A 57671-nucleotide genomic window follows, 5' to 3' on the forward strand; every position below is an offset into this window, starting at 1 on the left:
CTTCAAATATCAATTTAAATAATACCCCATCCCTACTATCTAAAGATGGGGTATTATTTAAATTGATATTTGAAAGTATAATGTCTCATATTTGAGTATTTGCTTTCATGGAGAACAAAATTGATATGAAAATAGTTGAAATTAAACATCCATTAGTACGTCACAAATTAGGACTAATGCGTATTTGTGATATTAGCACTAAACGTTTTAGAGAATTGTCTTCAGAATTAGGTAGTTTGTTAACTTACGTAGCTACCGATGATTTAGAAATGGAAATAGTAACTATTAAAGGGTGGTGTGGATTGGTGAAAATTGCACGTATTAAAGGAAAAAAAATAACAGTGGTACCAATACTACGCGCTGGATTAGGTATGATGAATGGTGTATTAGAGCATCTTCCCAGTGCACGTATTAGCATAATAGGGATTTATCGTAATGAGATTACTTTTGAGCCCATTCCATATTTTCATAAACTAGTTTCCAATATCAATGAACGTATGGCTATGGTGTTAGATCCTATGTTAGCTACTGGCGGATCAATCATTGCTACTATTGATTTATTAAAAAAATTTGGATGTAATAATATAAAGGTTTTATCAATAGTAGCAGCACCAGAAGGAATTGAAGCCCTGGAAGAAAAACATCCAGATATTGAATTATACTTAGCTTCTATAGATCAGAAAATTAATAAAAATGGCTACATTATACCAGGATTTGGGGATGCTGGTGATAAAACATTTGGAACTAAATAAGCATATGATTCCTTGTAATTAAGGATTTTTAATTGTTTTAAATGTATTCGCTATACGGATTTTATATATGGACTTTTCATCAATCATTAATACATTAATAACTAATATAAGAAGACGCATACGCATATATGTGTATTCTGGTATTTATGCGGTTAATGCCCATCAGTTAGATAACGTAACACGATCTGATCATGATCGACAGGTTTAAAATATTTAAATACTTGCTCGATAGTACCAGTTTGGTCGATGATGAAACTAACACGATGTATGCCGTTATATGTTTTTCCCATAAACCTTTTTTCTCCCCATGCTCCAAATTTCTTGGAAATTTGGTAGTTTTCATCATAAAGTAAAATAAAGTTTAGCATTTCTTGTTCAGAGAATTTTAAAAGTTTTTCTGATTTGTCGTTACTGATTCCAATTATCTCTATTCCTAATTTTCTGAATGTATCCATATTGTCTCTTAATTTACATGCTTGTACAGTGCATCCTGGTGTCATGGCTTTAGGATAGAAATAAATAAGAATTTTTTTTCTTCCTATATAAGAATCAATATTAACTAAAACCCCATTTTGATCAGGTAAATTAAATTGAGGGACTGTGTCTCCAGGTTGTAATAATGCCATAGTATGTTCCACCAATAATTAATAATTATGTGCATATATATATATATATATATATAACTTATGTTTAATTTTAATATTATTTTTAATGTCTGTATAGAATATACATAAATTATTTAATAAAAAATTTTGAATTATCATATTTCAACGTATTGTTAACGAAGAATAATTTACTTAATAATTAAAAATATAATGAAAATAATTTTTAATTAATTTAAAATATTAAACGGTAGTAAAGATAAGCATGTTTATTAATAAATAACTGTTTTAATATTATTAAAAATAGCGGTATTGTTTGTTATATATGAAGAACGATTAATGTATTATTTGATGTTTATTGCCATTTTATTTGGATGTTTTTATTGAATAACAATATTTTATAGATTTTGTTTATTGGAGACAATGGTTCATGTTTACGGGAAGTATAGTGGCGTTAATTACCCCAATGGATCTAAAGGGTGCTGTAGATCGAACAAGTTTAAAGAAACTTGTTGATCATCATGTAGTTAGTGGTACATCAGCTATTGTTTCCGTCGGTACAACTGGAGAGATGTCTGGGCTTACACATGAGGAGCATGTTGATGTGGTTATGCGAACCTTGGAATTTAGTGATGGCAGATTGCCTGTTATAGCGGGTACTGGCGCTAATTCAACTGCAGAGGCGGTTGCATTAACTAGTAAATTTAATGATAGCGATATAGCAGCTTGTTTAAGCGTCACTCCTTATTATAATCGTCCCAATCAAGAAGGATTATTTCAGCATTTTAAGGCTATTTCAGAAAGCACAGAATTACCTCAGATATTATATAACGTTCCAGTACGCACTGGTTGCGATATGTTACCGATTACTGTTTCTCGTTTAGCCAAGATAAAAAATATAGTTGGTATTAAAGAGGCGACCGGAAATTTAAATCGAGTAAATCAATTAAAACAGTTGGTTCATGAAGATTTCGTTTTGTTGAGCGGAGATGATTTAAGTGCATTAGATTTTATGAAACTTGGAGGGGTTGGAGTAATTTCCGTTACAGCAAATATTGCTGCAAAGGAAATGGCTGAGTTATGTAAATTAGCAAATGAAAACGATTTTTTAAACGCACAATACATTAACCAGCGCTTGATGCCTGTGCACCGAGCGCTATTTATTGATTCTAATCCTATGCCAGTGAAATGGGCTTGCAAAGAATTAGGATTAATATCGCATTATGTTTTGCGTTTACCTATGACTGTTTTATCTGAGGTACATCGTGATGTGCTAAAGAAAGCTTTAATAGATTCAGGGTTATTTTATGATCAGTCTAATTATAAATAAGTATTTATACAAGGGTTATAATGTTAACTTTTTTAGAGATTTTGTGTATCTGTATGGTATTACTATCAGCTTGTTCTTTCGGAATATACAAGGAAGATCGCTGTAAACTTAATGGTGATTTATCTTATTTAGATGCCGTATCTTTGGAGGCATTAAATATACCGGAAGATTTAGGTGGTGCATTTCTTACATCACATAATGATTATGTTGTTCCTGATGTTATCAAAAAAGATAATACTATTGCTATTGCTCAAAAAGTAGGCAAACAACTAAACATATGTCCTCCTTTGATCTTTTCTACAGATATGTCACATGAATCGTGTTTAATTAATATTGAAGATTAATTTTTAATATAAGCATTAGTTATCCCTGATTTTTTAAATTATTTTCAATATATGCATTAAAAAACAGTAACTACATATTTATTATATGTAATATTGAATGACACCTCGTATATATGCAATAATAATACACGTATGTGATTAACAAAAATATATCTTGGTTTCAGATCTGTTGTAATAATACATTATTGACATGTAGCATATTATACTAGTATTAAATCTTCTATAATCTTTTGATATATAGAGCTAAGTAATTTTAAATCAATTAGATCAATGTATTCGTTAACTTTATGGATCATATGGTTACGTGCCCCTAATTCTATGACTTCTGTCCCCATTTTAGCTATAAAACGTCCATCAGAAGTACCTCCTGTAGTTTCTAATCGAGGTTCAAATTTTTGGTAATATTTAATTGCATTGACCGCAACATTAGTCAATTGTCCAGGGTTACTAAAATAAGGCTCTGCAGAAAGTTTCCAATCGATATTATAAGGTAAAGTATGACATGTGAATATTTCATTTGTGTATCTTTTAATCTTGTCAATAGAACATTTATCATTAAAGCGTACATTAAAATTTAATATAACTGTATGGGGTGTAACGTTGTTGTTGTTATTATTAGAATAAATATCAGTAATTTGTATAGCAGTAGGAGGAAATAATATACTTCTTTCTTGATCCCATGTAGTCTGTAGTAAATCTGACAGAGCTGGAATGATTAAATGTATTGGATTTTTAGAGAATTGAGGATATGCTACATGCCCTTGAGATCCATGTATTGTCAGTTGCCCAATAAGTGAACCACGTCTACCATTTTTTATGACATCACCTAGTTGATCTTGACTGGATGGTTCCCCGACTATGCAATAGTCTATATGTTCATTACGCGCAATTAGAGATTCTACAACTTTTGTGGTTCCGTTGATGCCACTGCCTTCTTCGTCAGAAGTGATAAGAAACGCAATCCGTCCTTGATAATTAGGATGTTGGTCGATAAAATTGGCGGCGGCTACTAACATAGCTGCTAATGCTCCTTTCATATCAATAGCACCTCGTCCATGTAATATATTATTATGTACTAATCCTGAGAATGGGGGATGATCCCAGCATTGAAGATCGCCAGGATCGACCACATCAGTATGCCCAATAAACAATAATGTTGTGCATTTTTGTTGTTTTTTACAACCATGAAATGCCCAAAGATTAAGAGTGTTATCAAAACGCATTAACTCTATATTAAAATTTAGTTTTTTTAAATAATCTGCAATTATTTCATGACAACTATGATGGTTTGGACTCACCGAAGGTTGTTGAATTAATTTTCGAGCTAATGTTATTAGTGTTGAATAATTCATTTTATATTTTCCAATGGTAATAGTTCTGATCAAATTATCTTGAATTTAATAACTCACAGGAATAAGTCATACATATACTCAATACAAAATTCGGATATAACTATACCAATAAATATTGGTATAGTTATATAAATGTATTTTATGAAAAATTAAACATTTTTGGTGATCTGTTGATTTAGGATTTGTTGAGTAATTTATATGATTTATTGATCACATAGTCCACAGTAAAGTTAAAAAATTTAAATAATTGATGTGATGGAGCTGATTTTCCAAATGTATTCATACCAATGATTTCACCATATATTCCAACATACTTATACCAATAGTCAGTGCTGCTAGCTTCGATAGCTATTCTATTAATTACTGCGTTTGGTAATACGTATTCACGATATGATTTATCTTGCTGATCAAAGATATCAGTAGAAGGTAATGATATGACTCGTATTTTGTAACCTTCATCGGTTAATCGGTAATATGCTTGTATTGCTAATATTATTTCTGACCCAGTAGCAATTATAATTAATTCAGGGATATTTTGGCAATCTTTAAGAATGTATCCGCCCCGAGTAATGTTATTAATTTGTGTTGAGGTGCGTTCCTGTTGCATGAGATTTTGTCTGGATAAAATCAATACGGTTGGTCCGTGATGTTCAATTGCTGATTTCCAGGCAACTGCTGTTTCTACTTGATCACAGGGACGCCATACTATTAAATTAGGAGTCATACGTAAACTTGATAATTGTTCTATCGGTTGATGAGTTGGACCATCTTCTCCTAATCCAATAGAATCATGAGTATAAATCATAATATGATGACTATTCATTAATGCTGCCATGCGAACCGCGTTGCGTGCGTATTCAACAAACGTTAAAAACGTAGCAGTATAAGGTAAAAAAGCTCCATAATTAGCAATCCCATTGGCAATAGCAGTCATCCCGAATTCACGTACACCGTAATGAATATAATTTCCGGCAGGATTCTGCATAATAGAAGAAGATTGAGACCAAGTTGTCAAGTTGCTGGGTGTTAAGTCTGCGGATCCACCAAAAAGCTCTGGTAATTCTTTAGAAAAAGATTCAATTGTAATTTGAGAAGCTTGACGTGTAGCAATATTTTGAGAATGCGCCTGTAAATTTTCAATAAATTTTTGTGTTTTTTTATGCCAATCATCGGGTAATTTTCGTTGTATTCGTCTTATTAATTCTTTTGCTAAATTAGGATAAGTAACCTGGTATTTACGAAAAAGTTGTTGCCAATTATCTTCTTTTTTTTGTCCCAGTATCGTGGCATTCCATGATTTATATATTTCTTTTGGTATGACGAATTGAGGTTCATTCCAGTTAAGAGCTTTTCGAGTAGCAGCCACTTCTTCTACTCCTAATGGAGTGCCGTGAGCGTTATGTGTTCCGCTTTTATTTGGAGCTCCGAAAGCAATAATAGTATTACATATTAACAATGATGGTCTATCTAATGTGGATTTAGCCTGATCAATTGCAGCTTTAACAGCATTCCTATCATGTCCATTTATATTACGTATTACATGCCATCCATAAGATTCAAAACGCATGGCAGTATCATCTGTGAACCATTCTTGTACATCACCGTCTATAGAAATGCCGTTATTATCGTAAAATATAATTAATTTATTTAATTTCATAGTTCCAGCTAGCGCGCAAGCTTCATGAGAAATACCTTCCATCATGCATCCATCTCCTAAAAATACATAAGTATAATGATTGATGATATTAAACTGTGCGCGATTAAATTGAGCTGATAGTGTCCGTTCAGCAATTGCAAATCCTACAGCGTTAGCAAGACCTTGCCCTAGTGGACCTGTTGTAACCTCAATTCCATCAGTATACCCACATTCTGGATGCCCGGGTGTTGTTGAATTTAATTGTCTAAAGTTTTTTAGATCTTCTATAGATATTTTGTATCCGGTTAAATGTAGTATGCTGTATAGCAGCATTGATCCATGCCCATTAGATAAAACAAATCGGTCTCTATTAATCCAATTGGGATTGCTTGGGTTGTGATTTAAGTAATCCCTCCATAATACTTCAGCAATATCCGCCATACCCATGGGACAGCCAGGATGCCCAGAATTAGCTTGTTGTATAGCGTCTATGCTCAATATACGTATGGCATTAGCTAATATTTTTTCTGATAACATAAAGTGTTTTCCTAATATTGAATGTTTTAATTGAACGATTATGAAATGTTCTCTCTCATAGAGAATTATCGAATACGGTTAGTGAATTTTTCCATGCTTATTTTATTATTTTTTAAAAGGTTGATTGATACACAGGGATAGGTGTATTAAATATTTTATTTAAAAAAGAAAATACACGCAATTTGATAGGCTGTGCACGCAAGATTAATTGACTGTGTTGTTTGAGTAATTTTTTAGCACTTGTTAAGCAATCATATTCATTTGTAACTATTATGATTGGGTCATCTGTATATAAATTAGTATTTATAGAAATATTGTTTTCGTAGTATTTATTATGGTCAAAATAATTTTTATTTATTTTTTGTATGTTAGGAGAATTGTAAATACTGAATGGTACATATCGATTATACCAGTTGTCAATCAGTTCTATAAATGGATAAATGAAATATAAATTCGATGTGGTACATGTACATTTTTGATCTAAAGAAAGTAAAAGTTTTAAATTAATTTGGATATTGTTTTTTTTTAATTCTGTTGTTTTTTTTATGTTTTTCCAATTGATAGTGATTTTTATAATCACATGATCTGAATCTGTGTTTTGATTTTTATAGGTTGCGATAAATCTGTAATATTTTTTTATTCTAAAATATTTATTAGAAGCAGATATTATATCCATTTTTATGAAGACATGCCTAGAATATTGTCTAAAATTTTAGTGTCGATATGAGTTTTTAACTTATTTATTGTGTTAATTGTACTAATACATGTAGCATAATCTTTTTTTATAGTATAAATTATTGTATATTCAATGAATTTGTAATGAGAACTGAAAAAAAATGGTTTTAGAATAAGAAACGGGTTAGTAATGGCATTATTATGTGAATGGTAATACCAAATGGCGTTAATATTTTTGATATTCTCTATAATTCCTGAAATTTTTCTTAAACTATTTGATGGATTCATTACTGACTCCGTATTACGTATTATAATTGGGTAATGTTAACGATATTTACAATTATTTTAAAATGCATATAGTAAAATATATTTATAAGTATAAATATATTTATTGTATGTTTTATTTCTATCAAAACATGTTATATATAAAACATATATATGTATTATATACAAGTTGTATCATATCACACAATATGTGATGCAATGAACGTTGCGTGTTTTGTAAATAATTTATTAATTAATGTATGTATATCTGTATGTCAGGTGATTGTATTAAAATAGTAAAGATTGTTATTATTATCATAATTTAATACCGATTGTAATTTTTATTATCTAATTGCAAAGATCATTATGATTGCAGTAATTTTTTAAGCGTTAAGTTAATGAGGTTTTTATTTTGTTAGAGCGTCACAAAAGTCACATTATACTATGTGATCAATATATTATTGCATATAATACATACTAGCAATTATTCTGAAGTATGAGTTTTATTATGTCATGTGTAATAGTATTTATATATTAAATAGGCGGTTTAATTTTTTTATATTAGTATGTTCTTTCCGTAATAAAATTATATATTGTGTAATAGATAACTAATTAATAGTAAAAGTAATTTTTGAATTTATTTAAAATAATTATTTTTCATTTTTTTTGCAACGAGCTATTTTGTTTAGATTACAATGATAGTATAGCACAAATTTTATTGTAGTGTTAACGATAATAAGCATCGCTCAAATTGTATGAAATTAATCGAAAGCATCGATACATAAAGATAAGTATCTGTTACATAAATAGTTTATTACAACAGAATTATTTTTTAATTTTTAAATTTTAATTATTTAATGATCGTATTGATAATTATTTTAGGTTTTAAGTCAAGTTAATGAAAATATCTATATTTATATATAGAAATCATGTTTTAAATTATCTTTTATCTTTATATAGGATCTTTTATGCAGTTTAAAAAAAGATAATATTATTATATTTGATCATAAATTATAATATTGAATATGGTGGTATTTTTACAGAGAGAAGTATAGACAAGATTAATCAAATATGATTGATTTAAATTTCATTCAATTAATAATTCGGCAATATGAATAATTCATCTATATAATAAAAGATATCATCATATATTAATAATTGGTTATAAAACTTTCATGCAAGTACAAATTTGTGTGTGGTATATATCTTAATTATGCATGTATTATAGAATGATATTCTATTGACTGGAAGGAAACTCTCTATTTTGAGTAGGTATGTTTGTATTCGCATATATATGATTATTATGCATATTATTTTAAAAATGATTAAAGTGACAGCGTTATTATATTGTGTTTTTTGCGTTCCAATACATGGAACTGTTTTATTAAATAGTTCTTATGATGTGTCTAGAGAATTATTTTTAAAGATTAATTCGGATTTTATCGAATATTGGAAGGATCTTCATCCTGAAGATACATTAATTATTCGTCAATCTCATGCCGGATCTACTAGACAAGCTATGGCTATATTACAGGGACTGCGTGCGGATGTGGTGACATATAATCAGGTGATAGATGTACAAATTTTGTGTGATCGGGGACACTTAATTCCTAAAAATTGGCAAGATCGATTTCCAAATCATAGTTCACCATTTTTTTCGACTATGGCTTTCTTGGTGAGACGAGGTAATCCAAAAGGAATTTATAATTGGTATGATTTAACTAATGAGGGCTTGAAAATAGTATTTCCTAATCCTAAAACTTCTGGTAATGGACGTTATACTTATTTAGCAGCTTGGAATTTTTTTTTAAAAAATAGCGATGGGGATATAGATCAAACTCGAATTTGGATGCAAAAATTTTTAAAAAATGTAGAGGTATTTGATACTGGAGGACGTGCTGCTACCTCTACTTTTGTTGATCGTAATCAAGGAGATGTACTAATTAATTTTGAATCTGAAGCAAAATTAGTTCGAAGTCAATATGGATTTGATAATTATGAAATTGTTATACCCACTCCGAATGTTTTGGTAGAATTTCCAGTGACCTGGATAGACAAAAACGTCATTAGAAACGGAACTAAAGATGTAGCACAAGCTTATTTAGATTACCTATACATCCCTTCAGTGCAAAAGATTATTACTAAGTTTGGGTACCGTGTCAGTACAACTGATATTGCTCAAATATATCAAAATGGATCTGTTGGGAATCAATTATTTAGAGTAGAGGATCAATTTGGTAATTGGAATGCTGTTATGAATATGCACTTTAAACGTGGTGGTGAATTAGATCAATTGTTATCAATAGGACATCGTTGATGTTATTTTCTTCATCTAAACATACGTTACCTGGATTTGGGATAGCACTGGGTGGAAGTTTATTGTTTGTGTGTTTGATTCTATTATTACCTTTAAGCGCGTTAATTATGCAATTATCTCAGATGAGTTTCTCTCAATATTGCGATGTGATCACAGATCCAGCATTATTGGTTTCTTATAAAATTACCTTATTGGCTGCTGGGGTAGCAACATTATTTAACGCGATATTTGGACTATTAGTATCATGGGTAATAACTAGATATCAATTTCCTGGTCGGAAATTATTAGATGCGTTAATAGATTTACCTTTTGCTTTGCCTACCGCGGTGGCGGGATTAACTTTGGCAACATTGTTTTCAACATCAGGTTGGTATGGGGCTTGGTTATCTCGATTTGGCATCACAGTGTCGTATACGTGGATAGGTATATCTATTGCTATGATTTTTACAAGTATTCCATTTGTAGTACGAACTGTACAACCGGTGTTAGAAGAGTTTACCGCAGAATATGAAGAAGTAGCAGAAACTCTCGGAGCTGATCATTGGCAAATTTTTTATAATGTAATTTTTCCAGAATTGGCACCAGCTTGGTTGTATGGCGTAGCATTATCATTCATACGAAGTTTAGGTGAATTTGGTGCGGTTATTTTTATAGCTGGAAATGTTGCTTGGAAAAATGAAGTTATCTCTTTAATTATTTTTATTCGTTTACAGGAATTTGATTACCCAGCAGCCAGTGCTATTTCTTCTGTAATTTTAATTATTTCTTTATTATTATTATTTTTTACTAGTATGTTTCAATTACGAATAAACCGAAGGTTTAAAGGGTCTTAATGGTAAGCATGTTGAATAATTATGTCAATAGAAATTACAGTAATAGTTATAACAGTAATATTAAATGGAACCAATGGATTCTAATTAGTTTCACTATGTTTATATCAATGATGTTATTGTTAGTTCCTTTAATTGTGATTTTTGTATTTGCTTTTTCAGAAGGTTTAAAAATAGTAATAGCAAATTTAATAAATCAAGATATGATACATGCTATTTTTTTGACGGTTATTGTAGCATTATTTGCGGTACCTATTAATGTATTTTTTGGTATATTAATGGCTTGGTTAGTGACTCGTTTTAAATTTTGTGGAAGACAGTTATTGTATATTTTAATAAATATACCCATCGCTGTTTCTCCAGTAATTGTTGGATTACTGTATTTATTGCTTTACGCAAATAATAATACAATAACAAATTGGCTGGATTTGCATAATATACAAATAATATTCACATGGGTAGGATTAGTGTTGGTGACTATTTTTGTTACTTGTCCTTTTATGGTACATGAGCTCGTTCCTGTGATGGTGAATCAAGGAAGACAGGAAGACGAGGCAGCTATACTTCTTGGAGCATCTGGTTGGATGATGTTTCGTTATGTTACTTTTCCAAATATTCGATGGGCTTTGTTATACGGCGCTATTCTTACTAATTCTCGTGCTATTGGTGAATTTGGAGCAGTATCTATAGTATCAGGATTAATACGGGGCGAGACATATACTGTGTCGCTATATGTAGAATTATTGTATCAAGATTATAATACTGTAGGCGCATTTGTTGCCGCAGCATTATTAGCGTGTATTTCAATTTTTATGTTGCTTATTAAACATTATTTACAAGGTCGTTTAAAACGTATTAATTAATATTATGATCTAGGAATAAGAAATGAGCATTGAGATAGATGGAATCACCAAATTTTTTGGTCATGATAAAATATTGACTGATATTTCTTTATATATTGAATCTGGAGAAATAATAGCGTTATTAGGACCATCCGGTTCTGGAAAAACCACATTACTACGTATTATTGCTGGGTTAGAACATTATAATAGTGGTTGTTTGCGTTTTAGAGGTAAAGATGTCAGTCATCTTAGTGCACGTGATCGTCATGTTGGTTTTGTTTTTCAAAATTATGCTTTGTTTCGTCATATGACAGTATCAGATAATATTTCTTTTGGTATAAGAATGTTGCCGCGCCATAAACGTCCAAATTCTCATATAATTAGTAAAAAAGTTACGCAATTATTGAGCATGGTTCAATTAGAACGTTTGGCAAATAGATATCCTACTCAACTTTCTGGAGGTCAAAAGCAACGTGTAGCTCTGGCTCGTTCCTTAGCAATTGAACCGGAAATTTTACTGTTAGATGAGCCATTTGGTGCGTTAGATACACAAGTTAGAAAAGAATTACGTCGTTGGCTTCGCAAGTTGCATAATGAATTTAAATTTACTAGTGTTTTTGTTACGCACGATCAAGAAGAAGCTATGGAAGTTGCTAATAGAATAGTAGTGATGAATCGAGGAGTTATTGAGCAGATAGGCACACCTAAAGACATTTGGTGTGTGCCGGCTACTCGTTTTGTTTTAGAGTTTATAAGCGAAGTTAATTGTTTACAAGGAGTAGTATGTGGATCGGAATTATTTATTGGGTCTTATCATTGGCCTTTATCATATATCCCGGCTTTACAAGGAAAAGTGGAATTATTTTTTCGTCCTTGGGAGATGGATATAAGTAAAGAGCATAATGTCCTTTATCCGCTACCAGCCAAGATTGTGAATGTCAGTTTGCATGGTTATTATTGGCAATTAAGTGTAGAGCCTTTAGGATGGCATCAAGATTTATTGACTATAATTTTAGGGATCAAAGATATTTTTGGTGTTCCAGAATGTGGTGCATATTGTTATTTAAGCGGTCGTAATGCACGATTATATTCAGGGGAAATAGTGTTGTAATTAATGTTTTTAAGATTCTGTGACTTATGTAATTAGTAGTACGCATTGTTTTTAATGTATGGTTGATTCAGCACATGGTGCTGGTATGGATAGTGTGTGCAGATAATTGATATTTTCATATTTATCGTTGTATATAAGAGTTAGGTTTTTATTTATGAATTTTGTGCTGCCAATCTATCTGAGCAATCAGATTGTAAAATATGTTGAAAAGCAGATATATATCTAATGAAAAAATTATTGCTGATTCATTGTTTTATTTATACGTTCTACTGATTATTTTATTTGTGTATATATAAAAAAATGCATAGGACTAGGTTTTTATTTTTTTAATGAACTATATGATGATTTATTTATAAAATTATAAAATAATTTTTATTGTTAAATTATATTTTTATAAACATGATGATATTGTGATAAAAAAATAGTTTTATAATTTTTGTGTATTATTTGATACATGTGTATGCGTAAGTAAATGCATTAATGATTCTGTGGTTGAATAATTCAATGCTTTTTGCGCCAGTTTTTTCGCATCGTGATAATGTGCGTTACGGATTATGTTTTTTATGTGTGGAATAGATATGGAGCTCATGCTAAATTCATCTAATCCCATACCCAGTAATAGTAGAGTAGTGCGTTCATCTCCTGCCATTTCTCCGCACATAGCTGTCCATTTTCCTACAGCATGTGACGCTTCAATTACTTTTTTAATTAATATTAAAATAGACGGGGATATGGGATTATATAGATGAGATATTAATTTGTTGCCGCGATCTACTGCAAGTGTATATTGAGTTAAATCGTTAGTTCCAATACTGAAGAAATCTACTTCTTTAACTAAATGATGAGCAATAATTGCAGAAGCAGGAGTTTCGATCATGACACCTACTTTAATATTTTCGTCAAATTTTTTCCCTTCTTTACGTAATTGTGTTTTTAAAAAATTTAATTCTGTATTTAAAGTTTTTACTTCTTCTACTGAAATAATCATAGGATACATTATGCGCAATTTACCAAAAAAGGAAGCTCGTAATATAGCGCGTAATTGAGTATGTAATATATCTTTTCTATCTAACATAATGCGAATTGCGCGCCATCCAAGAAATGGATTTTCTTCGTTTGGGAGGTGCATGTAAGGCAAACTTTTATCCCCTCCAATATCCATAATACGTATGATTACAGCTTCGTTAATCATGGATTCAGCTGCATTTTTATAAGCTTTAAATTGTTCTTCTTCTGTGGGAAATGAATTACGATTCATAAATAAAAATTCAGTTCTATATAATCCTATTCCTTCAGCTCCGTTTTTTTTAGCTCTAACTATATCGTGTATCGTACCGATATTAGCGCATATTCGTACTCGACGTCCGTCGAGAGTAATAGCTGGGAGATTCTTTAATTTAGTTAGTTCATATTTTTCAGAAACATATTTCTTTTTTAATGTATTTATATTTTTAATGATGTTTGGGGTTGGATTGATGTAGATTTTATTATTTAAAGCGTCGAGTATTATCCAATCTCCATTGGATACTTTTTTTGTAATTGTACCAGTTCCTACGATGGCTGGTAACTCTAAAGAACGCGCCATAATAGAGGTGTGTGAAGTTTTCCCTCCGGAATCAGTAATAAATCCCAAAACTTTTTTTAAATTTAATTGTGCAGTTTCTGATGGACTCAGATCTACCGCAATAATGATCACTTCTTCAGTAATAGCATTTAAGTCAATAATTGGAATTCCTAGAATGTTTTTTAATAAACGATTTCCAATATCTCGTACATCAGTAGCACGTTCTTTTAAATATTCGTCCTCTAGTTGTTCTAAAGCTTTTGCTTGGGTTTCAATTACTGAATGTACAGCAGCATCAGCGCTGAATAATTCTTCTTTAATAAGAGTAATAATGTCTTGTTCAAGTTCTTCATCTTCTAGCAATATAATATGGCCTTCAAATATGGCTTCTTTTTTAGAATCTAATTGTTTTTTTACTTTATTTTTAATTTCTTTTAATTGCTTGGAAGTTTCAGCGCGTCCAGAAAGAAATCGATTGATTTCTTGTTCAATAGTACCAATATTGATTTTTTCTAAATTGATGAGGATTTTTTTTTCTTGTAATAGCAACGCTTTTCCGAAGGCGATGCCAGGTGATACTGAAATTCCTGAAATCATAATTCTACCTTCATTAGAGTTATAAATAGTATAATTATCCGAATATTGATTGATTATATTGTATTTATTTAAGTTCAGTAATAAATTTGATTAAATGTTGTACTGCTTGTTCTGCGTCAGTGCCATCGGCAGAAATGACAACTACAGATCCTTTGCTTAAACCTAATGTTTGTAGTTTAAATAAACTTTTAGCGCTTGCTTTTTTTCCGTTAGAGATTACTGTAATTTCAGAATTAAATTTTTTTGCTGCTTTTACAAATTGAGTAGCTGGACGGGTATGTAAGCCATTGGAAGCAGTGATTATAGTTTCTTTTTGATACATTTTTATCTCCATTTAATTTGACAATATGGTGAGAATATTATTCTCATGTAAATGTACTAAAATTAAATATTTTTTATTGATGAAACATAGACGAATGAAACAGTCATATGTATAAATAATCTATTAATTTTTGTTTCTTTTTCATGTATATCACATTCAAAATAGAATATGTACTAAAGATATTTTTTCATTAGATCTCCTGATTTTTTTAATGTCTTAAAAAGATAGTATTCTATTTACATAATGTAATTAATTCAATATTTTTATAAATTCTGCAATAAATAAAATATATAAATTGTTTGTATCTATGTAAAAATAAATATAGAAAACACCTTATATGAATGTTTTCTATTTTTTTTGAATGTTGATAGAAAATAAAAATTTATTTTTTATAACTTTGAAAACAATACAGTACTCAAATATCGTTCACCAGATGATGGAAGTATAACTACTATATTTTTATCAGCATAGGCTTTGTTTTTTTGTAGTTGTACCGCTGCTGCTAATGCGGCGCCTGAAGAAATTCCAGCTAAAATTCCTTCTTTTTCCATTAAATGTTTAGCGTAGCTAATAGCTGCGTCTATGCTTACTGTTTCTACATGATCAATTAAAGTTAAGTCGAGATTTTTTGGAATAAAACCAGCGCCAATACCTTGTATTTTATGTGGTGCTGGTTTTATGTTTTGCCCAGATAATGTCTGGGTAATGATTGGAGATTCTTCTGGTTCTACTGCCACGATAATAATTTTTTTATTTTTTTTTGTATGTTTGAAAAATCGCCCAACTCCAGTGATAGTACCTCCTGTACCAACACCAGCTACAAATACATCTATTTGTCCACCCGAGTCATTCCAAATTTCCGGTCCTGTGGTTTTTTCATGAATTTCTGGATTTGCAGGATTGCTAAATTGTTGCAATAATAAATAATGTTTAGGATCATCAGCAACAATTTCTTCTGCTTTAGCAATAGCTCCTTTCATTCCATCATATCCTTTTGTTAATATAATTTCGGCTCCTAGAGCTTTAATTAATTTAAGACGTTCAACGCTCATGGTTTCCGGCATGGTTAGAGTTAATTTGTAATGTCGCGCGGCCGCTACGTAAGCTAGAGCAATTCCAGTATTACCACTCGTTGCTTCTATAAGTCTCGTATCTAATTTTAATAAGTTTCTTTTTTCTGCATCCCAAATCATATTAGCTCCAATGCGACATTTAACACTAAAGCTAGGATTTCTAGATTCAATTTTAACAGTGATATGACCATTTCCAATATTATTAAGACGGACTAATGGAGTATGACCAATAGTATAAGAATTATCTTGATAAATTTTATACATATTTAATATTCCTCAAGTGTTATGCAACACTACAATGATGGGTTTGTGATATAGAATATCTTTTAAATATAGTTTGGATCAAATAAAAATATAAGTTTTTTTGATTCTGATGTAAATATTAGAATGAAATTAACTATCATGCATTAATTATAGACGTATATTCAATATTTAATAATATTGATGTTATCTGTTGATATAAATAATTTATAAAAAAATTAACTTGGTATTGTTGATATTTAAACAGTGATTACATAAAACAACTGTATGTTTGAAGATATTTTTATCATAAAATATTAAATCATATGTAAATGAAAATAATGATTTTAAATATGAATTAATTATCGCAACCCAATATAATTGGGATATCTATATTATGAAATTTGCTAAACAAAAAATACAAAAATTAAGAAAAAAATTGCGTTATTGGGAATATTTATACTATACAAAAAATGAATCTGCAGTATCTGATGAAAAGTATGATGCGACGTTAGCAAAATTAAGTCATTTAGAACAAATTTACCCGCATTTGATTGCAGAAAGTTCTCCTACCCAACGTATAGGAGGTGTGTCTCAATATAATTTTAAAAAAATATACCATAAGGTGCCAATGCTATCTTTAAATAGTATCGTTGCATCGTTTCAATTATTGTCATTTGATAAACGCATACAAATTAAACTTCATGCAAATCATATGATGTCATATTGTTGTGAATTAAAAATAGATGGGGTGGCAGTTAGTTTATTGTATAAGAAGGGGAAATTAATTTATGCGGCAACTCGAGGAGATGGTAAAATTGGGGAGGATGTTACTGAAAATATAAGCACTATTCGCGCAGTACCCATGTATTTAAAAATTGATGTTGATAAATATGGTAACTTACCATATTTATTAGAAATCAGAGGAGAAGTATTTATATCTAAATTATGTTTTTTACAATTGAACAAAATAACGATACAACAAGGTAACAAACCTTTTTCTAATGCGAGAAATGCTGCTTCTGGTTCGTTGCGTCAGTTAGATCCTAGTGTTACAGCCACACGCCCATTAAGTTTTTGTTGTTATGGTATTAGTAATTATTGTGGAGAAAATGAATTGCCAGATAGTCATTGGGAACGATTACAATTATGCAAAAATTGGGGTTTACCAATTAATAATTATATTCGTGTAATTAGCGGAGTTGATAAAGTATTGGAATATTATTCTTATATAAAAACAATACGATCCAATTTGGAATTTAACATTGATGGAATAGTTATTAAGGTAAATAGTTGCGCATATCAAAATAAATTAGGTTGTGGATCTAGGGCGCCTCATTGGGCTATTGCTTATAAATTTCCTTCGGAAACAAGTTCTACTAAAGTGAATAATGTAATTTTCCAAGTTGGACGAACAGGTATTATTACCCCAATAGCTTATTTAGAGCCTATTGTAATTTCTGATGTTACAATTAGCAAAGTAAACATGCATAACATCAATGAAGTTAAAAGGCTTGGATTAATGATTGGGGATACAGTTCGTATACAAAGATCTGGCGACGTAATTCCTAAAATTGTAGAAGTAATTTTATCAGAACGCACCGATCATGTAAAAATTGTAGAATTACCACGATTTTGTCCGGTATGTGGGTCTCGTGTTAAAACGTGGCACAATCAATCAGTATTGCGCTGCACGGCTGGATTAGCATGTCTTGCTCAACGCAAGGCAACACTTGAGCATTTTGTTTCTAGAAAAGCAATGAATATTTATGGAATGGGAAATAGAATGATTGATCAATTAGTTGATCAAGGTTTAATATTTACTTCATCTGATGTTTTTCGTTTAAATAAAAATAAGTTACTTTGTTTAGAGGGATTGGGTTTAGAAAGTATTGAGCGTTTATTAAGGTCCATCGAGGATTCCAAAAACATTACTTTGGCTCGTTTTATATATGCACTAGGTATTTATGGTGTAGGCGAAACAGTAGCTAGTAATTTAGCTATTGCATATAAAAGCATAGAAAATTTGCGCGCCGCTGATTTGCAATCATTATCAAATTTGAAATATGTAGGGCCAATTATAGCTAATAACATATATCATTTTTTCAGAAATCCAGATAATTTAAAAAATATTCAAGATTTAATTGATCCGGCTATTGGTATTCAGTTAAATGTTATTACATGAAAATGAGGAATTTAAAAGATTAAAAATTATTGGGTATGTTAGAATGAGAGCTGTGTGTATTAGGAAATATCCATGGATTAATAATCAAAAGGGTGCGCATTTAAATTGAGAGGTGAATACATGTTAATCGTTCTAAGAGAGTTTTTATTGTTTGCATCTGTTTTTAAATACATTTATTTAAAAACAGAGTGCTTTGGTTCAGAGGTAGTGGGTACTGGGATGATTATTCAGTAATTGACTAAATTATATTAGTGTGATTAAAAATAAACATTTTTGGGTCGTGCAGGATTCGAACCTGCGACCAATTGATTAAAAGTCAACTGCTCTACCAACTGAGCTAACGACCCCAATTAAAATTTGGAACAATAAAATAGGTGATGGCGGACTCGAACCGCCGACCCTCTCCTTGTAAGGGAGATGCTCTGCCAAACTGAGCTAATCACCTTTTCTGTTGAATTGAATTATATGGATTCATTGATACGAGTCAATGGGTTTTTATAAAAATAGAGATTTTTAATTGTATTTTATTAATGTGAAATCAAATTTCATTTTGTATTGACTTAAATGCAAATTTAATGATTATCTACAGTCAGGTACTTAATTTTTATGAATATTAAAACTCGATTCGCACCTAGTCCTACAGGTTCCATACATATTGGAAATATTCGTACTGCTTTATATTCTTGGTTGTTTGCTCGAAAGCAAGGCGGTAAATTTTTATTACGTATAGAAGATTCTGACTCGCAACGCTCTATAGATGATACGGTTGAGCTGATTGTTGCGGGGATGAATTGGCTTAGTTTAAATTGGGATGAAGGCCCTTATTTTCAAACGGATAGGTTTAGTCGTTATAATAGTATAATAAGTTATATGATTCAACATGATATGGCTTATAAGTGTTTCTGTTCATCAGAAAGGTTAGAATCGTTGCGATCAAATCAAATAAAAAACGGAGAAAAACCGAAATATGATGGCTACTGTCGTTTTAGGTCTACAGCTATACATAATTCTTGTATTAGTTCTCATGTGGTACGTTTTTGTAATCCTCAGGAAGGCGTAGTAATATTTCATGATCAAGTCAGAGGCACAATTAAATTTAATAATAAAGAATTAGATGATCTAATTATTCGTCGCGCCGATGGGTCTCCAACATATAATTTTTGTGTTGTAATAGACGATATGGATATGCAAATTACTCACATCATACGAGGTGAAGAACACATTAATAATACTCCACGTCAGATTAATATTTTAAAAGCATTGCAAGCTCCAATACCAACGTATGCTCATGTGTCAATGATATTAGATAATAATTTAAAAAAACTATCAAAACGCTGTGGAACATTAGGTATTATGCAATATCGTAATGATGGGTTTCTCCCTGAAGCAATACTTAATTATTTGGTAAGATTAGGATGGTCGCATGGAGATCAAGAAATTTTTAGCATTGAAGAAATGACAAAATATTTTGATTTGAGCAGAATTAGTAAATCTCCTAGCATTTTAAATTTTGAAAAATTACTTTGGTTGAATCATTATTATATTAATCATTTACCAATAGACTATGTAGCTTCACATTTATCATGGCATATGCATCAACAAAAAATTAATATACAAAATGGTCCAAAATTAACTGATATAATAAAATTATTTGCAAAACGTTCACGTACATTAAAAGAAATTGCAAATAATTGTCTATATTTTTATATAGATTTTGATTTATTCGATAATAAGGTAGCTAAGGATTATTTAAAACCTGTTGCGATAACGCCATTAAAATTTTTAAGAAAAAAATTTAGCAATGTAGTTGATTGGACGCCAGAGATTATTAAATCGATAATTATAGAAACTGTCAATAAATTTAATACCAGCATAGATAAAATAGGTATGCCACTTCGTGTAGCATTAACTGGAACAGATTGCTCTCCAACGCTCAGTATCACCATACATGCAATTGGTCAGTCTCGTGTATTAGAGCGCATTGATCAGGCTGTACGCTATATTTCAATATAGTATTAGGTAGAAACACAAAAAAACCTGCTGTTCGTATGCTGGCTTTTAATTATCATATTAAGTTGTATTGTATGTAATATAGCGTTTTAATAGTTATTATTATTCACAAAAGTGTAAAAATGTCACCGAGGATTATGATTGTATAAAACAGAGAAACAGAGGAGATTTATAACGGCGGGGCTATAGCTCAACTGGGAGAGTGCTTGCATGGCATGCAAGAGGTTGGCGGTTCGATCCCGCTTAGCTCCATTTCTTTTTTTTATATTATTATATATGATTTTTTAATTACATAATATTAATGTATGCGTATTTGTGTTTTATTTTTTGTGTTACGCGATTGTATTTTGATTGTATTAATAAAAAATTGTTTGCTTTATGCAATTTAGATTATTAGCACCTTCCATCTCTAAATAATATCAAAATATCTTGATGTATCATTTAATTGTTAGTAATAATCATTATATAAGTAAACCGACTACTGAGGCAGACAGCATATTGATAAGTGTGGAGCTATATATTAGTTTAAATCCGTATCGTGAAATCATATTACCTTGTGTTTCATTAAGCCCTCTAATAGCACCTGCAATAATACCAATAGACGAGAAGTTAGAAAATGAAACCAAGAAAACTGATGCTATTCCTACAGTTTGAGGTGATAAATCACTAGAAATGGTTTGTAAGTTTATAATTGCAATAAATTCATTAGAAATTAATTTAGTTGCCATGATACTGCTGACTGGTAGTATTTCATCAATAGGTATACCTATAATCCAAGCGCAAGGAAAAAAAATATATCCTAAAATTTCTTGTAAAGATGTATTAAATAATATTTTAAATGTTAAATTAAGAGCGGAAATAAGAGCAATAAACCCTATCAACATTGCAGCAACAGTAACAGCTATTTTGAATCCAATTAAAATATATTCTCCTATAATTTCAAAAATATTTTGGTTCTTGATATAGAAGTCGGTGATGTCTAGATCTCTTTCTTTGTCTACTACATAAGGATTAAGTAATGATAATATAATAAAAGCACTAAACATATTTAATATTAATGCCGCTACAACATATTTTGGAGCTAGCATGGTCATATAGGCGCCAATTATGGAGAGAGACACTGTAGACATGGCAGTTGCTGCCATAGTATACATTCGGGGTGCAGGTATTTTTCCTATAATATTTTTATATACTATAAAATTTTCAGATTGCCCTAAGATCAATGAACTGACGGCATTAAAAGATTCTAATTTTCCCATACCATTAATTTTTGATAAAATGGTTCCAAGTATTCGAATAAAAAATATTAGTATATTAGTATATTGTAAAATACCAATTAGCGCGGAAATAAAAATTATTGGACAAAGTATATTTAAGAAAAAAGTAGCTAATCCTTGTGCGTGCATTCCTCCAAAGACAAAGTTTGTCCCTTCTGATGCAAAAATTAACAGTGTATTGAACAAAGCACATAATTTTTGTATAAAATTTGACCCTAATTGGGAATGTAAAATAAAATATCCAAATAGAATTTCTATTATTAATACTTGAAAAATAAAGCGTACACGAATGTTTTTTGGATTACTACTGGCAATTAGTGACAGAATTACTATTGCAGTAAATCCTAAGATAAAATGAAAAATGCGAGACACAATCTTTACTCCATCAATATTTATAGAAATTGTTTGCATTATTCTATATAAAACATAAATTAAATAAAGTTAGTTGTAGACCTTATAATTCAATGAAAACTCTATTGGTACATTATAGAATCGTAGTTACTAAAAGATAATTAATGGATTTTAAAAAATATAATTTAAAAAAGTTAGCCTATGCTATACTTGTTTATATTCTAAAACGTAACCATCTATAGTGAATTAGATCTTCAAATTCGATCGTTAATCATATATACCCATTATAGTACAATAATTTTTATTTAAGTATATAAAATAAGCTCGAATAAGACGATTCTATGAGGATTGTTAGTATGCTAAATGAGCGAAATTCAGTAGCGGAACGTCGTTCTACAAGAAAAATCAAATTCGCGTTACTTGGTCCTGCTTTTATCGCTGCTATTGGATATATCGATCCTGGAAATTTTGCAACTAATATACAAGCCGGAGCTACTTTTGGTTATCAGTTGCTGTGGGTTGTGGTATGGGCAAATATAATGGCTATGCTAATTCAATTACTTTCTGCAAAATTAGGTATTGCTACTGGTAAGAATTTGGCAGAACATATTCGAGATCAATTTCCAAGATCAGTAGTATGGATGTATTGGATTCAAGCTGAAATTATTGCTATGGCTACAGACTTAGCAGAATTTATTGGAGCTGCTATTGGATTTAAAATATTGCTCGGTATATCTTTATTACAAGGCGCGTTATTAACGGGATTGATGACTTTTTTAATTTTAACTTTACAAAGATATGGAAAGAAACCATTAGAATTTGTTGTGGGAGGTTTGTTATTTTTTGTTGCAATTGCTTATGTTATTGAACTTTTTTATTCAAAACCTAAGTTTATTATGTTAGGTATGAGTATGTTACTTCCAATACTTCCAAATAAAGAAGCAGTATTTTTGTCAGCAGGAGTGTTAGGTGCTACAATTATGCCGCATGTTATTTATTTACATTCTTCTCTTACTCAAGATGGTGGTATAACTGCAAGTAGATCGGAGCGATATTCTTCTACAAAATTGGATGTCGCAATCGCAATGACTATTGCTGGCTTTGTAAATTTATCTATGATGGCTACTGCAGCGGCGGTGTTTCATTATGGCGGATATACTGGTATTTCCAATTTAGATGAAGCTTATTTAACATTGTCTCCTTTGTTAAATCATACTGCTGCTATAGTTTTCGGTTTAAGTTTAACAGCAGCTGGATTATCTTCAACAGTAGTAGGTACTTTGGCGGGTCAAGTAGTCATGCAAGGCTTTGTTCGTTTTCATATTCCTTTGTTGTTACGCCGTGTTATTACCATGTTGCCGTCATTTATAGTTATTTCTTTTGGAATTGATTCCACACGTATCTTAATAATGAGTCAAGTGTTACTTAGTTTTGGAATTGCACTTGCGTTAATACCATTGTTAGTATTCACTGGAGATGTTAAACTAATGAATGAATTGGTGAATTCTTTATGGATTAAATTAGTTGGTTGGTTAATAACAATAGTAGTAATAATTTTGAATATATATTTATTAATTGGCATTATTATTTGATAAGTCAATAAATTAATGTAAGTTGATTGTTTTAAAAATTTTCTGTTTACCGCGTAGCGGTTCATTATGTGTGTTGTTGTGATTATTAAAAATTCGTTTTAATTTAATTAAATAAAACGCTTTATAGATTTATATGTAAGGGTAAAATATTAGTTATAAACTGTTTGTCTTTATTTTATAGAAATATGTAATTATTAATTGTTTATCTTTATGTGTTTATCACGTAAATATATCTTACAATCGTATATATCCTATTTAATAGGAAGTTATGGTATGGAAAATATCTATTTTAAAGTTGTAAATTTAATAAAAAAGACCATATTCGATACTGTGTTATACACTTATTTGAGTGTATTTAATGATCGATAATAATATGATTGTATTATGATTATATATAACTGTATGTCTTCGACAGGAATCGAACCTGCAATTAGCCTTTAGGAGAGGCTCGTTATGTCCTTTTAACTACGAAGACTTATTGTCATATCACACATATATTCATTAAAAATTATTATTACATTCTATATAGATCCATATAGGTTATTTGTGCGTTTTTTTGGATACCCAAAAAATAGATGTCTTTATATATAAAGACAGATACATATTGTATAGAATTGTTTTGAAATATAAAATGTATTAAAAATGATTTTATTGCTTTAGCATACATAACGTTATATCTGTCTATGACTCTATTTTGGGTGAATGTTTGTAAAGTTATTGTGCGTGGTGTTTAGCAAACATACATGTATTTATTTTTTAGTTTGATCCTATATTGAGTTTGGATTCTTATTATATTTTTTCACATTGTGCGCGTTGTCTAAGTAGATGATCCATTATAACAATAGCCACCATAGCCTCTGCTATGGGTACTACTCTAATTCCTATGCAAGGATCATGTCGTCCTATAGTAACTACGTGTGTTTCTTCATTTTCGCATGTAATGGTTTTTCCTGGTATTGTTATGCTTGAGGTTGGTTTAATGGCTATATGCATGATTATTGGTTGGCCATTGCTAATTCCTCCTAATATTCCTCCAGCATTGTTGCTGTCAAATCCATCTAATGTCATTTCGTCTCGATGTTCGCTACCACGTTTAGTAATAACCGAAAATCCGTCCCCAATTTCTACGCCTTTTACTGCGTTAATACTCATCAATGCATGAGCTAAATCAGCATCAAGTCGATCGAATACAGGTTCACCTAAACCAATTGGTATATTTTCTGCTATTACTGTTATTTTTGCGCCAATAGAGTCTCCAGATTTTTGTAAATTATTTATTAATGTATCTAATGCAGTTAATTGTTCAACATCAGGGCAAAAGAATGGATTGTTATTGATTTGCTGCCAATCTTTTAAATTACAATGAATATTGCCCATTTGTGCTAAGAATCCACGAATTTTTATCTTTTTTCTATTAAATAAATATTTTTTAGCAACAGCTCCTGCTGCGACTCGTACTGCTGTTTCACGTGCTGAAGAACGTCCTCCGCCACGGTAATCTCTAAAACCATATTTTTTTTCATAAGTATAATCAGCATGTCCAGGTCGGTATAGATTTTTTATGTTTTCGTAATCTTGAGGTCGATGATCAGTATTTTTAATGATTAATCCTATACTAGTGCCCGTTGTTTTTCCATTAAAAACACCAGATAAAATTTCTACCGTATCTAATTCTGATCGCTGACTAGTATAACGAGAAGAACCCGGACGTCTACGATCTAGATCGTGCTGTAGATCGTTTTCTGTCAAAGGAAGGTTTGGGGGTACTCCGTCAATAATACCACCTAATGCAGATCCATGTGATTCTCCAAATGTTGTAACTCTAAAAAATTGCCCAATACTATTCCCAGCCATTATTAAAATTTCCTTAATTGTTGATTATTCAGTGTTGTTAAAAGATAATAATTGTTTATAAGTTAACATAAATACACCTTCTCCTCCGTTAGAAAGATGCAACCAACGAAATGGTATATTTGGATAACGCTCTATTAATGCCATTTTAGTACTACCTACTTCGCATATTAAAATTCCATTTATATTTAAATGATCTATAACCTTCATTAATATTTTTTGAATTATCTTTAATCCATCATTATCTGCAGATAATGATATCATAGGTTCATAATGAAATTCTTTTGGTAATTTATATATATCTGAATTCTTTACATAAGGAGGGTTAGTTATGATTAGATCGTATTTTAATTGTGGTAAATTGCTAAATAAATCGGAATGGATAGGGAAAACACGATGTTCTAAATTATATAATTTTATATTGTGTTCAGCTACTGTTAATGCATCTATAGAAATATCTACTGCATCTACTTCGGATTTTGGGTAAATTATAGCAATTGCAACAGCAATACATCCACTGCCGGTGCCTATGTCAAGAATACGATATGGGTAATGGGGTAACAGATCATTAAAACATGATGTAATTAACTCTCCAATTGGAGAACGAGGAATAAATACTCGTTTATCTACATAAAATTTTAAACCACAAAACCATGCTTGATAAGTTAAGTAAGGGACTGGTATGCGTTTATTGATGCGATAGTTAACTAGTTTGATTATCTTAGAGCGCTCTCTCGAGGTTAAACGAGCTTGGTATATTTGGGTTGGAATATTTATAGGTAAATATAAACTAGGTAGTATTAAATGTAATGTTTCGTCCCAAAAATTACTAGTACCATGTCCATAAAAAATTGGGTTGGCATTAAATTGACTGCCACTCCAACGTAATATGTCTAATATAGTATGAATTTCTGTCAGTGTTTCTTTAGTTGCATTCTTCATAAATTGTAATTCCTGTGATTATATTCATATATAAATCTTGTAAAGTTATTGTATTTGAGAGTGTAATTTGTTTCATTAAGACAATTAAAGTACTATATTTTTATAATTTATGCGTAGATATGTATATATAGTAATATTGGTGTTATAGCTAGCTTAATAAATGTAAATATGAGAATGGTTACCGTGTAATTATGTGTATAAGCGATGTTTATTGACCGAATGTATATAAATTTGACATATGATTTTGTACTTTGTTGTAGTTATATGTTGATTTTAATTTATTAAATTTACTAATTTATGCATATTCAATTCAATTGCATTGAATATGCTGTGTAATCAATACAACGTTTTGGTTTAAAATCAGTACCGGTTATAAATATATGTTTATGTTTTTAGTGAACTATAATTGTTGTATTTATATTTTTCATAAATGTGTTACGATTTTTGTTTTGTGAGATGTAGTGTTATTTATTTTGAAATAGTATGCTTTGATGATTAAATCGTATTATATATGAATTATATTAGTATGTAATTGATACTGTCATATATCATGATGGTATCAATAACCATTAAATCGTAAAATAATGCAGTTTTTGTATGTTAGATCATGATTTAAGGAGATATATATCTGAAGATCAGTAGAATATTCTTTTACAATATTTATATAAGTAATAATTTGGTCTTTAAATTTATTGAGTTATTTCTTATGTTAATAATTTTTACCGTACAATTCAACATTTTAGATGGATATGTTTAAGGTTTAGTGCGATTTTGATATTACAAAACATTATTATCATGAGGTATATTAAAAAAATGAAACGCGCTGTTATCACTGGTTTAGGGATTATATCAAGTATTGGAAATAATCAGAATGAAGTTTTGGTTGCTTTAAAAAGTGGTAAATCTGGAGTCACTTTTTCTCAAGAATTAGAAGAATCTGGCATGCGTAGTCATGTTTGGGGTAATATTAAACTTAATACATCAGGATTAATTGATCGCAAGATTGCTCGTTTTATGAGTGATGCATCTATTTATACTTATTTATCTATGGAACAGGCCATAATAGATTCTGGATTATCTGCAGGTATGGTTTCTAATGATCAAACAGGATTGATTGTCGGATCTGGAGGGGGATCTCCACGTAATCAAGTTTCTGGATCTAATGGAATGCGTTTGCGTGGTTTGAGAGGAGTGGGCCCTTATATGGTAACTAAATCTATGGCTTCAGGCGTATCAGCATGCTTGGCTACTTCTTTTAAAATTCGCGGGGTCAGTTATTCTATCAGCTCTGCTTGTTCTACATCTACACATTGTATTGGAAATGCGGTTGAATTAGTTCAATCAGGAAAGCAATCTATTATTTTTGCTGGAGGCGGAGAAGAATTATGCTGGGAAATGGCTTGTGAATTTGATGCTATGGGTGCATTATCCACGAAGTATAACATGACACCAGAGAAAGCGTCTCGTCCTTATGACATTAATCGAGATGGATTCGTAATTGCGGGAGGCGGAGGGATAGTTGTAATAGAAGAGTTAACGCATGCTTTAAGTCGTGGGGCATATATTTATGCAGAAATTGTTGGGTATGGAGCTACGTCTGATGGATGTGACATGGTTGCTCCTTCTGGAGAAGGAGCAATTCGATGTATGAAAATGGCATTAAGAGATGTTAGCGGTTCAATAGATTATCTTAATGTACACGGTACATCCACTCAAATAGGTGATATTAAAGAGATTTGGGCTATTCGTGAGATTTTTGGTGATCAACATCCTTCTTTTTCTTCTACTAAGTCAATGACCGGTCATTCATTAGGTGCCGCTGGAGTTCATGAAACTATTTTTACTTTATTAATGTTAAAACATAATTTTATCGCTCCAAGTATTAATATTGATCATTTAGATCCATATATGAAAAATATGAGAATTATTGTTAATAATCCTGTTTATCGTAAATTGAAAACAGCCATGACTAATAGTTTTGGGTTCGGAGGAACAAATGCTACATTGATTATGAGTAAATATTCCTAAATGTTTTGTCAATATTTTGGTTATATAGGGTTTAGTGTCATATATGTATTTTATACATATAAAATACATATATGATTGTAATCATGTATATTCAGAGACATTGAGGTTTAAATTTATATTATATTTATGTGATCAGCTATGACGAAATCATGCAAGCGCGGTGAATAGTTATTATAATTATTTTAATCTTTATATATAGTAATTTGTTTGGAGGATTAATTTGAGAATTTTGGCTGATAAAAATATACCACATATTTATAAATTATTTGGTTTACATAACACAGTGACAATGTGTGAAGGACGTGTTATCTCTGATAAAGATGTAAGAAATATAGATATTTTGATAGTACGTTCAGTGACAAAAGTCAATAAATTATTATTAGATAATAGTTCTGTAAAATTTGTGGGTACTGCAACTGCTGGAGTTGATCATATTGATCAAAATTATTTAAAAAAATATGGAATTAATTTCGTTGACGCCCCCGGAAACAATGCTGTAGCAGTAGTAGAATATGTTTTTTCAGCATTACTTTGGTTGGCGCAGCGCGGTAGATTCTTTTTACGCGATAAAATTGTTGGAATTGTTGGGGTAGGACATATTGGTAGTTTATTGAATAAGAGATTACGTAACTTTGGTATACATACTTTGTTGTGCGATCCGCCATTAGAAAAAATAAACTCAAGTAAACCTTGGAAGTCTTTTGAAACATTAGTTGCTGAAGCAGATATTTTAACTTTTCACACTCCTTTAATTTATTACGGAGATTATCCTACATGGCATATGGTTGATATTGATGTCTTAGAGGCGTTGCCTTCTAATCGTGTTTTAATTAATACTTGCCGAGGTTCTGTAATAGATAATAATGCCTTACTAAAAGTTTTAGAAAACGGTAAAAAATTGAATGTGGTATTGGATGTATGGGAAACAGAACCAGAATTATCTTTACCTTTGTTATCTTATGTGGATATAGGAACGCCTCACATTGCTGGATACTCTACTGAAAGCAAAACACGCAGTATTGTACAAATATATAATGCATACTGTAATTTTTTTAATATTTTTAATGTAGTTAATTTATCTGTGTTAAATCCTTCTGTGATTCATTATTTAAAAGTGCAGCAAGAAATAGATGAAATGCTGTTATATAAATTGGTTAAATTTGTGTATAACATACAATATGATGACATTATGTTAAGGCGATTTGCTGCTATATCAGGAGGATTTGACAAGATTCGTAAACACTATTTAGCTCGTAGAGAGTGGTCTGCATTATGCGTAGAAACATACATAGATTCTAATAATGAAATATTAACTAAGTTAGGTTTTAATGTATGTTGTGTATAAATATATATATATATATATATATATTGTATTATGTCCATGTTTACTAGTTGAAAACTAGTAATGCATATTGGGTGGGTTATGAGTTATTTTTTAGGGTAAAGAATTTATATACAAGTATTTTTAAGGATATTGTCTATATGTATTGAAAAAGTGTTTTACATGCAACGTATTGTATTCTGAGTTAGGTATATCTACTTTTATGTAGACTCGATGAGTCCTCATCTTTTTTTGTTGATAAGAATGAGATGCGATATATTGATTTTTCATGAGTAATCATTATGCACTGATTTTACGATATTTTTTATCTTGAAGATATAGATTATGAGGCATTGTGTTTTGTGGTTTCATCGTTATTGAATTTAATTAGATTGTGTTGTGTGTGTATGTATTGTGTTTTGTTAATATAAAATATCAATTATGTATTTTTATATTTAATTAGAATTTGTGTAAACAGTATTAATCTCATATAGATTCATCATCTGAATAAAAATTGTAATGTATGCAAAATTAGCTTTAGGCATTGAATACGATGGGTCTTGGTACTGCGGTTGGCAAAGACAAAGAGATGCGCCAAGTATCCAGAGTTATATAGAAAACGCTGTAAAAAAAATAACAGATGAGTCAGTAACGGTATTTTGCGCGGGGCGAACCGATTCTGGAGTACACGCTTTGGGACAGGTTGTTCATTTTGAAACTTATTCTCGGCGTTCAAAATCGGCTTGGACATTGGGTATGAATCGTTATTTGCCGTCCAGTATTTGTGTACGTTGGGCTAGACTAGTAAATAAAGACTTTCATGCTCGTTTTAGCGCTATTTCTCGCCGTTATTGTTATATAATCAATAATAGTTGTATACGATCTGCTTTGTTATTTAGAAAAACTTGGCATTATAAAAAATATTTAGATATCAATAGAATGTGTGATGCTGCTCAGTATTTATTAGGAGAAAATGATTTTTCTTCGTTTCGTGCCGCAGGGTGTCAGTCATATTCAGCGCGGAGAAAATTGTATCACATACGTATCATACGTAAAGGTCAATGTATTGTGATAGATGTTAAAGCTAATTCTTTTATGTATCATATGGTACGAAATATTGTAGGTAGTCTAGTTAAAGTCGGTTGTGGGGAGCAGCCAGAAACATGGATTGCAGAGTTGTTAAAAAATTGCAATAGATCACTAGCTGGTGTAACAGCTCCAGCTAATGGTTTATATTTGGTGGAAGTTAAATATCCTTCATATTTTTCTATCCCTTCTTCTTTCATAGAAGAACTGTGGTACACATAAATATTTTACAGTTTGTATATTTTTGTGAATATATGTTATTAATAAGAAATAAACTACATATTTATAATGATTTTTATAAGATGTCTTCATGCGATTGAATTACTTTTATAATATTTCGTAGAATATGTCTATGAAAATAATTATATATATATATATATATCATGTATTCGACATACTATACTACCCTCAATGAGGCGGTGGTTTTATTGATCTATATTTTATAATGTGTTTATTTTTTATAAATAATTTTTGAATATGGAATGATTAATATTTACAGCATATGAGTATATGTTAAGTATGTTGAATTTCATTAAAAATTTAAAGGTTAAAAATGAGTTGGATTGAACGAATTTTTAATAAAAGCGCCATTATACCTACCCGAAAAATAAATATTCCAGAAGGGATATGGACTAAATGTGATAATTGTGGCCAATTATTATATAAAAAAGAGTTAGAACGTAATTTAGAAGTATGCCCTAAATGCGATCATCACATGAGAATCGCAGCAAGGGTACGTTTATTTTCTTTTTTAGATCAAGGAAGTACATCTGAATTAGGAAGTGAATTTGAACCTAAAGATATTTTAAAGTTTAGAGATTCCAAAAGATATAAAGATCGTTTAATTTCGGCTCAAAAAATAACAAAAGAAAAAGATGCATTAATAGTTATGCAGGGTACTTTATATGGTATGAAGATTATTGCTGCTTCTTTTGAATTCGCTTTTATTGGTGGATCGATGTCTTCTGTAGTGGGAGCTCGTTTTGTGCATGCAGTAAATCAAGCCTTAAAAATTAGGTGTCCGTTAGTTTGTTTTACTGCAAGTGGTGGTGCTCGTATGCAAGAAGCCCTTATGTCTTTAATGCAAATGGCAAGGACTAGTGCTGCGTTAGCTAATTTACATAATCGATGTTTACCATATATTTCTGTTTTAACTAATCCTACTATGGGAGGAGTATCCGCTAGCTTAGCCATGTTAGGAGATCTGAATATTGCTGAGCCAAAAGCACTTATAGGATTTGCTGGGCCTAGGATTATTGAGCAAACAGTTCGAGAAAAATTACCGTTAGGATTTCAACGTAGTGAATTTTTGTTGGAAAAAGGATCCATTGATCTAATTGTGCGTAGACCAGATTTACGATTTAAAGTAGCAGGGTTATTAGCCAAGTTAACTCAACAACCAATACCAAAAGTTGATTACAGACATTGTGTTAAATAGATACTTATATTTTTATTAATTTATATCCATTGTAAAAATACTACAATAATTAAAATTGTTGTAAAATATGAATAAAATTTTTCGTACTCCTACCCCGCAATCATCTCTGGGAAAATGGCTGCATTATATTGAATCTTTAAGTCATGTATTAATTGATTTAAATCTTGATAGGGTACGAAAAATAGCTACTGATCTTGACTTAATACATCCTGCAGAGTATGTTATACTAGTTGGAGGTACAAATGGTAAGGGTACTACATGTTGTTTATTAGAGACTATATTATTAAATAATAATAATACGGTTGGTTTATATACTTCTCCTCATCTACTTTCTTACAATGAACGGATTCGAATTTGTGGAAAAGAGCTTCCAGATAGTACGCATATCGAAGCATTATCTGTTATAGAGTCCGCACGTCATCAAATTGCACTAACTTATTTTGAATTTGTTACTTTGTCTGCTTTATATATATTTAAGCGAGCTAAATTAGATTTAGTTATTCTTGAAGTTGGATTAGGTGGTAGATTAGACGCTACAAATGTTGTCAACCCTGATATTTCTGTAATTACTAATATTGCAATAGATCATACTGATTTTTTAGGTATAAACCGTGATATGATTGCACAGGAAAAATCAGGTATTTTTCGTTTTAATAAACCAGCAGTAATTGGTGACAGTTGTTTTCCAATGGTTGCACTCAAAATGGCACAATATTGCGGAGCAATATTGTTTGTGCGTGGGCGCGATTGGAATTTTCGTGTTTATGGAAATAAGTGGATTTGGTGGGCGCGCTCTAATTATTATAGATTATTATATGATTTACCGTTACCTATAATCCCAATAGAAAATGCCGCTACAGCATTAAGTGTATTATATTGGTTGCCTTTTTTGGTCGATAAAACAGCAATAAGCCATGGGTTGCAAGTAGCTACGTTGCCAGGACGTTTTCAAATAGTTACTCGTAGACCGCTTGTAATATTAGATGTAGGGCATAATCCTCATGCTGCTAATTATTTAACTAAACGATTAGCTGTTATTCTTTTAAGAAGGACAGGTAAAGTGAGAATGGTCATAGGAATGTTAAAAAATAAGGACATTCAAGGGACTATATGTTGTTTAAGTTATTTAGTCGACGTCTGGTATTGTTCTGATTTAAATGTTCCTTTTTCTGCGAGTTCTATAGAACTATCTGATTGTTTGCTGAATTACAATGTTCAGAGATTTAGTAATATATTAGATGCTTGGAATCAAGCTGTGTTAGATGCATCATTTGATGATTGCATTTTAGTATTTGGATCCTTTCATACTGTCAGTCCAATTATGAGAAATATAATGTAATAGTTATGAATTTATATTTTTGGTGTATATGTATATGCTGATCAGTGCTAGGAAGTGATGGTCTTGGGTGTTCTTGTCAGTAAGTAGTTTTATATTAATTATTTAATACTAATATAAGTAGAAAATAGAGAATTAAAAACTAATGATTTTAGGTCGTCAGATATTTTAGTTGTATATAAATTGTATGTGTCAGAAGATTGGTAGTAAATTAATTAATGAAATAAATTTAGAGAAATTGGTTTTCTATGGTTTTGTGATTATTAATTTGGAAAATGCATATTTGAAAGAATGATAGTAGTAGTATATTGAATTTTAGTTGATTTCATTTAGATTCTATACTTATGATCGCTATATATATCCTGGCAGGGATAGACTGATTACTGTATACTATACAGTAATCATATCATCAACAGTGTTGTATGATGCTGTATGTGTGGGGTTTTATATCATTTTTAATTTTAACTTGTACCCAATTAAAATAGCTAATAGTAAATAGTTTCATAAATTCATGAAATAAATGATTAAGTACGTCGTCATGCGTGCATTTTTAATGAAACGTGACAGTAAAAATTTGATGTTTATATTTCATAGTAGTCAAACTTATAGTTTGATGTAAATGTAGTATTCAATAACAAAAAAAGCAGGTATATAATTTGTGTGATACTTATCATTGGGGTTTAATAACATTTATAGTTGGTGCCTTATTTTTATGTGTTTTTATGTTGTTCTGTGGATATTTTCTGGGAGGACGTTCAAGTGCACGTTCTAAAAATGTGCCATTTGAATCGGGAATTGAATCTATAGGGAATGCTAGAATACAATTCTCTGTTAAATTTTACTTAATTGCGATGTTTTTTGTAATTTTTGATGTAGAGGGAATATATGTGTATGCTTGGGCTATATCTATACGAGATGTGGGTTGGGTAGGGTTTAGTGAGATTTTTGTTTTTATTTTTATTTTATTAGTAAGTTTAGTATATTTAATACGAATTGGTATGTTTGATTGGATAGAACAATCATCACGACATGTCCATTGTGTAGATTATTTTAATATTGATACTTCGAGATATTTAAAAAAAGTAATAAAAGGCAGCAGATATGAAATATACTTTAACGACAGCTCGAATAGATAATGGTGAAGATGAGCAATATCCTCTTCAAGACAAGAAGATTGTGACAGATCCATTAGAAAAGAATATTCAACGGAATGTTTTTTTTGGAAAATTAAGTGTTTTTTTACATAAAATTGTTAATTGGGGGCGAAGCAATTCTTTATGGCCTTATAATTTTGGATTATCCTGTTGTTATGTTGAAATGACTACCGCGTTTACTGCAATACATGATGTTGCACGGTTTGGGTCAGAAGTGCTACGCGCATCTCCTCGTCAAGCAGATTTTATGGTTATAGCGGGTACTCCATTTCTTAAAATGGTACCAGTAATACAACGATTATATGATCAAATGTTAGAGCCTAAGTGGGTGATTTCTATGGGGGCTTGCGCGAATTCCGGAGGTATGTATGATATTTATTCTGTGGTGCAAGGAGTAGATAAATTTCTTCCTGTGGACGTCTATATCCCTGGATGCCCACCTAGACCTGAAGCGTATATTCAAGGGTTGTTATTATTAAAAAAGTCTATTCATGAAGAACGGCGTCCACTTTCTTGGGTGTTAGGAGATGGAGGAATATATAGAAAAAATATGGATTCAGAGCGTCAACGCAAACATAATACTCGTATAGCAGAAACTATTTTATCTTCTCCAGATGATGAACTTAATGTATATTCAAAACAAAACGGTGAGACATAATCAAGATTTTAAGAATTTTTGTGATAATTTACATTAGTTGGTGGATATTATGCGTGATGATTCTACAGGGGCGTCTTTAATTAAAAATATTTACCCGATATTAGATGATTTATTCTCTGCATTCAGTTCTGTAGATTTTGTGCTACAACCTACTCATACTGGAATTCTAATAATTTGGATCAAACGTGAGATGATAATTCCGGTGTTGACATTTTTAAAAACAACATCAAAACCGTATATTATGTTATATGATTTGCATGGTATAGATGAAAGGTTGCGTATACATCGTGAAGGATTGCCAGAATCGGATTTTACAGTGTTTTATCATTTAATTTCCATATTACGTAATGATGATATAATAATCAAAGTTCCTTTGCTAGAGCAATCTCTGTACGTACACACAATAGTGTCTGTGTTCGCAAATGCGAATTGGTATGAACGGGAAACATGGGAAATGTTTGGAATTCATTTTGATAAACATCCTAATTTAACACGTATAATTATGCCAAAAAACTGGAATGGATATCCGTTACGTAAAGAATATCCAGCTCGTGCTACAGAATTTGATCCTTTTATTCTTACGAAACAAAAAGAAGATTTAGCAATGGAAGGATTATTATTTAAACCCGAAGAATGGGGCATGCATAGACATAGTAAACATGAAAATTTTATGTTTCTTAATTTAGGACCTAATCATCCTTCAGTGCATGGAGTATTTCGTGTTATTTTACAATTAAATGGAGAAGAAATTATAGATTGTGTTCCAGATATTGGTTATCATCATCGAGGTGCTGAAAAAATGGGAGAACGACAGACTTGGCATAGTTACATTCCTTATACTGATCGCATTGAGTATTTAGGGGGCTGTGTCAATGAAATGCCCTATATATTAGCTGTCGAAAAACTCGCTGGAATTACAGTACCGGATAGAGCAAAAGTGATCCGCATTATGCTGTCTGAATTATTTAGAATTAATAGCCATTTATTATATATCAGCACTTATTTACAAGATGTAGGTGCTATGTCTCCGGTTTTTTTAGCGTTTACTGACAGACAGAAGATTTATGATGTTATTGAATCCATTACTGGATCTCGTATGCATCCGGCATGGTTTCGTATTGGGGGGATTGCTCATGATTTGCCTAGAGGTTGGGAGTGTTTATTAAGAAAATGTCTTGATTGGATTCCGCATCGTGTTGCTTTTTATGTTAAGTCAACATTAGAAAACAGTATATTTAAAAAACGAGCGTGTGGTATTGGCGCATATAATGCCAAGGACGCATTAGATTGGGGTGTGACTGGATCAGGATTGCGTGCTACTGGCATTGAATTTGATATACGTAAATCACGTCCTTATTCTGGATATGAAAATTTTGATTTCGATGTGCCAGTAGGAAATGGAATCAGCGATTCTTACAGCCGAGTAATGTTAAAAGTAGAAGAAGTATATCAAAGTGTACGTATTTTGGAACAGTGTTTAAAGAACATGCCAATAGGTCCATTTAAATCAGATCACCCTTTAGCGACTCCTCCTATGAAAGAATACGCCCTACAACATATAGAGACTCTCATTGCGCATTTTCTTCAGGTATCATGGGGTCCTGTTATTCCAGCTAACGAGTCCTTTCAAATGATTGAAGCCACAAAAGGTATTAATAGTTATTATTTAATTAGTGATGGGAATACTATGAGTTATCGTACTCGTATTCGTACTCCTAGTTTTCCTCATTTACAGCAGATTCCACATGTTATTCGTGGTAGTTTAATATCTGATTTAATTGTATATTTAGGCAGTATTGATTTTGTTATGTCTGATGTAGATCGTTAATACATGGAGAAATATGAGTAATATTAAAATTAATGATATGTCTACTAATTTAACTAGTAATGATTTTTTTCAATTAAGTCAAGAAGAATGTAATGCTATTCAAGAAGAATGCACACATTATGAGGATATGCGTGCCGCTTCTATTGAATCGTTAAAAATTATTCAAAAAAACCATGGGTGGGTACCAGATGAAGCAATTATATTGATTGCTAAAATATTATGCATTTCTGCTGCCGATCTAGAGGGTGTCGCAACATTTTATAATCAAATTTTTCGTCAACCGGTGGGTCGTCACATTATTAGATATTGTGATAGCGCGGTATGTTACTTAGTTGGGTGTGAAAAAATCAAAAACACTTTAGCATATCTGTTAAATATTACGGTGGGTAGTACAACTTCAGACAATCGCTTTACCTTATTACCTACTTGTTGTTTAGGTATTTGTGATAAAGCTCCAGTTATTATGATAAACAAAGATATTTATCCTTGTATAGTTCCGGAAACAATTACAAAATTGTTAGGACAGTATCTATGAGCAATATTTATGATGTTAGTGCAGAAAATAATCCACTTACATGGAGAATGCGTGACGATAAACAACCAGTATGGTTGCGTGAATATAAATCTAAAAATGGGTATCGAGCTGCGTATAAAGCAATTACTCGTATGTCTCCAGAGGAGATTATTGGATTAATTAGAAATTCAGGTTTAAGAGGTCGTGGTGGTGGGGGATTTTCTACCGGAATAAAATGGTCCATGATGTTTCAAAATAAGTCAGTCTGTTCTCGTTATTTAGTGTGTAACGCAGATGAAATGGAGCCAGGAACTTATAAAGATCGATTTTTAATGGAACGATTACCTCATTTGTTATTAGAAGGTATATTAATTGCAAGTTATGCTTTAGGGGTGTCACGAGCGTATATTTTTTTGAGATATGAATATATGATCGTGGCGGAATATTTAACTCGTGCTATAGCCGAGATTAGATCAATTGGGTTGATTGGTAAAAACATATTAAATAGTGAGTTTAATTTTGAGTTATTCTTACATACAGGAGCTGGAAGATATATTTGTGGAGAAGAAACAGCGTTGATTAACGCCTTAGAAGGTCGTCGAGCAGTGCCGCGTGCTAAACCACCTTTTCCAAGTCATATAGGACTGTGGGGAAAACCTACATGTGTCAATAATGTTGAAACGTTATGTAACATTCCAGGAATTATTGACCATGGGATCACTTGGTATAGAAACATTTCTTCTAAAAAAAGTAATGATTCAGGTACAAAACTAATGGGATTTTCGGGGAGAGTAAAAAACCCAGGGGTTTGGGAGCTACCTTTTGGTACGACTGCTAGAGAAATTTTAGAAGATTATTCTCAAGGTATGTGTCCTGGTTTTAGCTTAAAAGCATGGCAACCTGGGGGTGTAAGTACAGATTTTTTAACTAAAGATCATTTAGATACACCTATGGATTTTGATAATATTGCTATTTCTGGCAGTAGATTTGGAACTGGTATGGCAATAGCAATAGATAATACTGTAAATATGGTGTCTTTAGTGCGTAATTTAGAAGAGTTTTTTTCACGAGAATCTTGTGGTTGGTGTACTCCTTGTAGAGATGGTTTGCCGTGGATAGTAAAATTATTGATTTCTTTAGAAAATGAAGATGGCAGGCCTGGAGATATAGAGTTATTAGAGAAATTGTGTTGCATACTCGGACCTGGAAGGACTTTTTGTGCTCATGCCCCAGGAGCTATAGAACCTTTGAAAAGCGCTTTAAAATATTTTAAAAATGAATTTGAATTGGGTATTTATAAATTTTACAAACAAGAATTGAATCGTATTACTTGTGTGCAAATCAATTAAAAAATTTTTTATTAAAAAAATAAATATAATCATTTATATGTTCAATATAAATGATGTACATTGATGATTTTTAAATTTTTTCAGCCCCCCACAAAATATAAAATTGGTATATTAACATGATGATTTCTATTTATATAGAAGGGAAAAAGTATACAGTGGAAGACTCAAAAAATATACTGGAAACATGTTTGTCTCTTGGATTCGACATTCCTTATTTTTGTTGGCATCCTGCTTTAGGCAGTGTCGGAGCTTGCAGGCAATGCGCAGTAAAACAACAACATTTTGGTAGCACAATAAAAGATGCACAAAGTCATTTAGTGATGTCTTGTATGACACCGGTATCAGATGGTAGTTCTATCACTATTTTTGATAATGAGGTAGAAGAATTTAGAAAGAATATATTAGAGTTGTTAATGATTAATCATCCTCATGATTGCCCGATATGCGAGGAAGGAGGTAATTGTCATCTTCAAGATATGACAGCAATGGTTGGACAAACATATCGTCGTTATAGGTTTAATAAGCGTACACATTATAATCAATATTTGGGACCGTTTATTGGGCATGAAATGAACAGGTGTATTACTTGTTATCGTTGCATACGTTATTATAATGATTACGCCGGTGGTGATGATTTAGGGGTATTTGGGGTGCATGATAATATTTATTTTGGACGAGTACAAGATGGTATGTTACAAAGTGAGTTTTCTGGAAATTTAATAGAGATATGCCCTACTGGAGTGTTTACTGATAAAACACAGTCACAAAATTATACCCGTAAATGGGATATGATTTTTGCGCCGAGTATTTGTCAACAATGTAGCGTTGGATGTAATATTATTGTAGGCGAGCGTTACGGGAAGTTGTGTCGTGTTGAAAATCGCTATAATGGCAATATTAATGGTTATTTTTTGTGTGATCGCGGCCGATTTGGATGTGACTACGTTAATATTAATAATAGACCTAAAATTCCATCGAATAAGCAAGGTGATGATTGGGTTGTGTTGAATGAAAGACAAGCGGTACAAGAGGCTGCTAATGGATTAAAACATAATTGTAACAGGATAATTGGTATTGGATCTCCTCGCGCCAGTATGGAAAGCAATTTTTCTTTATTAAAATTGGTAGGACCGGATAATTTTTATAATGGGATTAATAATCTTGAACAAGAGCGATTATTGTTAATCATTGAAATATTGTGTAATAGTGGTATTCAAGTTCCGTCGTTACGCGAAGTGGAAATTTATGATACAATATTAATATTAGGAGAGGATTTAACTCAAACTGGAGCACGAGTAGCATTGGCGATACGTCAGGCAGTTAAGGGGAAAGCCCGTAAAGATGCAGAGGCTCAAGGAATTTTTGATTGGCAATCTGCGGCTATTATCAATAGCGCTCAAGGTATTAAAAATAATATATTGATAACTGGGGTCGATAAGACTAAATTAGATGATGTTGCTGTATTAACATATTATGATTCAGTACAAAATCAAGCGCGGTTTGGTTTTGCTATTGCTCATGCGTTAGATCATACTGCTCCCGAGGTTAAAGATTTTGATTCTAAACTAAATGAGAAATTAGATATAGTTGTGCAAAAATTAATGGAAGCGCGTAAGCCGTTGATTATTTCAGGAAGCAACGCAGGTAGTAAAGAATTAATTGCTTCAGCAGCAAATATTGCTCGTGCTTTAAAAAATCGTGGGAGTGAAGTCGGAATTACTTTTATTGTAGGAGAAGTAAATAGCATAGGTTTAGTAATGTTAGGTCAAAAAAGCCTCGATGCTGCTCTTGTAGATATTTGTAGTACTAACACTTCATCCGTTGGTTTAATCGTCTTAGAAAGTGATTTGTATCGCCATGCGAAGGCAAATCAAGTTGATGTTGCTTTAAATAAGGTTAATTATTTAATTGTATTAGATCATCAATATACTCTAATTCAAAAGAAGGCAAATTTAGTTTTACCAGTTTCTAGTTTTGTTGAAAGCGATGGTACTGTGATTAATTACGAAGGGCGTGCACAAAGGTTTTTTCGATTGTATAAGCCACAAAGTTATGAAAAAAATATAGTTATTTTTGAAAGTTGGAGATGGTTATATTTGATACATGATTGTTATATAAATTATATTAGAAAAAAAAACTTGCATATTGATCAGATTATAGATGCTATTATTTATTATTTTCCAAAATTAATTGGAATTAAACAGGCATCTCCGGATGCATCTTTTCGTATATGTGGACAAAAACTAGCTCGTGCACCGCATCGTTATAGTGGACGTACAGCGATGTATGCTAATGTTGATGTACATGAACCCTATATATCACAAGATGATGATACGATGTTTTCTTTTTCTATGGAAGGTAATCATAGTGTTCAATCTTGTCATAAACAAGTGGCGTTTGCATGGGCTCCGGGATGGAATTCTCCACAAGCATGGAATAAATTTCAAGATAAAATAGGTGGGAATTTGTATTCTGGTAATCCGGGAATACGTGTATTACACACTGGCAATGGTTCAACATTGAATTGGTTTAATATGATTCCTCAATCTTTTAAAACTATGAACAATGTTGATCGGTGGTTAATAGTACCTTATTGGCATCTATTTGGTAGTGAAGAAACTTCTCAGAGATCCCAGTGTATTCAAGATTGTATGCCAAATCCTTATGTAATGCTCAATCAATTAGATGCGTTGCAACTAAAAATACAGAAAAATATGTTGCTTAAATTTACATGTGCTGGTCAAATTTTATGTTTACCGATCAAATTTAGTACTAATTTACCTACAGGTCATATTGGATTGCCTTTAGGTTTTCCAGATATTCCTTTATTTTTATCTGGTATGTATGCACAAGATGTTCAAGGAGTATTATTATGATATTTGAGTCGTCAGAAATTGTTACGCAACATTCTTTTTCCACTATTTTTAATGCGGTAATTATTTTGTTAGTGGTAGTTGCTTGTGGTGCATACATGAGTTTTTTAGAACGTAGGTTATTGGCGTTGTTTCAAAATCGTTATGGTCCTAATAGAGTAGGTTGGAATGGTTCATTACAATTATGCGCTGATTTAATTAAGGTTATGTTCAAAGAGGATTGGATCCCTCCATTTTCTGATCGTATTGTATTTGTTTTAGCCCCAGTGATAGCTTTTATCTCATCATTAATGAGTGTATTGATTATTCCTTTTACGCCTACATGGGTAATATGGGATTGTAATATTGGTATATTATTCTTTCTTATGATGTCAGGATTAATGGTTTATTCAGTATTGCTTGCAGGTTGGGCAAGTAATAATAAATATGCTTTAATTGGGGCTGTGCGTGCTGCAGCTCAAACTCTTAGTTATGAGGTGTTTTTAGGATTATCCATAATGGGGGTAGTTGCTAAAGCTGGATCGTTTAATTTAAAAAATATAGTTGAAGATCAATTATATCTATGGAATGTCATTCCTCAATTTATAGGATTTATTACTTTTTTTTTAGCGGGTATGGCTTTGTGTCATAGACATCCATTTGATCAACCAGAATCAGAACAAGAGTTGGCAGATGGTTATCATATTGAATATTCTGGCATTAAATTTAGTTTATTTTTTATTTCTGGATATATTAATATGATTGTCATTGCATCATTCATTGTAACACTGTTTTTTGGAGGGTGGCAAGGGCCTTGGTTTCCTCCTGTGATTTGGTTTGTTACTAAAACTTTTTTATTGTTGATTCTGTTTATATTGATACGTGCGGCGTTACCACGTCCACGTTACGATCAGGTTATGATAATAGGTTGGAAGATTTGTTTACCGATGACGTTATTTAATTTATTAAGTACTGCTGTTGTTATTTTATTATAATTATTAATATAGGTTAAATATATATTATGGTGAAGTTAAAAAAGATTTTTATAGATATTGGTTCTATATTACGCAGTATTTGGATGGTAGGAATGCAAGCATTTAGTAAACGTGAAACTCAGATGTATCCTGAAGTTCCGTATGCTCCATCACCTAGATATCGTGGTCGTATTGTATTGACTCGAGACTCTTCAGGTCGAGAACGTTGTGTAGCTTGCAATTTATGCGCCGTAGCTTGTCCAGTAGGGTGTATTTCTTTGAAAAAAGGAGAATCTACAGATGGCCGGTGGTATCCAAAATTTTTTAGAATCAATTTTTCTAGATGTATTTTTTGCGGTATGTGTGAAGAGGCATGTCCAACAGCAGCCATTCAATTAACTCCAGATTTTGAAATGAGTGATTTTAAAAGACATGATTTAGTGTATGAAAAGTCTGATTTATTAATATCGGGTCCCGGAAAATATTTAGAGTATGATTTTTATCAATTTTCTGGTAAGGAAATATTAGATAAAAAAAAGGGGGACGCGATAAAAGAATCAAAGCCTATAAATGTTAAAAACATATTGCCTTAATTTTAAAATGATGGTTAATGAGAGGAGTGTAGTATGACGGCTCTATTTTATATTTCTGGAATTATAACGATATTGTCTACGATATGCGTAATACTGCATTATAACCCAATGCGCGCTTTGTTATACTTAATAGTTTCATTTTTATCTATATCATGTACTTTTTTTTCTTTAGGAGCATCTTTTGCTGCTGCCTTGGAAATTATTGTTTATGCCGGAGCTATTATGATTTTATTCGTATTTGTAATAATGATGCTTAATACGAAAAATGTTATCTTTGGTATACAAAAAGAAAGTAGATTTTTAAATCCCATATTATGTTGTAGTTCTTCGTTGTTGGTAGGTATTTTGCTTGTGATTTTGTTGTATATATCCTTTGGATTAAAAGATGATTTGATAAATGTAAATAACTCAATAATAGACTCAAGACAAGTTGGTATTGTATTATTCGGGCCATATCTATTAATGGTAGAGCTAGCATCATTTTTATTATTAAGTGCGTTGATTTCTGTGTTTCATTTGTCTCAAAAACATACATTATCTGATGATTGTATTGATTTTATTCAATTGTAAAAATATGAAATATGATTCCTTTATCGTATGCTTTTAGTTTATTTATAATTTTATTTATATTAGGTTTAGTAGCTATAATAATAAGACGTGATTTACTGTTTATATTATTAGGGCTAGAAATTATGATTAACGCTGCTGCTTCAGCATTTGTAATAGTAGGATCTTGTTTGGGGCAATCAGATGGTCAAGTTATGTATATTTTAGTAATTACTTTGTCTGCTTCTGAATCTGCAGTTTCTTTAGTATTATTACTTCAATTATTTCGTCGTTATCATACATTGCATGTTGATAATATTAGTGAGATGCGTGGATGAATTTACTTTTTTTAACTATACTTTTCCCATTATTAGGATTCGTTACGTTAGCTATTTCTCAAGGAAAATGGTCAGACAATACTTCTGCTATAATAGGGGTAGGTACGGTAGGTGTATCAGTGTTGGTTGCCATATACAGCATATTTAATTTTTATTGCAATTCCAGTAATGACGTTAATTTTGTGTATGTGCAGGAACTTTGGACGTGGTTCACTATTAATGCCTTATCTATTACTGTAGCACTTAGATTAGATGGGTTGTCCGTAATCATGTTATCAGTAATTATTGGCGTTGGGTTTATCATTCATTTATATGCCGCTTGGTATATGAGTGGATGCGAAGGATATTCTCGCTTTTTTGCCTACACTAATTTATTTATGGCAAATATGGTGCTTTTGGTGCTTTCAGATAATTTGTTATTGATGTTTTTTGGATGGGAAGGTGTAGGATTATGTAGTTATTTATTAATTGGGTTTTATTATTCTGATTATAGGAACGGAATAGCAGCTTTAAAAGCATTCATTATTACTCGATTTGGAGATCTATGTTTGGTATGTGCGTTATTTATGATTTACGATCAATATCGTACCTTGAGTCTTAGTAAATTACTAACGTTGGAACTGACGTGTCCATCGTATCATATTTTTAATGATATTACATGGATATCTTGTATGTTACTTATTGGGGCAATAGGCAAATCAGCTCAGTTACCCCTACAAACTTGGTTAATTAGCGCTATGGCTGGCCCAACCCCGGTGTCGGCATTGATTCATGCAGCTACTATGGTTACTTCTGGTGTGTATTTAATAATTCGTATGAATAAGTTTTTTTTGATGACTCCAAGTATTTTATATTTGACCGGTATTATTGGTTCATTAACTGTAATTTTATTCAGTTGTTCAGCGTTATTTCAAAGTAATATTAAAAAAATTTTAGCGTATTCTACTATCAGTCAAATAGGATACATGTTTTTAGCGCTCGGAGGACGACATTGGGATGCAGCTATGTTTCATTTAGTAACACATTCTTTTTTTAAAGCGTTGTTGTTTTTATCTGCAGGTTCATTAATTTACGCTTGCAGATATGAACAAAATATTTTTAAGATGGGGGGATTATATAAATTTATACCTTTAATTTATGTTTGTTTTTTAATAGGCGGAGCGTCTTTATCTGGAGTACCTATAATTACTGCTGGAGTTTATTCAAAAGAAATGATCATGTTAAAAACATTAGCTAATCATGATTATTTTTTCTTGTTATCTGGATTAATAGGAGTATTTTTAACACCTATTTATACGTTCCGAATGATTTTTGTTGTGTTTCATGGTGATAAAAAAATAGAGCCACGTGTATGTAATAAAATTACTCAAAATTTACCTTTAATCTTATTGTTATTGTTATCAACGTTTATTGGTGGATGGATAAAATTACCGGTGTTAGCAGATACTATAATTACTAACCTTGGTGAGATGCGTAATCATAGTCAAATATATCTTGAAATAATATCGGGGATTTTAGTAATGCTTGGTATTTGCTTGGCATCAATTTTTTGGATGGATCCTTTGAGTAGGATTACAAGACAGATTATTAAACCTCGTGTAACAGAAGTAGTAGAACGATACATAGTATTGCTATGTTACTATGGATGGGGATTTGATTGGCTTTATAAATGGATATTTATAAAGCCATATTTATTTATAACAAAAAAATTATCTTATTCTGATCCCGTTGATGTAATCGTGAATATCATCGTATCGTTATTATGTTGGCTGAAAAATGGTTTGATATGCAGTGAAAATGGTAAACTCAGTTGGTACATTGTATCGATGAATATAGGGGCAATTACGATATTAATCATGATATTAATTTATGATCATCTGTAAATGAATGTAGTATTATTGGTTTATAATATGAGGAAATACAAATATTTAATGTATATGTTTTAGAGAGAAAAATAAAAATAATATGTTATTAGTTATCTTAATATTTATCCCTTTTATTTTTGGACTGTTATGTTGGCAGTCAGAACGTATTGGATATTGGGTACCGCGTTGGGTTGCTTTATCTGGAATGAGCATAACGTTCATTATTACTGGTTTTTTATGGCAGTATGAGCACCATGATCTATTAAATGTGTATTCAACAGAACATGTGTTTCCTAAATGGCAATTAGAATACATGTATCCTTGGATCCCAAGATTTGGAATTAGCGTTCATTTAGCGTTGGATGGGTTTTCTTTGTTGATGGTGACGTTAACTGGATTTTTAGGATGTATGGCGGTGTTATGTTCTTGGTGTGAGATTCAGCGTTACCACGGTCTTTTTTATCTTAATTTATTGTGGATTTTAGGTGGAGTTATTGGTGTTTTTTTGTCAATTGATATGTTTTTGTTCTTTTTTTTCTGGGAAATAATGCTTATTCCGATGTATTTTTTAATATCTTTATGGGGACACAAAGAATTTAATAGAATCGGTCGTATTAACACTGCTATTAAATTTTTTGTTTATACTCAATTTAGCGGATTATTTATGTTAATTTCTATTATTACTCTTGTTGCTATAAATCATGATATACATGGTGTGTGGTCGTTTGATTATCAAGATTTATTAAATATGTTGCTGCCAGTGAATACGGAATATTTAATTATGTTGGGGTTTTTTTTTGCTTTTGCAGTAAAAATGCCAATTGTTCCATTTCATGTTTGGTTGCCTGATGTGCATAGTCAAGCTCCTACTGCTGGGTCAGTTGATTTGGCAGGAATTTTATTAAAAACAGCGGCTTATGGATTTTTTCGATTTGTTTTACCGTTATTTCCTTGCGCTTCAAAATCTTTTGCTCCAATTGCCATGTGTTTGGGTCTGTTAAATATTTTTTATGGAGCTTGTATGGCATTTGCACAAACTGATGTCAAACGTTTAATTGCATATACCAGCATATCTCATATGGGATTTGTATTGATCGCAATTTATAGTGGCACTCATTTATCATATCAAGGTGCTGTTATACACATGATTTCTCATAGTTTATCTGTTTCTGGAATGTTTATAATTTGTGGTCAATTATATGAGCGAACACATACTCGAGATATGCGTTTGATGGGAGGATTATGGAGTCGCATGCATTTAATTCCTGCTTTTTCTTTATGTTTCGCAGCAGCAACACTTGGATTACCTGGTACTGGAAATTTTATAGGAGAAGTGACAATTTTGTTTGGCAATTTTCAATCAGCACCTATAACTACAATAATAGCTTGTTTTGGGATAATATTGTCATCAATTTATTCCCTTATTTTAATGCAACGTATATATTATGGTCCAATATTGGTTTCCAGAGGTAGTAAAATCGGGTTGTTGAAAAATATGACACTACGGGAAAAGAATATTATTATAATGTTGTTATCGTGTATTTTTTTGATTGGTTTTTTTCCACAATATATTTTGAATGCTTCATATACGACAATGCACAATCTTTGTATTTGGTTAAAAGAATACAATTGTTCAATGTGATTACATTATAACGATAATAGGATCTTGATTTATTATGCTAATAACTTGGACACAAATAATTCTATTGCTGCCTGTACTAATTATTGGAATGACAATAGTTATGATTATGTTATCTATTGCATATCGTCGCAATTTATTTTTACATACTTCATTAACAATATTCGGATTTAGTTTAGCGATTGTATCGATTGGATTGGTATGGAACCAAAGAGCTCGAGACATTTTGCAATTAATGTGTGTTGATAATTTTTCTATATTATACATAATATTGGTGTTAGTTTCTGGTTTATCAAGCTCCGTATTGGCTTATAAGTGGTTGTTAATTTATCCAAGTAAAAATCGCGACGAGTTTTATTTATTATTACTTATTTCTAGTATTGGCGGCATTTTATTAGCAACTACGAATCATTTAGTAATATTATTTTTAGGGATGGAACTGATTTCATTGCCGTTATTTGGGTTGATAGGTTATTCTTTTTTTAAAAAATTTTCTTTAGAAGCAAGTATTAAATATATTATATTATCGGGGGTATCTTCATCATTTATATTATTTGGTATAGCATTGATATATGCTGCAACTGGTTTTTTATCTTTTACCAGTATTAGTCAATTGTTACGTTTACATATTATTGCGTCGAATCAATCTATACTTATATCAACCATAGGACTAGGTATGATGATGGTTGGGTTCGGGTTTAAACTGTCATTAGTTCCTTTTCATTTATGGACTCCTGATGTATACCAAGGAGCGCCATCTTCAATATCGTTGTATCTGACAACTAGTAGTAAAATAGCTACGATATCTGTATTGATACGATTGTTTATGGTATTTCCTAATCAGTATAATAGGGTATTTTGTATATTTTTATCAGGTATTGCATGTTGCTCAGTGTTATTTGGCAATTTAATGGCTATTAAACAAGATAATATTAAGCGAGTTTTAGCTTATTCTTCAATTGCACATACAGGTTATGTTTTAATTGGTGTAATTGCGGTATTACAGGCCAACCCCATTGCTTTGGAAACTATCGGTATTTATCTTGTAAGTTACGTTTTGACTAGTATTGGTGTATTTGGTATTATCAGTATAATGTCGGTTTTTTATGCCAATGAAGACACAGACGTAGATTCCTTATTTTTATATCGTGGTCTTTTTTGGCATCGCCCAATGTTATCGGTATTATTTACGATCACTATATTGTCTTTGGCGGGCATACCTATGACATTAGGTTTCATTGGAAAATTTTATTTGTTTGTTTTGGGAATAGACAGTAAATTATGGTGGCTTACTATTTTTATAGCAATGAGTAGTGTTATCAGTATATTTTATTATTTAAGAATTATAATAAATTTATATCTTAATCCCATAAATCGTTTAAATATCAATTTTGATTCTTTATCTAATTGGAGTGTTACTCCTGATGGGATAATAGTGATTATAGTATCTTTTTCTATATTATTTTTAGGATTATACCCAAAGCCTTTGATTTATTTTATGCATTTAATATATCCAACGGTAATTTGATTAAAATAAAAATGTAATTGAAGGATTGTATATTTTAAATTATTTAACGAATGGTTTTATGTGTTTATGAATTCATAATGATGCCGTTTAAAACACATGTTTACAGCAATTTTAATACAATATGTTCTGTAGGAACACAGCAGCATATAAAAATTTCATTGGGACATATATAACCCAAAGGTTCTGTGTAATATTGTATTTTTCCTTTTATTAATAAGGCACGGCAACTTCCACAGTACCCCGATCGACATTGATAATTTAGTGATGGTATATGATGCATTTCCAATGCTTCTAATAGGGAACGATATTTTCTGCTATTATGCGCAAATTGTATATTTAGGTATTTTTTTTTCAAAAAAAATATTTTACAATTGAAAGTCATGGAATTCATTTTCGTCAATATTAGGGTCTATTTGACCTACTAGATAAGAACTGGCTTCTACTTCTTGTGGAGCTACTTGAACATTATCTGATGATAACCAAGAGTTAATCCAGGGTATCGCGTTAGATCTAGTATTGAAGGGCGTTCCTAGTCCGATTGCTTGCATACGTATGTTGGTAATATATTCAATGTATTGACAAAGTATATCTTTATTTAAACCTATCATAGAGCCATCTTTAAATAAATAGTTAGCCCAATTTTTTTCTTGTTCTGCAGCCATTAAAAATAGCGCATAACTTTCTTGTTGGCATTCTGTACTGATATCAGCCATTTCTGGATCATCTGCCCCAGAGCGCATCAAGTTTAGAATATGTTGAGTGGCGTTTAAATGCAAAGCTTCGTCACGTGCTATAAGTCGTATAATTTTTGCATTACCTTCCATTAGCTCTCGTTCAGCAAATGCAAAAGAACAGGCGAAGCTTACATAAAAACGGATAGCTTCTAGCACGTTAACACTAATTAAACACAAATATAGTTTCTTTTTAAGTTCATGTAAGTTGATTACAACAGTATTATTATTAATTTGATGAATACCGGGGCCTAAGATATGATAATAATTGGTTAATTCAATTAAATTATCATAGTATGTTGAAATATCTTTAGCTCGTTTCAAAATTTCTTTATTACTGATAATATCATCAAATATCAAAGATGGATGATTAACGATATTACGAATAATATGGGTGTAGGAACGGGAGTGGATGGTTTCAAAAAATGACCAAGTTTCTACCCAAATTTCCAGTTCTGGTATAGAAATTAATGGTAGTAATGCGATATTGGGGCTACGTCCTTGAATAGAATCTAATAAGGTTTGGTATTTTAAATTGCTAATAAAAATGTGTTTTTCATGGTCTGGTAATGATTGAAAATCTATACGGTCTTTGGAAATATCTATTTCTTCTGGGCGCCAAAAAAACGAAAGTTGTTTTTCAGTTAATTTTTCAAAAATGGAATGTTTTTGTTGATCAAATCGAGCGATATTTACTGGTTGTCCTAAAAACATCGGTTCGAGTAGTTGATTATTTTTATTTTGAGAAAAGGTTGTATAAATCATTTTTATTCCTTTGTTAAAAGCAAATATAAATATGTGGGTTTTAGTAAATAGTCGTTGCTGTTCTAAATTGTACAAGCATCACTTGTACAAATATTTGATTGGTTATGTGGTAGTGTTTTTTGTACATCTTGAGCTCCATCACGGGTGTTATGATAGTATAATGTTTTAATGCCAAGTCTGTATGCGTATAATAAATCTGAAAGTAGCTGTTTCATAGGTACTTTGCGTTCCGGAAATCGAGAGGGATCGTAATTAGTATTAGTTGAAATGGATTGGTCAATGAATTTTTGCATAATTCCCACTAATTGTAGATATCCTCGATTGTCCGGTATTTGCCATAATAATTCATAATCAGATTGTAGTTTAATAAATTCAGGTACTACTTGACGCAAAATTCCGTCTTTTGAAGCTTTTATGCTAATGTAACCTCTGGGAGGTTCTATGCCATTAGTAGCATTAGAGATTTGCGACGAAGTTTCTGATGGCATTAATGCAGATAATGTAGAATTTCGTAATCCATATTTTTTAATCTTAGCACGTAAATCTTCCCAGTTATAATGTAATGGTTCATTAATAAGTGCATTCAGGTCTGCTTTATATGTATCAATAGGTAATATTCCTTTTGAATATGAAGTATCATCAAACCACTCGCAAGATCCTTTTTCTTGAGCTAAATTGTTAGAAGCTTTTAATAAATAGTATTGAATAGCTTCGAAAGTACGGTGTGTTAGCTTGTTAGCACTACCATCTGAATAGCGTACCCCATGTTTAGCGAGATAATAAGCATAATTAATTACTCCAATTCCTAAAGAACGTCTTCTTACAGCACTACGTTGCGCAGCAGGAATAGGATAATGTTGATAATCTAATAGAGCGTCAAGAGCTCGTACTATTAAAGTAGAAAGTTCAGATAAGTCATCAAGATTTTCAATATTACCAAGATTGAAAGCAGATAATGTACATAAAGCAATTTCACCATTATGGTCATTAATATTATTTAAAGGTTTTGTTGGTAATGTTATTTCTAGGCATAAATTAGATTGACGAATTGGAGCGGCAATACTATCAAAAGCACTATGAGTATTACAGTGATCTGTATGTTGAATATAGATTCTTCCAGTAGAAGCTCGTTCTTGCATCATTAAAGAAAATAATTCTATCGCTTTAATTTTTCGATGTCTAATATTACGATTATTTTCATATGTATTATATAAGTGTTCGAATTCGTTTTGATTGTTAAAAAAAGCTTCATATAATCCTGGTACATCAGACGGGCTAAATAGTGTAATACATTTTCCTTCAATAAGACGTTGGTACATTAATTTATTGATTTGTACGCCATAATCTAAATGACGTATTCGGTTAGAATCTATTCCACGATTATTTTTCAAAACAAGTAAATTTTCTATTTCTAAATGCCAAATAGGATAAAATAGTGTGGCCGCACCCCCACGTACTCCTCCCTGAGAGCATGATTTTACTGCTGTTTGAAAATGTTTATAGAATGGAATACATCCGGTGTGGAATGCTTCTCCGTTACGTATTGGACTACCTAATGCTCTAATGCGTCCAGCGTTAATACCTATTCCAGCGCGTTGCGCAACATATTTTACAATAGAACTAGATGTTGCATTGATAGAATCAAGACTATCATCACATTCGATTAATACACAGGAACTAAATTGGCGTGTTGGTGTACGTACTCCAGACATAATAGGTGTTGCTAAAGAAATTTTAAAAGTTGATATCGCATTGTAAAATTGTTGAATGTAATGCATCCGAGTTTTTTTGGGATATTTAGAAAATAAACAGGCTGCAGTTAATATATATAAAAATTGAGCACTTTCATAAATTTCTCCGGTTACTTTATTTTGTACTAAGTATTTACCTTCTAATTGTTTTACAGCAGCATATGAAAAATTCATGTCTCGCCAATGATCAATAAATGTATCCATTTGATGAAATTCTTCCGCATTGTAATCATCTAGCAAGTGTTGATCGTATTTACCAATTTTTATTAATCGCAATACATGATTATACAGTTTTGGTGGTTCAAATTGACCGTAAGCTTTTTTACGTAAATGAAATACTGCTAAACGTGCTGCTAAATATTGATAGTCTGGTTCTTCCTCGGAAATCAAGTCCGCTGCTGCTTTTATGATTGTTTCTTGAATATCGGAAGTTTTTATTCCATTATAAAATTGTATATGAGAACGCAATTCTACTTGTGAAACAGAGACTTGCTCTAATCCTTTGGCGGCCCAATTAATAACTCGGTGAATTTTGTCAAGATTAATAGGTTCGTGATGACCGTTTCGTTTAGTAACTAGTAGAGTTTGGTTCATATAAATGTATACCTGTTGTGAAATACTAATAATATTAGGCCATAGTAATTCGTGATGAATAAATTATGGCCAGACTCGTGATAGTTCGGTGAATTAATAATGACATCATAATTTTTATGTATAATAAAAATAGTAATTAATTAAATAGTAATGCAGCGGAGAATATTGCATGGTTCCTATTTAGTATAAATATTCTAAATATCAATAGTAACTGATTGTGCCTATAAATACATGTGATTATGCTGTACCGTATTATTATTTTAATATACTTGAACAATTAGATTATGCATTCAATATTATATTATATTGATTATATTAAAAAAATTATCCTTGTAATAGTAAACGTTTATTGTTTATTAATTTGTAATCGCTCTATGTTATATAGAGCGATTATTTCTTAGTTTAGCATGTAAGATATAGTTTGTATTAAGGTTACGTATTAAGGCGCATTTATTCGTGCAGGGATTATAGCATAATCCGGTAATGTTTTGTTCTTCTAAAATGGTAGAGTCAATCCATCCTAGTAGTTCAGATGGGGTAATAAATTTATTAAAATTATGCGTACCTTTTGGAATAACACGAAAGATATATTCAGCGCCTATTACAACGAACAGCCATGATTTAAATGTACGATTTAATGTGGAAAAAAATACTGATCCATCTATCTTAATCATGGTAGAGCAAGCATGAACGATTGATGAAGGGCGCGGTACATGTTCTAAAACTTCCATACAGGTTACTACATCGTAGTGATTAGAATGGTTTAAAGCATGGTTTTCTATTGTTTCTTGTATGTAATGAATATTCAAACCTTGATGTAAGGCATGTGATTTTGCAACTTCTAAAGCAGAAGCATTGATATCTAACCCAACAACTTCTGCGCCTGCTTGGGCCATACTTTCTGATAAAATACCTCCACCGCATCCAATGTCTAATATTTTTTTTCCAAATAATCCATTACTGTGTTCAATAATATAATTAAAGCGTGTTAAATTAATGTGATGCAATGGTTTAAATGCATTAAAAGGACCCCACCATTGAGATGAGGATGTTTTGAATGCATCGATTTTCTTTTTATTCATATTCTTTTGATTTTTTGTAAGTTCATCAATAATTATGTCTTTCATGTTAAGATCTTCTTAAAATAAGGAAAAGAGAATGCTATAGATTTGAATATTAGTATATAAATTGTTTACAACTATCAGTTCGTTGAAATATGGTTATGAACTGATTTATGTATAACATAGATAAATACATTTATCTTTGTAGAATAATTTAAATATTACTAAAACAGTTTATATTATAGTTTAATAGATTATTTAAATAATTTTAAATATATATATAAATTGAAAATAAATAGAGGATACACATGCATGAATGATTTTGCTAAAGAAATCACACAAATTAACATAGAAGAAGAATTAACGCATTCTTATTTAGATTATGCTATGTCAGTGATTGTTGGGCGTGCATTGCCAGATGTTCGAGATGGATTAAAACCTGTGCATCGTCGTATATTATTTGCCATGCAAGTACTTGGGAATTGTTGGAATAGAAATTATAAAAAATCAGCTAGAGTAGTAGGTGATGTTATTGGAAAATATCATCCTCATGGGGATACAGCAGTATATGAAACTATAGTGCGCATGGCACAACCTTTTTTAATGCGTTATGCTTTAATAGATGGACAGGGTAATTTTGGTTCAATAGATGGTGATCCAGCGGCGGCTATGCGTTATACTGAAGTACGTATGTCTAAAATAGCAAATGAATTATTGTTAGATTTAGACAAAGAAACTGTTGATTATGAACTGAATTATGATGGCACTGAGAGTATTCCAGGAATATTACCTGCTAGAATTCCAAATATTTTGGTTAATGGTTCTTCTGGTATTGCTGTAGGAATGGCTACTAATATCCCTCCTCACAATCTTTCTGAGGTAATTAATGGATGTTTGGCGTTTATAGATAATGAGGATATTACTGTTGAAGGACTAATGAAATATATTCCGGGTCCAGATTTTCCTACTGCTGCTATTATTAATGATAGCGGTGGTCTGAAAGAAGCATATAGCACTGGACGAGGTAAAATTTATATTCGTGCTCGATCGGAAATTGAAACTGATGTTAAAAGTGGTCGTGAATCTATCGTAATATATGAAATTCCTTATCAAGTTAATAAGGCTCGATTGTTAGAAAAGATTGCGGAATTAGCAAAATTAAAACGTATTGAGGGAATATATAATTTGCGTGATGAATCTGATAAGGATGGTATGCGAATAGTTGTTGAAATTAAACGTGATGCTATTAGTGAGGTAATTTTAAATAATTTATATTCTTTAACTTCTTTACAAACTTCATTCGGCATTAATATGGTAGCGTTACATCAAGGACAACCAAAAATTATGTCGTTAAAAGACATTTTATCTGCTTTTGTATGTCATCGTCGTGCAGTGGTAATACGTCGTGTTACTTTTGAATTAAAGAAAGCTCGTAATCGCATTCATATTTTAGAGGGATTGGCGATCGCATTGTTTAATATTGATTCAGTTATTGAACTTATCCGTCAATCTAATAGTTCTGTGGAAGCTAGTTCTGTGTTAACATCTTCATCGTGGAATGTAGGCAATGTTTTTGACATGAAACAGAGAACTTCTATTGACTTGATGAAACCGGAAGGTCCAGAAGTAGAGAATGCTGTTCACAATAATCAATATTACCTGACTAAGAATCAAGTGCAATCTATTTTAGATTTAAAGTTACATAAACTTACTACTTTGGAGCATGAAAAATTATTAAAAGAATATAGTAGTTTGTTAGAAAAAATAGAAAATTTGATCTCTATTTTAAAAGATCCTAAATGCCTTATGAAGGTAATCCGTCAAGAATTATTGGTGATACAAGAGGAGTATAACGATTCTCGTCGTACTGAAATTAGTAGCAATATTGAAAATATTAATGTCGAAAATTTAATTAATCAAAAAGATGTAGTAGTAACTTTATCATATCAAGGTTATGTTAAATATCAACCATTAACAGATTACGAGGCGCAAAAACGGGGAGGAAAAGGAAAATTAGCAACACGAATTAAGGAAGAAGATTTTATTACGCGATTACTAATAGCGAATACTCATGATACGGTTTTGTTATTTTCTAATTATGGGCGTATATATTGGATGAAAGTCTATCGATTACCTGCAGCTAGTCGTGGATCACGAGGTAAACCAATTATTAATTTGTTGCCATTAGATGTGAATGAACGAATTACTGCTATTTTACCAATTCAAAACTATACAACAGGACATCAAGTATTTATGGCGACTAGTAGTGGAGTTGTAAAAAAAACACCACTTACTGAGTTTAGTCGGCCACGTAATGTTGGTATTATTGCATTGAATCTTAATGATGGGGATGAATTAATTGGAGCTGATGTAACTGATGGCAGTAATGAAGTAATGTTGTTTACTGCTTACGGAAAAGTTGTGCGATTTAAAGAAACACAGGTGCGAAGTGTAGGTCGCTCGGCGATCGGCGTAAAAGGTATTCATTTATTACAAGGTGACCGCGTAGTATCTTTAATTATACCAAAAGATAAGAGTTCTATTCTTACTGTTACTCGCAATGGTTTTGGAAAACGTACTAATCAATCAGAATATCCAATTAAGTCTCGCGCGACTCAAGGCGTGATTTCTATTAAGGTTACTGAGCGAAATGGTAATGTAATTGGTGCTGTGCAAGTAAATCAATCTGATCAAATAATGATGATCACTGATTCCGGCCGATTAGTACGGACTCGTGTTTCTGAGGTTAATATCATTAGACGTAATACTCAAGGGGTGATGTTAATTCGTACAGCATGCGATGAATGTGTAGTTGGGTTACAGTGTGTTGTTGAGTCAGTAGAGAGTTAAAATTGTTTTATTTAAGTCAGTATCGAAGAGAATTTATTGTCATTAATTTTCGGTTTTAATAATGAAATTTTACTCAATAATAAGAGATGTTTGCGTTTGTGCAATTAATATTGCATTTTGTGTTGTTTAGTCATGTATTCTTTTTATATTTATTATGTTAATATATATGTGGTATATAGTAATTATTTTTAATATAATGATACAAAATAATTACTATAATTTATGAAATAGTTAATTAGAGTAGTGATTATTTAACTTGAGATAATGCAACTAATA

At 31.4% G+C, this 57671-nt stretch carries 43 protein-coding genes and 4 tRNA genes; 30 read left to right on the forward strand and 17 right to left on the reverse strand.

Going from position 1 to position 57671, the window contains the following annotated elements; all coding sequences use genetic code 11:
• Positions 1-125 precede the first annotated feature (125 nt).
• Positions 126-752 (forward strand): uracil phosphoribosyltransferase, encoded by a 627-nt coding sequence (upp, locus tag M9407_RS00005; RefSeq protein WP_250231846.1) that lies wholly within the window; start codon positions 126-128, stop codon positions 750-752.
• Between the two features lie 152 nt (positions 753-904).
• On the opposite strand, the gene bcp is transcribed toward upp, so the two are convergent.
• Positions 905-1378: a thioredoxin-dependent thiol peroxidase gene (gene bcp, locus M9407_RS00010; protein WP_250237088.1), complete on the reverse strand. Its 474-nt coding sequence runs from the start codon at positions 1376-1378 to the stop codon at positions 905-907.
• A gap of 406 nt (positions 1379-1784) precedes the next feature.
• Between bcp and dapA the strand changes: the two genes are divergently transcribed.
• Positions 1785-2684, forward strand: coding sequence for a 4-hydroxy-tetrahydrodipicolinate synthase (gene dapA, locus M9407_RS00015; protein WP_250237091.1), 900 nt, complete (start codon positions 1785-1787; stop codon positions 2682-2684).
• Positions 2685-2737: 53 nt separating this feature from the next.
• Entirely contained in the window at positions 2738-3028 is a 291-nt protein-coding gene (locus M9407_RS00020; protein WP_250237093.1) for a hypothetical protein, read from the forward strand.
• A gap of 200 nt (positions 3029-3228) precedes the next feature.
• Here the strand turns inward: M9407_RS00020 and dapE are convergent, their stop codons facing one another.
• The 3 genes from dapE to M9407_RS00035 all read right to left on the reverse strand — a co-directional run bounded on the left by dapE (position 3229) and on the right by M9407_RS00035 (position 7229).
• Positions 3229-4380, reverse strand: a complete 1152-nt coding sequence (gene dapE / locus M9407_RS00025; RefSeq protein WP_250237095.1) for a succinyl-diaminopimelate desuccinylase — start codon at positions 4378-4380, stop codon at positions 3229-3231.
• Positions 4381-4555: 175 nt separating this feature from the next.
• A complete protein-coding gene (gene tkt, locus M9407_RS00030; protein ID WP_250237104.1) occupies positions 4556-6553 on the reverse strand; it encodes a transketolase in 1998 nt (665 codons plus the stop codon).
• A 112-nt stretch (positions 6554-6665) separates the two neighbouring features.
• Entirely contained in the window at positions 6666-7229 is a 564-nt protein-coding gene (locus tag M9407_RS00035) for a transaldolase family protein (RefSeq protein WP_250237105.1), read from the reverse strand.
• A 1584-nt stretch (positions 7230-8813) separates the two neighbouring features.
• Here M9407_RS00035 and cysP point away from each other — a divergent pair.
• Genes cysP through cysA form a run of 4 tightly spaced genes read left to right on the forward strand, consistent with a single transcriptional unit; the run spans position 8814 to position 12592 of the window.
• Positions 8814-9809 carry a thiosulfate ABC transporter substrate-binding protein CysP gene (gene cysP, locus M9407_RS00040; protein ID WP_250237107.1) on the forward strand — a complete coding sequence of 332 codons (996 nt, stop codon included), beginning with the start codon at positions 8814-8816 and terminating at the stop codon, positions 9807-9809.
• A complete protein-coding gene (gene cysT, locus M9407_RS00045; protein ID WP_250237109.1) occupies positions 9809-10642 on the forward strand; it encodes a sulfate/thiosulfate ABC transporter permease CysT in 834 nt (277 codons plus the stop codon). The genes cysP and cysT overlap by 1 nt, the downstream gene beginning before the upstream one ends.
• Positions 10642-11502, forward strand: a complete 861-nt coding sequence (locus tag M9407_RS00050) for a sulfate ABC transporter permease (RefSeq protein ID WP_284309710.1) — start codon at positions 10642-10644, stop codon at positions 11500-11502. Before cysT ends, M9407_RS00050 begins: the two co-directional genes overlap by 1 nt.
• 22 nt (positions 11503-11524) lie before the next feature.
• Positions 11525-12592, forward strand: coding sequence for a sulfate/thiosulfate ABC transporter ATP-binding protein CysA (cysA, locus tag M9407_RS00055; RefSeq protein WP_250231855.1), 1068 nt, complete (start codon positions 11525-11527; stop codon positions 12590-12592).
• Between the two features lie 427 nt (positions 12593-13019).
• Here the strand turns inward: cysA and ptsI are convergent, their stop codons facing one another.
• From ptsI to cysK, 3 genes are all read right to left on the reverse strand, one after another.
• Positions 13020-14753, reverse strand: coding sequence for a phosphoenolpyruvate-protein phosphotransferase PtsI (gene ptsI / locus M9407_RS00060; protein WP_250231856.1), 1734 nt, complete (start codon positions 14751-14753; stop codon positions 13020-13022).
• Positions 14754-14817: 64 nt separating this feature from the next.
• Positions 14818-15075, reverse strand: coding sequence for an HPr family phosphocarrier protein (locus tag M9407_RS00065; RefSeq protein ID WP_250237111.1), 258 nt, complete (start codon positions 15073-15075; stop codon positions 14818-14820).
• Between the two features lie 389 nt (positions 15076-15464).
• A complete protein-coding gene (cysK, locus tag M9407_RS00070) occupies positions 15465-16412 on the reverse strand; it encodes a cysteine synthase A (protein WP_250237113.1) in 948 nt (315 codons plus the stop codon).
• A gap of 373 nt (positions 16413-16785) precedes the next feature.
• Here cysK and ligA point away from each other — a divergent pair, with 373 nt between their 5' ends.
• Complete coding sequence (ligA, locus tag M9407_RS00075) at positions 16786-18573, forward strand: NAD-dependent DNA ligase LigA (RefSeq protein WP_250237115.1); 1788 nt, start codon at positions 16786-16788, stop codon at positions 18571-18573.
• A 274-nt stretch (positions 18574-18847) separates the two neighbouring features.
• Here ligA and M9407_RS00080 read toward each other — a convergent pair.
• A tRNA-Lys gene (locus tag M9407_RS00080) sits at positions 18848-18920 on the reverse strand.
• A 24-nt stretch (positions 18921-18944) separates the two neighbouring features.
• Positions 18945-19018 (reverse strand) — tRNA-Val (locus M9407_RS00085).
• Between the two features lie 161 nt (positions 19019-19179).
• Between M9407_RS00085 and gltX the strand changes: the two genes are divergently transcribed.
• Together gltX and M9407_RS00095 are read left to right on the forward strand one after the other, a co-directional pair.
• Complete coding sequence (gltX, locus tag M9407_RS00090; protein ID WP_250237117.1) at positions 19180-20586, forward strand: glutamate--tRNA ligase; 1407 nt, start codon at positions 19180-19182, stop codon at positions 20584-20586.
• Between the two features lie 176 nt (positions 20587-20762).
• Positions 20763-20835: transfer RNA gene (locus tag M9407_RS00095), tRNA-Ala, on the forward strand.
• Positions 20836-21044: 209 nt separating this feature from the next.
• Here the strand turns inward: M9407_RS00095 and M9407_RS00100 are convergent.
• Complete coding sequence (locus tag M9407_RS00100) at positions 21045-22232, reverse strand: NupC/NupG family nucleoside CNT transporter (protein WP_250237119.1); 1188 nt, start codon at positions 22230-22232, stop codon at positions 21045-21047.
• A gap of 335 nt (positions 22233-22567) precedes the next feature.
• On the opposite strand from M9407_RS00100, the gene M9407_RS00105 reads away from it, so the two are divergent.
• A complete protein-coding gene (locus M9407_RS00105; RefSeq protein ID WP_250237121.1) occupies positions 22568-23803 on the forward strand; it encodes an Nramp family divalent metal transporter in 1236 nt (411 codons plus the stop codon).
• A gap of 403 nt (positions 23804-24206) precedes the next feature.
• Here M9407_RS00105 and M9407_RS00110 read toward each other — a convergent pair.
• The 3 genes from M9407_RS00110 to prmB all read right to left on the reverse strand — a co-directional run bounded on the left by M9407_RS00110 (position 24207) and on the right by prmB (position 26596).
• Positions 24207-24278 (reverse strand) — tRNA-Arg (locus M9407_RS00110).
• A gap of 314 nt (positions 24279-24592) precedes the next feature.
• Positions 24593-25657, reverse strand: coding sequence for a chorismate synthase (aroC, locus tag M9407_RS00115; RefSeq protein WP_250237123.1), 1065 nt, complete (start codon positions 25655-25657; stop codon positions 24593-24595).
• Between the two features lie 24 nt (positions 25658-25681).
• A complete protein-coding gene (gene prmB, locus M9407_RS00120) occupies positions 25682-26596 on the reverse strand; it encodes a 50S ribosomal protein L3 N(5)-glutamine methyltransferase (RefSeq protein WP_250237125.1) in 915 nt (304 codons plus the stop codon).
• 813 nt (positions 26597-27409) lie between these two features.
• Between prmB and fabB the strand changes: the two genes are divergently transcribed.
• The 18 genes from fabB (at position 27410) to nuoN (ending at position 49643) form a co-directional block, all read left to right on the forward strand.
• Entirely contained in the window at positions 27410-28624 is a 1215-nt protein-coding gene (gene fabB / locus M9407_RS00125; protein WP_250231865.1) for a beta-ketoacyl-ACP synthase I, read from the forward strand.
• Positions 28625-28844: 220 nt separating this feature from the next.
• Complete coding sequence (locus M9407_RS00130) at positions 28845-29969, forward strand: 4-phosphoerythronate dehydrogenase (RefSeq protein ID WP_250237127.1); 1125 nt, start codon at positions 28845-28847, stop codon at positions 29967-29969.
• Positions 29970-30464: 495 nt separating this feature from the next.
• Positions 30465-31253, forward strand: coding sequence for a tRNA pseudouridine(38-40) synthase TruA (truA, locus tag M9407_RS00135; protein WP_250237129.1), 789 nt, complete (start codon positions 30465-30467; stop codon positions 31251-31253).
• A 331-nt stretch (positions 31254-31584) separates the two neighbouring features.
• Positions 31585-32469, forward strand: a complete 885-nt coding sequence (gene accD, locus M9407_RS00140) for an acetyl-CoA carboxylase, carboxyltransferase subunit beta (RefSeq protein ID WP_250237131.1) — start codon at positions 31585-31587, stop codon at positions 32467-32469.
• Between the two features lie 67 nt (positions 32470-32536).
• The gene (gene folC / locus M9407_RS00145) at positions 32537-33808 is read left to right on the forward strand and encodes a bifunctional tetrahydrofolate synthase/dihydrofolate synthase (RefSeq protein WP_250237133.1); all 1272 of its coding nucleotides are present in this window, start codon (positions 32537-32539) and stop codon (positions 33806-33808) included.
• Between the two features lie 719 nt (positions 33809-34527).
• Positions 34528-34941 (forward strand): NADH-quinone oxidoreductase subunit A, encoded by a 414-nt coding sequence (ndhC, locus tag M9407_RS00150; protein ID WP_250237430.1) that lies wholly within the window; start codon positions 34528-34530, stop codon positions 34939-34941.
• Entirely contained in the window at positions 34907-35617 is a 711-nt protein-coding gene (locus tag M9407_RS00155; protein ID WP_250237135.1) for a NuoB/complex I 20 kDa subunit family protein, read from the forward strand. Before ndhC ends, M9407_RS00155 begins: the two co-directional genes overlap by 35 nt.
• Positions 35618-35654: 37 nt before the next feature.
• On the forward strand, positions 35655-37445 hold the full coding sequence (gene nuoC / locus M9407_RS00160) for an NADH-quinone oxidoreductase subunit C/D (RefSeq protein ID WP_420022287.1): 1791 nt from the start codon (positions 35655-35657) through the stop codon (positions 37443-37445).
• Between the two features lie 13 nt (positions 37446-37458).
• The gene (gene nuoE, locus M9407_RS00165; protein WP_250237139.1) at positions 37459-37980 is read left to right on the forward strand and encodes an NADH-quinone oxidoreductase subunit NuoE; all 522 of its coding nucleotides are present in this window, start codon (positions 37459-37461) and stop codon (positions 37978-37980) included.
• Positions 37977-39308, forward strand: a complete 1332-nt coding sequence (gene nuoF / locus M9407_RS00170; RefSeq protein ID WP_250237141.1) for an NADH-quinone oxidoreductase subunit NuoF — start codon at positions 37977-37979, stop codon at positions 39306-39308. The genes nuoE and nuoF overlap by 4 nt, the downstream gene beginning before the upstream one ends.
• A 116-nt stretch (positions 39309-39424) precedes the next feature.
• On the forward strand, positions 39425-42184 hold the full coding sequence (nuoG, locus tag M9407_RS00175; protein WP_250237143.1) for an NADH-quinone oxidoreductase subunit NuoG: 2760 nt from the start codon (positions 39425-39427) through the stop codon (positions 42182-42184).
• Positions 42181-43155: an NADH-quinone oxidoreductase subunit NuoH gene (nuoH, locus tag M9407_RS00180; RefSeq protein WP_250237144.1), complete on the forward strand. Its 975-nt coding sequence runs from the start codon at positions 42181-42183 to the stop codon at positions 43153-43155. Before nuoG ends, nuoH begins: the two co-directional genes overlap by 4 nt.
• A gap of 26 nt (positions 43156-43181) precedes the next feature.
• Positions 43182-43727 carry an NADH-quinone oxidoreductase subunit NuoI gene (gene nuoI / locus M9407_RS00185; RefSeq protein WP_420022288.1) on the forward strand — a complete coding sequence of 182 codons (546 nt, stop codon included), beginning with the start codon at positions 43182-43184 and terminating at the stop codon, positions 43725-43727.
• Between the two features lie 33 nt (positions 43728-43760).
• The gene (gene nuoJ / locus M9407_RS00190) at positions 43761-44297 is read left to right on the forward strand and encodes an NADH-quinone oxidoreductase subunit J (RefSeq protein WP_250237146.1); all 537 of its coding nucleotides are present in this window, start codon (positions 43761-43763) and stop codon (positions 44295-44297) included.
• An 11-nt stretch (positions 44298-44308) separates the two neighbouring features.
• A complete protein-coding gene (gene nuoK, locus M9407_RS00195) occupies positions 44309-44611 on the forward strand; it encodes an NADH-quinone oxidoreductase subunit NuoK (RefSeq protein ID WP_250237148.1) in 303 nt (100 codons plus the stop codon).
• Positions 44608-46494 (forward strand): NADH-quinone oxidoreductase subunit L, encoded by a 1887-nt coding sequence (gene nuoL / locus M9407_RS00200; RefSeq protein WP_250237150.1) that lies wholly within the window; start codon positions 44608-44610, stop codon positions 46492-46494. Before nuoK ends, nuoL begins: the two co-directional genes overlap by 4 nt.
• Positions 46495-46576: 82 nt before the next feature.
• Positions 46577-48118, forward strand: coding sequence for an NADH-quinone oxidoreductase subunit M (gene nuoM / locus M9407_RS00205; RefSeq protein WP_250235070.1), 1542 nt, complete (start codon positions 46577-46579; stop codon positions 48116-48118).
• 34 nt (positions 48119-48152) lie between these two features.
• Positions 48153-49643, forward strand: a complete 1491-nt coding sequence (nuoN, locus tag M9407_RS00210; protein WP_250237152.1) for an NADH-quinone oxidoreductase subunit NuoN — start codon at positions 48153-48155, stop codon at positions 49641-49643.
• A 100-nt stretch (positions 49644-49743) separates the two neighbouring features.
• On the opposite strand, the gene yfaE is transcribed toward nuoN, so the two are convergent.
• The 4 genes from yfaE to ubiG all read right to left on the reverse strand — a co-directional run bounded on the left by yfaE (position 49744) and on the right by ubiG (position 54611).
• Complete coding sequence (gene yfaE / locus M9407_RS00215) at positions 49744-50034, reverse strand: class I ribonucleotide reductase maintenance protein YfaE (RefSeq protein ID WP_250237154.1); 291 nt, start codon at positions 50032-50034, stop codon at positions 49744-49746.
• Positions 50009-51139 (reverse strand): class Ia ribonucleoside-diphosphate reductase subunit beta, encoded by a 1131-nt coding sequence (gene nrdB / locus M9407_RS00220; RefSeq protein WP_250237156.1) that lies wholly within the window; start codon positions 51137-51139, stop codon positions 50009-50011. Before nrdB ends, yfaE begins: the two co-directional genes overlap by 26 nt.
• Positions 51140-51201: 62 nt before the next feature.
• Positions 51202-53484, reverse strand: coding sequence for a class 1a ribonucleoside-diphosphate reductase subunit alpha (nrdA, locus tag M9407_RS00225; protein WP_250237158.1), 2283 nt, complete (start codon positions 53482-53484; stop codon positions 51202-51204).
• 377 nt (positions 53485-53861) lie between these two features.
• Positions 53862-54611, reverse strand: a complete 750-nt coding sequence (ubiG, locus tag M9407_RS00230) for a bifunctional 2-polyprenyl-6-hydroxyphenol methylase/3-demethylubiquinol 3-O-methyltransferase UbiG (protein ID WP_250237161.1) — start codon at positions 54609-54611, stop codon at positions 53862-53864.
• Positions 54612-54857: 246 nt separating this feature from the next.
• On the opposite strand from ubiG, the gene gyrA reads away from it, so the two are divergent.
• Positions 54858-57395, forward strand: a complete 2538-nt coding sequence (gene gyrA / locus M9407_RS00235; RefSeq protein ID WP_250237163.1) for a DNA gyrase subunit A — start codon at positions 54858-54860, stop codon at positions 57393-57395.
• Positions 57396-57671 lie beyond the last annotated feature (276 nt).

Source organism: Blochmannia endosymbiont of Camponotus sp., from assembly GCF_023586365.1.
In the GTDB taxonomy this organism is placed as follows: domain Bacteria; phylum Pseudomonadota; class Gammaproteobacteria; order Enterobacterales; family Enterobacteriaceae; genus Blochmanniella.

Coding starts and splice junctions, on each gene's coding strand:
- nuoF (WP_250237141.1), top strand. CDS start 37,977: ATGAGCAATATTTATGATGTTAGTGCAGAAAATAATCCACTTACATGG.
- M9407_RS00105 (WP_250237121.1), top strand. CDS start 22,568: ATGCTAAATGAGCGAAATTCAGTAGCGGAACGTCGTTCTACAAGAAAA.
- fabB (WP_250231865.1), top strand. CDS start 27,410: ATGAAACGCGCTGTTATCACTGGTTTAGGGATTATATCAAGTATTGGA.
- gltX (WP_250237117.1), top strand. CDS start 19,180: ATGAATATTAAAACTCGATTCGCACCTAGTCCTACAGGTTCCATACAT.
- cysK (WP_250237113.1), bottom strand. CDS start 16,412: ATGTATAAAATTTATCAAGATAATTCTTATACTATTGGTCATACTCCA.
- bcp (WP_250237088.1), bottom strand. CDS start 1,378: ATGGCATTATTACAACCTGGAGACACAGTCCCTCAATTTAATTTACCT.
- nuoN (WP_250237152.1), top strand. CDS start 48,153: ATGCTAATAACTTGGACACAAATAATTCTATTGCTGCCTGTACTAATT.
- upp (WP_250231846.1), top strand. CDS start 126: ATGAAAATAGTTGAAATTAAACATCCATTAGTACGTCACAAATTAGGA.
- dapA (WP_250237091.1), top strand. CDS start 1,785: ATGTTTACGGGAAGTATAGTGGCGTTAATTACCCCAATGGATCTAAAG.
- nuoK (WP_250237148.1), top strand. CDS start 44,309: ATGATTCCTTTATCGTATGCTTTTAGTTTATTTATAATTTTATTTATA.
- accD (WP_250237131.1), top strand. CDS start 31,585: ATGAGTTGGATTGAACGAATTTTTAATAAAAGCGCCATTATACCTACC.
- cysA (WP_250231855.1), top strand. CDS start 11,525: ATGAGCATTGAGATAGATGGAATCACCAAATTTTTTGGTCATGATAAA.
- tkt (WP_250237104.1), bottom strand. CDS start 6,553: ATGTTATCAGAAAAAATATTAGCTAATGCCATACGTATATTGAGCATA.
- folC (WP_250237133.1), top strand. CDS start 32,537: ATGAATAAAATTTTTCGTACTCCTACCCCGCAATCATCTCTGGGAAAA.
- ptsI (WP_250231856.1), bottom strand. CDS start 14,753: ATGATTTCAGGAATTTCAGTATCACCTGGCATCGCCTTCGGAAAAGCG.
- nuoH (WP_250237144.1), top strand. CDS start 42,181: ATGATATTTGAGTCGTCAGAAATTGTTACGCAACATTCTTTTTCCACT.
- cysT (WP_250237109.1), top strand. CDS start 9,809: ATGTTATTTTCTTCATCTAAACATACGTTACCTGGATTTGGGATAGCA.
- ndhC (WP_250237430.1), top strand. CDS start 34,528: ATGTTGTTCTGTGGATATTTTCTGGGAGGACGTTCAAGTGCACGTTCT.
- nuoL (WP_250237150.1), top strand. CDS start 44,608: ATGAATTTACTTTTTTTAACTATACTTTTCCCATTATTAGGATTCGTT.
- dapE (WP_250237095.1), bottom strand. CDS start 4,380: ATGAATTATTCAACACTAATAACATTAGCTCGAAAATTAATTCAACAA.
- M9407_RS00050 (WP_284309710.1), top strand. CDS start 10,642: ATGGTAAGCATGTTGAATAATTATGTCAATAGAAATTACAGTAATAGT.
- M9407_RS00065 (WP_250237111.1), bottom strand. CDS start 15,075: ATGTATCAAAAAGAAACTATAATCACTGCTTCCAATGGCTTACATACC.
- nuoE (WP_250237139.1), top strand. CDS start 37,459: ATGAGTAATATTAAAATTAATGATATGTCTACTAATTTAACTAGTAAT.
- nuoG (WP_250237143.1), top strand. CDS start 39,425: ATGATGATTTCTATTTATATAGAAGGGAAAAAGTATACAGTGGAAGAC.
- M9407_RS00035 (WP_250237105.1), bottom strand. CDS start 7,229: ATGGATATAATATCTGCTTCTAATAAATATTTTAGAATAAAAAAATAT.
- prmB (WP_250237125.1), bottom strand. CDS start 26,596: ATGAAGAATGCAACTAAAGAAACACTGACAGAAATTCATACTATATTA.
- cysP (WP_250237107.1), top strand. CDS start 8,814: ATGATTAAAGTGACAGCGTTATTATATTGTGTTTTTTGCGTTCCAATA.
- nrdA (WP_250237158.1), bottom strand. CDS start 53,484: ATGAACCAAACTCTACTAGTTACTAAACGAAACGGTCATCACGAACCT.
- yfaE (WP_250237154.1), bottom strand. CDS start 50,034: ATGAATTCCATGACTTTCAATTGTAAAATATTTTTTTTGAAAAAAAAA.
- ligA (WP_250237115.1), top strand. CDS start 16,786: ATGAAATTTGCTAAACAAAAAATACAAAAATTAAGAAAAAAATTGCGT.
- M9407_RS00020 (WP_250237093.1), top strand. CDS start 2,738: ATGGTATTACTATCAGCTTGTTCTTTCGGAATATACAAGGAAGATCGC.
- nuoI (WP_420022288.1), top strand. CDS start 43,182: ATGGTGAAGTTAAAAAAGATTTTTATAGATATTGGTTCTATATTACGC.
- nuoJ (WP_250237146.1), top strand. CDS start 43,761: ATGACGGCTCTATTTTATATTTCTGGAATTATAACGATATTGTCTACG.
- ubiG (WP_250237161.1), bottom strand. CDS start 54,611: ATGAAAGACATAATTATTGATGAACTTACAAAAAATCAAAAGAATATG.
- M9407_RS00155 (WP_250237135.1), top strand. CDS start 34,907: ATGAAATATACTTTAACGACAGCTCGAATAGATAATGGTGAAGATGAG.
- nuoM (WP_250235070.1), top strand. CDS start 46,577: ATGTTATTAGTTATCTTAATATTTATCCCTTTTATTTTTGGACTGTTA.
- nrdB (WP_250237156.1), bottom strand. CDS start 51,139: ATGATTTATACAACCTTTTCTCAAAATAAAAATAATCAACTACTCGAA.
- truA (WP_250237129.1), top strand. CDS start 30,465: ATGTATGCAAAATTAGCTTTAGGCATTGAATACGATGGGTCTTGGTAC.
- gyrA (WP_250237163.1), top strand. CDS start 54,858: ATGAATGATTTTGCTAAAGAAATCACACAAATTAACATAGAAGAAGAA.
- aroC (WP_250237123.1), bottom strand. CDS start 25,657: ATGGCTGGGAATAGTATTGGGCAATTTTTTAGAGTTACAACATTTGGA.